The sequence below is a fragment of the Clostridium sp. genome (assembly GCF_021443865.1).
In the GTDB taxonomy this organism is placed as follows: domain Bacteria; phylum Bacillota; class Clostridia; order Clostridiales; family Clostridiaceae; genus Clostridium.
In genome coordinates, this window is record NZ_JABUTB010000003.1 from 67899 (window position 1) to 125569 (window position 57671).

52 protein-coding genes, 1 pseudogene, 3 riboswitches and 2 other annotated features (1 of these 58 only partly in view) are annotated in these 57671 nt (G+C 29.3%); of the genes and pseudogenes, 14 read left to right on the forward strand and 39 right to left on the reverse strand.

Annotation, left to right across the window (positions count from 1 at the left end):
* Positions 1-20: 20 nt before the first annotated feature.
* Positions 21-836, reverse strand: a complete 816-nt coding sequence (gene purR, locus HUJ77_RS01060) for a pur operon repressor (protein ID WP_291706715.1) — start codon at positions 834-836, stop codon at positions 21-23.
* A 277-nt stretch (positions 837-1113) separates the two neighbouring features.
* On the opposite strand from purR, the gene murC reads away from it, so the two are divergent.
* Together murC and HUJ77_RS01070 are read left to right on the forward strand one after the other, a co-directional pair.
* Positions 1114-2493: a UDP-N-acetylmuramate--L-alanine ligase gene (gene murC / locus HUJ77_RS01065; protein WP_291706716.1), complete on the forward strand. Its 1380-nt coding sequence runs from the start codon at positions 1114-1116 to the stop codon at positions 2491-2493.
* Between the two features lie 259 nt (positions 2494-2752).
* The gene (locus HUJ77_RS01070) at positions 2753-3571 is read left to right on the forward strand and encodes a purine-nucleoside phosphorylase (protein ID WP_291706717.1); all 819 of its coding nucleotides are present in this window, start codon (positions 2753-2755) and stop codon (positions 3569-3571) included.
* A gap of 96 nt (positions 3572-3667) precedes the next feature.
* Here the strand turns inward: HUJ77_RS01070 and HUJ77_RS01075 are convergent, their stop codons facing one another.
* Positions 3668-4747 (reverse strand): aminopeptidase P family protein, encoded by a 1080-nt coding sequence (locus HUJ77_RS01075; protein ID WP_291706718.1) that lies wholly within the window; start codon positions 4745-4747, stop codon positions 3668-3670.
* A gap of 124 nt (positions 4748-4871) precedes the next feature.
* On the opposite strand from HUJ77_RS01075, the gene HUJ77_RS01080 reads away from it, so the two are divergent.
* Complete coding sequence (locus HUJ77_RS01080) at positions 4872-5570, forward strand: metallophosphoesterase family protein (protein ID WP_291706719.1); 699 nt, start codon at positions 4872-4874, stop codon at positions 5568-5570.
* Between the two features lie 19 nt (positions 5571-5589).
* On the opposite strand, the gene HUJ77_RS01085 is transcribed toward HUJ77_RS01080, so the two are convergent.
* A complete protein-coding gene (locus tag HUJ77_RS01085) occupies positions 5590-5751 on the reverse strand; it encodes a hypothetical protein (RefSeq protein ID WP_291706720.1) in 162 nt (53 codons plus the stop codon).
* A gap of 95 nt (positions 5752-5846) precedes the next feature.
* Positions 5847-6098 (forward strand) — a binding site (T-box leader).
* Positions 6099-6159: 61 nt separating this feature from the next.
* Here HUJ77_RS01085 and asnS point away from each other — a divergent pair.
* Together asnS and HUJ77_RS01095 are read left to right on the forward strand one after the other, a co-directional pair.
* Positions 6160-7554 (forward strand): asparagine--tRNA ligase, encoded by a 1395-nt coding sequence (asnS, locus tag HUJ77_RS01090; protein WP_291706721.1) that lies wholly within the window; start codon positions 6160-6162, stop codon positions 7552-7554.
* A 117-nt stretch (positions 7555-7671) separates the two neighbouring features.
* A complete protein-coding gene (locus HUJ77_RS01095) occupies positions 7672-8367 on the forward strand; it encodes a CDGSH iron-sulfur domain-containing protein (RefSeq protein ID WP_291706722.1) in 696 nt (231 codons plus the stop codon).
* A 37-nt stretch (positions 8368-8404) separates the two neighbouring features.
* Here HUJ77_RS01095 and HUJ77_RS01100 read toward each other — a convergent pair whose 3' ends face one another.
* The 6 genes from HUJ77_RS01100 to xylA form a co-directional block, all read right to left on the reverse strand.
* Complete coding sequence (locus tag HUJ77_RS01100) at positions 8405-8620, reverse strand: hypothetical protein (protein WP_291706723.1); 216 nt, start codon at positions 8618-8620, stop codon at positions 8405-8407.
* 13 nt (positions 8621-8633) lie between these two features.
* Complete coding sequence (locus HUJ77_RS01105) at positions 8634-9113, reverse strand: hypothetical protein (RefSeq protein ID WP_291706724.1); 480 nt, start codon at positions 9111-9113, stop codon at positions 8634-8636.
* Positions 9107-9316, reverse strand: coding sequence for a helix-turn-helix transcriptional regulator (locus HUJ77_RS01110; protein ID WP_291706725.1), 210 nt, complete (start codon positions 9314-9316; stop codon positions 9107-9109). The genes HUJ77_RS01105 and HUJ77_RS01110 overlap by 7 nt, the downstream gene beginning before the upstream one ends.
* Before the next feature lie 81 nt (positions 9317-9397).
* Entirely contained in the window at positions 9398-10627 is a 1230-nt protein-coding gene (locus HUJ77_RS01115) for a chloride channel protein (RefSeq protein WP_291706726.1), read from the reverse strand.
* Between the two features lie 68 nt (positions 10628-10695).
* Positions 10696-10768: riboswitch (Fluoride riboswitch) on the reverse strand.
* Between the two features lie 97 nt (positions 10769-10865).
* Positions 10866-12320: a xylulokinase gene (gene xylB / locus HUJ77_RS01120; RefSeq protein ID WP_291706727.1), complete on the reverse strand. Its 1455-nt coding sequence runs from the start codon at positions 12318-12320 to the stop codon at positions 10866-10868.
* A 55-nt stretch (positions 12321-12375) separates the two neighbouring features.
* A complete protein-coding gene (gene xylA, locus HUJ77_RS01125) occupies positions 12376-13683 on the reverse strand; it encodes a xylose isomerase (RefSeq protein ID WP_291706728.1) in 1308 nt (435 codons plus the stop codon).
* Between the two features lie 177 nt (positions 13684-13860).
* On the opposite strand from xylA, the gene HUJ77_RS01130 reads away from it, so the two are divergent.
* Positions 13861-15009 (forward strand): ROK family protein, encoded by a 1149-nt coding sequence (locus HUJ77_RS01130; protein ID WP_291706729.1) that lies wholly within the window; start codon positions 13861-13863, stop codon positions 15007-15009.
* A 163-nt stretch (positions 15010-15172) separates the two neighbouring features.
* Here HUJ77_RS01130 and HUJ77_RS01135 read toward each other — a convergent pair whose 3' ends face one another.
* Both HUJ77_RS01135 and HUJ77_RS01140 read right to left on the reverse strand, forming a co-directional pair.
* Positions 15173-15577: an arsenate reductase ArsC gene (locus HUJ77_RS01135; RefSeq protein ID WP_291706730.1), complete on the reverse strand. Its 405-nt coding sequence runs from the start codon at positions 15575-15577 to the stop codon at positions 15173-15175.
* 177 nt (positions 15578-15754) lie between these two features.
* Positions 15755-17230, reverse strand: coding sequence for a leucyl aminopeptidase (locus HUJ77_RS01140; RefSeq protein ID WP_291706731.1), 1476 nt, complete (start codon positions 17228-17230; stop codon positions 15755-15757).
* A 296-nt stretch (positions 17231-17526) separates the two neighbouring features.
* Between HUJ77_RS01140 and HUJ77_RS01145 the strand changes: the two genes are divergently transcribed.
* Positions 17527-19551, forward strand: coding sequence for a penicillin-binding transpeptidase domain-containing protein (locus tag HUJ77_RS01145; protein WP_291706732.1), 2025 nt, complete (start codon positions 17527-17529; stop codon positions 19549-19551).
* 117 nt (positions 19552-19668) lie between these two features.
* The gene (locus HUJ77_RS01150) at positions 19669-20349 is read left to right on the forward strand and encodes an MgtC/SapB family protein (RefSeq protein WP_291706733.1); all 681 of its coding nucleotides are present in this window, start codon (positions 19669-19671) and stop codon (positions 20347-20349) included.
* An 86-nt stretch (positions 20350-20435) separates the two neighbouring features.
* On the opposite strand, the gene HUJ77_RS01155 is transcribed toward HUJ77_RS01150, so the two are convergent.
* From HUJ77_RS01155 to HUJ77_RS01180, 6 genes are all read right to left on the reverse strand, one after another.
* On the reverse strand, positions 20436-21008 hold the full coding sequence (locus tag HUJ77_RS01155) for a xanthine phosphoribosyltransferase (protein ID WP_291706734.1): 573 nt from the start codon (positions 21006-21008) through the stop codon (positions 20436-20438).
* Between the two features lie 82 nt (positions 21009-21090).
* Positions 21091-21192: riboswitch (purine riboswitch) on the reverse strand.
* Positions 21193-21225: 33 nt separating this feature from the next.
* Entirely contained in the window at positions 21226-21735 is a 510-nt protein-coding gene (gene nrdG, locus HUJ77_RS01160) for an anaerobic ribonucleoside-triphosphate reductase activating protein (RefSeq protein ID WP_291706735.1), read from the reverse strand.
* A 23-nt stretch (positions 21736-21758) separates the two neighbouring features.
* Positions 21759-23021 carry a CapA family protein gene (locus HUJ77_RS01165; protein WP_291706736.1) on the reverse strand — a complete coding sequence of 421 codons (1263 nt, stop codon included), beginning with the start codon at positions 23019-23021 and terminating at the stop codon, positions 21759-21761.
* Positions 23022-23118: 97 nt separating this feature from the next.
* Positions 23119-25041 carry an aconitate hydratase gene (locus HUJ77_RS01170; protein WP_291706737.1) on the reverse strand — a complete coding sequence of 641 codons (1923 nt, stop codon included), beginning with the start codon at positions 25039-25041 and terminating at the stop codon, positions 23119-23121.
* An 18-nt stretch (positions 25042-25059) separates the two neighbouring features.
* A complete protein-coding gene (nifV, locus tag HUJ77_RS01175) occupies positions 25060-26223 on the reverse strand; it encodes a homocitrate synthase (RefSeq protein WP_291706738.1) in 1164 nt (387 codons plus the stop codon).
* A gap of 298 nt (positions 26224-26521) precedes the next feature.
* Entirely contained in the window at positions 26522-28636 is a 2115-nt protein-coding gene (locus HUJ77_RS01180) for an anaerobic ribonucleoside triphosphate reductase (protein ID WP_291706739.1), read from the reverse strand.
* A 289-nt stretch (positions 28637-28925) separates the two neighbouring features.
* Between HUJ77_RS01180 and HUJ77_RS01185 the strand changes: the two genes are divergently transcribed.
* The 3 genes from HUJ77_RS01185 to HUJ77_RS01195 all read left to right on the forward strand — a co-directional run bounded on the left by HUJ77_RS01185 (position 28926) and on the right by HUJ77_RS01195 (position 30505).
* Positions 28926-29771, forward strand: a complete 846-nt coding sequence (locus HUJ77_RS01185; protein ID WP_291706740.1) for a DegV family protein — start codon at positions 28926-28928, stop codon at positions 29769-29771.
* 1 nt (position 29772) lies between these two features.
* A complete protein-coding gene (locus HUJ77_RS01190) occupies positions 29773-30234 on the forward strand; it encodes a PadR family transcriptional regulator (RefSeq protein ID WP_291706741.1) in 462 nt (153 codons plus the stop codon).
* 70 nt (positions 30235-30304) lie between these two features.
* A complete protein-coding gene (locus HUJ77_RS01195) occupies positions 30305-30505 on the forward strand; it encodes a hypothetical protein (RefSeq protein ID WP_291706742.1) in 201 nt (66 codons plus the stop codon).
* 44 nt (positions 30506-30549) lie between these two features.
* On the opposite strand, the gene HUJ77_RS01200 is transcribed toward HUJ77_RS01195, so the two are convergent.
* From HUJ77_RS01200 to HUJ77_RS01260, 13 genes and pseudogenes are all read right to left on the reverse strand, one after another.
* The gene (locus HUJ77_RS01200; protein ID WP_291706743.1) at positions 30550-30741 is read right to left on the reverse strand and encodes a ferredoxin; all 192 of its coding nucleotides are present in this window, start codon (positions 30739-30741) and stop codon (positions 30550-30552) included.
* Positions 30742-30805: 64 nt separating this feature from the next.
* Positions 30806-31558: pseudogene (locus HUJ77_RS01205) on the reverse strand (Mrp/NBP35 family ATP-binding protein); the annotation flags it as partial.
* 98 nt (positions 31559-31656) lie between these two features.
* Positions 31657-32490: a hypothetical protein gene (locus HUJ77_RS01210; protein ID WP_291706744.1), complete on the reverse strand. Its 834-nt coding sequence runs from the start codon at positions 32488-32490 to the stop codon at positions 31657-31659.
* A gap of 130 nt (positions 32491-32620) precedes the next feature.
* Positions 32621-33127 (reverse strand): hypothetical protein, encoded by a 507-nt coding sequence (locus HUJ77_RS01215; RefSeq protein WP_291706745.1) that lies wholly within the window; start codon positions 33125-33127, stop codon positions 32621-32623.
* A 42-nt stretch (positions 33128-33169) separates the two neighbouring features.
* Positions 33170-34492 carry a hypothetical protein gene (locus tag HUJ77_RS01220; protein ID WP_291706746.1) on the reverse strand — a complete coding sequence of 441 codons (1323 nt, stop codon included), beginning with the start codon at positions 34490-34492 and terminating at the stop codon, positions 33170-33172.
* Positions 34493-34614: 122 nt separating this feature from the next.
* Positions 34615-35466 carry a 16S rRNA (adenine(1518)-N(6)/adenine(1519)-N(6))-dimethyltransferase RsmA gene (gene rsmA / locus HUJ77_RS01225; protein WP_291706747.1) on the reverse strand — a complete coding sequence of 284 codons (852 nt, stop codon included), beginning with the start codon at positions 35464-35466 and terminating at the stop codon, positions 34615-34617.
* Positions 35466-36020, reverse strand: coding sequence for a ribonuclease M5 (gene rnmV / locus HUJ77_RS01230; protein WP_291706748.1), 555 nt, complete (start codon positions 36018-36020; stop codon positions 35466-35468). The genes rsmA and rnmV overlap by 1 nt, the downstream gene beginning before the upstream one ends.
* 112 nt (positions 36021-36132) lie before the next feature.
* Positions 36133-37185 carry a 3D domain-containing protein gene (locus HUJ77_RS01235; RefSeq protein ID WP_291706749.1) on the reverse strand — a complete coding sequence of 351 codons (1053 nt, stop codon included), beginning with the start codon at positions 37183-37185 and terminating at the stop codon, positions 36133-36135.
* Positions 37186-37426: 241 nt separating this feature from the next.
* Positions 37427-38212, reverse strand: coding sequence for a TatD family hydrolase (locus tag HUJ77_RS01240; RefSeq protein WP_291706750.1), 786 nt, complete (start codon positions 38210-38212; stop codon positions 37427-37429).
* A gap of 196 nt (positions 38213-38408) precedes the next feature.
* Positions 38409-40010, reverse strand: coding sequence for a Na/Pi cotransporter family protein (locus HUJ77_RS01245; protein ID WP_291706751.1), 1602 nt, complete (start codon positions 40008-40010; stop codon positions 38409-38411).
* A gap of 293 nt (positions 40011-40303) precedes the next feature.
* Positions 40304-41893 (reverse strand): methionine--tRNA ligase, encoded by a 1590-nt coding sequence (gene metG, locus HUJ77_RS01250; RefSeq protein ID WP_291706752.1) that lies wholly within the window; start codon positions 41891-41893, stop codon positions 40304-40306.
* 156 nt (positions 41894-42049) lie between these two features.
* The gene (metG, locus tag HUJ77_RS01255; protein WP_291706753.1) at positions 42050-43993 is read right to left on the reverse strand and encodes a methionine--tRNA ligase; all 1944 of its coding nucleotides are present in this window, start codon (positions 43991-43993) and stop codon (positions 42050-42052) included.
* A gap of 67 nt (positions 43994-44060) precedes the next feature.
* Positions 44061-44308, reverse strand: a binding site (T-box leader).
* 58 nt (positions 44309-44366) lie between these two features.
* Positions 44367-44708, reverse strand: a complete 342-nt coding sequence (locus HUJ77_RS01260; RefSeq protein WP_291706754.1) for an SdpI family protein — start codon at positions 44706-44708, stop codon at positions 44367-44369.
* 182 nt (positions 44709-44890) lie between these two features.
* Between HUJ77_RS01260 and HUJ77_RS01265 the strand changes: the two genes are divergently transcribed.
* Both HUJ77_RS01265 and HUJ77_RS01270 read left to right on the forward strand, forming a co-directional pair.
* On the forward strand, positions 44891-45382 hold the full coding sequence (locus HUJ77_RS01265) for an FUSC family protein (protein WP_291706755.1): 492 nt from the start codon (positions 44891-44893) through the stop codon (positions 45380-45382).
* A 46-nt stretch (positions 45383-45428) separates the two neighbouring features.
* Positions 45429-45917 carry an aromatic acid exporter family protein gene (locus tag HUJ77_RS01270; RefSeq protein WP_291706756.1) on the forward strand — a complete coding sequence of 163 codons (489 nt, stop codon included), beginning with the start codon at positions 45429-45431 and terminating at the stop codon, positions 45915-45917.
* Between the two features lie 176 nt (positions 45918-46093).
* On the opposite strand, the gene HUJ77_RS01275 is transcribed toward HUJ77_RS01270, so the two are convergent.
* From HUJ77_RS01275 to HUJ77_RS01305, 7 genes are all read right to left on the reverse strand, one after another.
* Positions 46094-47860: an aminopeptidase P family protein gene (locus HUJ77_RS01275; protein ID WP_291706757.1), complete on the reverse strand. Its 1767-nt coding sequence runs from the start codon at positions 47858-47860 to the stop codon at positions 46094-46096.
* 151 nt (positions 47861-48011) lie between these two features.
* Positions 48012-49763 carry a Na+/H+ antiporter NhaC family protein gene (locus HUJ77_RS01280; RefSeq protein WP_291706758.1) on the reverse strand — a complete coding sequence of 584 codons (1752 nt, stop codon included), beginning with the start codon at positions 49761-49763 and terminating at the stop codon, positions 48012-48014.
* 176 nt (positions 49764-49939) lie between these two features.
* Positions 49940-50115, reverse strand: a riboswitch (Lysine riboswitch).
* Between the two features lie 71 nt (positions 50116-50186).
* Complete coding sequence (locus HUJ77_RS01285; protein WP_291706759.1) at positions 50187-51425, reverse strand: aminopeptidase P family protein; 1239 nt, start codon at positions 51423-51425, stop codon at positions 50187-50189.
* Between the two features lie 16 nt (positions 51426-51441).
* Positions 51442-51882, reverse strand: a complete 441-nt coding sequence (locus HUJ77_RS01290) for an ACT domain-containing protein (protein WP_291706760.1) — start codon at positions 51880-51882, stop codon at positions 51442-51444.
* 91 nt (positions 51883-51973) lie between these two features.
* Complete coding sequence (locus HUJ77_RS01295) at positions 51974-52183, reverse strand: hypothetical protein (RefSeq protein ID WP_291706761.1); 210 nt, start codon at positions 52181-52183, stop codon at positions 51974-51976.
* 119 nt (positions 52184-52302) lie between these two features.
* Positions 52303-52827 carry a nucleoside recognition domain-containing protein gene (locus HUJ77_RS01300; RefSeq protein WP_291706762.1) on the reverse strand — a complete coding sequence of 175 codons (525 nt, stop codon included), beginning with the start codon at positions 52825-52827 and terminating at the stop codon, positions 52303-52305.
* Positions 52828-52841: 14 nt separating this feature from the next.
* Positions 52842-53417: a nucleoside recognition domain-containing protein gene (locus HUJ77_RS01305; protein ID WP_291706763.1), complete on the reverse strand. Its 576-nt coding sequence runs from the start codon at positions 53415-53417 to the stop codon at positions 52842-52844.
* A 116-nt stretch (positions 53418-53533) separates the two neighbouring features.
* Between HUJ77_RS01305 and HUJ77_RS01310 the strand changes: the two genes are divergently transcribed.
* Complete coding sequence (locus HUJ77_RS01310) at positions 53534-53719, forward strand: hypothetical protein (RefSeq protein ID WP_291706764.1); 186 nt, start codon at positions 53534-53536, stop codon at positions 53717-53719.
* Between the two features lie 310 nt (positions 53720-54029).
* Here the strand turns inward: HUJ77_RS01310 and HUJ77_RS01315 are convergent, their stop codons facing one another.
* Together HUJ77_RS01315 and ileS are read right to left on the reverse strand one after the other, a co-directional pair.
* On the reverse strand, positions 54030-55028 hold the full coding sequence (locus tag HUJ77_RS01315; protein ID WP_291706765.1) for a LacI family DNA-binding transcriptional regulator: 999 nt from the start codon (positions 55026-55028) through the stop codon (positions 54030-54032).
* A 176-nt stretch (positions 55029-55204) separates the two neighbouring features.
* On the reverse strand, positions 55205-57671 hold the 3' portion of the coding sequence (gene ileS / locus HUJ77_RS01320; protein ID WP_291706766.1) for an isoleucine--tRNA ligase. The gene runs 644 nt beyond the window's last position; the window shows 2467 of its 3111 coding nt (coding positions 645-3111); its start codon lies beyond the right edge, outside the window; it ends in the stop codon at positions 55205-55207.

A 57671-nucleotide genomic window follows, 5' to 3' on the forward strand; every position in this document is an offset into this window, starting at 1 on the left:
CGTGTAATAAATTTGTTGTTTTATAATATTAAATTTGAAGGTTTTACCTCTAAAGATTTATTTTGGTCTAAATTACTAATTTCAACTATTGAAATATAATCTTTCACTCTCTTTTGAGTAACTCCTATATTATCAACTAATACTCCAATTCCTATTAGCTCACTTTCGAATTCATTTAATAAATCCTTTATTCCTTGAGCCGTTCCCCCACCTCTTAAGAAGTCATCAATAAATATACATCTACTTCTTGGCTTCATAGACCTCTTAGATAGTGACATTTGTTGTATTCTACCACTTGTTCCTGATACATAGTTAATTGTAACTGTTGAGCCTTCAGTAACTTTATTATCTCTTCTAATAATTACTAATGGAATTCCTAGATTTCTTGCAACTTCATAAGCTAAAGGAATACCTTTAGTTTCTACAGTTACAACATAATCTACTTCTTTTTCGTAAAATTCTAAAGATAAAATAACTCCAGCTTTACTAATAATTTGAGGATTATACATTAAATCCGTTACATAAATAAAGTTACCTGGAACTATTCTACTTTCGTCCTTTAACATTTCACAAATACTTTCAACAAACTTTTTCTTAGTTTCCTTTTCTATTCCTGGTATGTATTTAATTCCCCCAGCTGCACCAGCAATAGTTTCGACTTTTCCCATTTCAAGCTTTTCTAATATCTCTCTTACTATGACTATATCTTCACTAATAGTTGACTTTGCTGCATTTAATAGTTCCGAAAATCTATTTAGGCCTATTACTTTATTAGGATTTTCAGTTAAAACCTTTGTGATAGCAACAACTCTACTGTTTCTACTCAATTTTTCCAAAATATATCACCTACATTTTTTATTTTTTCCGAATTATTTGTTAGTTTTAAGCATCTAATATTCATATTTTATTCTATATTTTTCTCAATATCAATAGATTTTAGTCACTATTAATTTAATTTACATATAATTATAAAAATTTAAATAAAATTTCACCAATTTATATAATATATAGCTTTTTTGTGTGTTCATTTTTCTAAATTTGTATATAATTATAAAGTGAAAACTATTTAAGAATAATTAGAATATTATTCTTAACATAAAAGGAGTTGGTATTTTGTCATTCAATGTTAATGAAGATATAAATAAAAAAGTTCATTTTATAGGAATTGGCGGAATTAGTATGAGCGGTCTTGCTGCCCTTTTATTAACTAAAGGTTATAAAGTGTCAGGATCTGACTCTAAGGAATCTGAAATAACTAGCAAGTTAAGAGCTGAGGGTGCAGAAATATACATAGGTCATAACAAAGATAACATTAAAAATGTAGACTTAGTAGTTTATACTGCAGCAATCCCATCAGACAATCCAGAAATAATAGAAGCTAAAAATCAAAACATACAGCTTGTTGATAGAGCTGAATTTCTTGGACTAATTATGAAAGGGCATAAGTACAATGTGGCAGTAGCAGGTACCCATGGTAAAACAACTACTACATCAATGCTTTCTCATATAACTTTAAAAGCTGACTTAGATCCTACAATATTAGTTGGTGGAGAGTTAGATGCTATAAATGGTAACTTTAAAATTGGAGATAGTGAATATTTTATTACTGAAGCATGCGAATATAAAGAATCTTTTCTTAAATTCTATCCTTATATAGGTATTATATTAAATATTGATGCTGACCACTTAGACTACTATAGAGATTTAAACCATATAAAAGAAACTTTCGAAAAGTTTTCTAATATAATCCCTGAAGATGGATATCTAATAGGTTATTGTGAAGATGATAATGTAAATGAAATATTAAGGAAGGCTAAATGTAATACTATTAGTTATGGATTAAATAAAGGTGATGTAAGAGCTACTAATATCACTTTCAATAATAATGGATGTGCAACCTTCACTGTTTGGAAGGATAATGAAGAGTTATTTGATGTTACTTTAAGCACTACAGGAAAGCATAATATATTAAATTCATTATCTACTATTTGTGTAGGCTTGTTATTTAATCTACCTTATGATGCAATTAAAGAAGGCTTAAAGGAATGTAAAGGCGCTCATAAGAGATTTGAGTACAAGGGTGAATTTAATGGTGCTACTATAATTGATGATTATGCTCATCATCCAGTAGAAATAAAAGCTACATTAGATACTGCTGAATTAATACCTCATGAAAATATTTATGCTGTATTCCAACCTCATACTTATACTAGAACTAAAACCTTATTTAACGAATTTACAACTTGTTTTGATGGTGTTGATGAATTACTTCTTATGGACATCTATGCAGCAAGAGAAAAAGATACTGGTTTAGTTTCTTCTGAGGATCTTGGAAATGCATTAAGAGATAAAGGAATTAAATGTACTAATGTTCATAGCCATGAAGAAGCAGCTGAATACTTAAAAAATAAAGCTTCAGAAAAAGATATAATTTTAACTATAGGAGCTGGAGATGTAGTTAAAGTTGCTGATATACTATTGAATAAAAATTAAAAAATGAAGAAATGAAAAAATGAAGAAATTGACAATGTGAAATAAAGGAATGGATTATTTTAATAATTCTATTTTTTCAATTAGGGGGCGTTAAACATCCCCCTTTTATTTTTTTGATATTTTTGTTATCTTTTGACCAATCTTCCAATAATATTGATATTATTTAGCTTTATTATTTTCTTTTATATTATTTTATTTTATAATTTAGAAGAAACTAATATAGTTAATTAAATTAAATTTATATATAGAGGTGATAGATATGGACTTGTCAATGAAGATTAAAAATGCTGCAGATTTTATAATTGAAAAATCTAAGTACAAACCTGAAATTGGATTAATATTAGGTTCTGGTCTTGGCTCTTTAGCTGATTCAATAGAAAATCCAGAATTTTATCCTTATGAAGAACTTCCTCATTTCCCAGTATCAACAGTAGAAGGTCATGCTGGAAGATTAGTTATTGGTATGTTAAATGGAAAATGCGTTATAGCAATGCAAGGAAGATTCCATTATTACGAAGGATATGCTATGAGCGAAGTAACTTTCCCAGTTAGAGTTATGAAATTATTAGGAGTAGAAACTCTTATAGTTACTAATGCTTGTGGTGCTGTAAATGAAAGCTTTAAACCTGGTGATTTAATGATTATAAAGGATCAAATAAATTTCTCAGGAGATAATCCATTAATAGGTGCTAATCTAAAAGAATTTGGACCTAGATTCCCTGATATGTCTAGTTCTTACACACCTGAATTAATAGCAAAGGCTGAAGAAGTTGCTAAAAACTTAAACATAGACATTAAAAAAGGTGTTTACATGATGTTTAGTGGTCCAACTTATGAAACTCCAGCTGAAATAAGAATGTCAAGAGTACTTGGTGCTGATGCGGTAGGTATGTCTACAGTTCCAGAAGTAATAATAGCTGCTCACTCTGGCATGAAGGTTCTTGGAATCTCTTGCTTAACAAATATGGCTGCTGGAATCTTAGATCAACCTTTAAATCATGAAGAAGTTGTTGAAACTTCTAATATGGTTAAAGAAAAGTTTACATCTCTTATGAATAAAATAATAGAAGAGATTTAAATGTAGAATTAAGAATGTAAAATGTAAAATTAAAGAAGAAACTCCCCAAGGAGTTTCTAAAATAAATTATTTAGAAGCTGTTGTACAGCTTCTATTTTATTTAATTATTGTTATATCTTTAGTTACTGAATTTAGAACTTCACAACCATCTTTAGTTACTAAAACTAAATCTTCTATTCTAACTCCGATATCATCTTTTAAGTATATTCCAGGTTCTATTGAGAATATCATTCCTTCTTTAACTTCTTCATTATTTGTTGAACTTACATCGCCAAAGTCATGATCTTCTATTCCTATACTATGACCTGTTCTATGAGTAAAGTATTCACCATAACCTGCATTTTCAATATAATCTCTAGATGCCTTATCAATTTCTGAGAATTTAACTCCCTCTTTGACCTTTTTTATTCCACTTAAATTTGCTTCTTTAACTATGTTATATATTTCTGCATGTCTTTCGCTTGGCTCTGCTCCAAAGAATACAGTTCTAGTCATATCAGAGCAATAAGAATTGTACACTCCTCCAATATCTATAACTATACTATGTCCTTTTTTAATAGGAGTATTATCTGAATGATGATGTGGGTCAGCACCATTGGGACTAACTGCAACTATTGGAGAAAATGAGAATTCATTTACACCATGTTTTTCATATAACTCTGCTAAAAGGCTAGCATAATACTTTTCAGTTTTTCCTTCTTCTAAGAAGTCCCATAACTCTAGCATAACTTTATCATTAATTTCAGATGACTTTTTCATTAATGCTATTTCTTCAGAGTCTTTTATCATTCTTAGTCTATCTATAATTGGAGATCCATTAACAAAAGCCTTTGCTCCGTTATTATTCATAAGCTTAATTAAAAAGTGTGCTGGCCAATTTTTATCCACAGCCAAAGTATTTTCTTTGTCCACAACTGTGCATAAAACTTGTATTGGATCTTGAATATCTGTGTACCAAATTAAGTCTACTCCTAAATCCTCATAAACTGGGAATAACTTATTAACGATAAGTTTATGGTTTCCTTTAGTATTTAAATATAAGACAACCATTCTTTCTCCAGGAGAAAACCATTTTCCTGTTAAATAAAATATAGCAGGTGGTGATGATACTATCATTTGACTTAAGCCTTGCTTTTCCATCTCTTTCAATACATTATTTACTCTATTTGTCTTCATAATTTTCTTCACCTCTATTTATTTCTATATTTATAATATACCTTATGAATAAAATAATATCTATTTATATCAATTATTTATAGTGATATAATAAATTAGTTAAATTAATTTAGGAGGATTATTTATGAAAATAGCAGCGATATCTGATATACATGGAAATATTTATTCACTAATGAAGGTTTTAGAAGATATAGATGATCAAAAAGTTGATTTAGTAGTTTGTCTTGGAGATTTAGTTGGATATGGTCCTCATCCAAACGAAGTTATAGCATTAATTAAAAGAAGAGAAATTCCTTGCATAAAGGGAAACTATGATGCATCTGTTGTAGATGGTGCTTTTACTTTTATTAGAGATACTTCAATTAATTCTTTTTCACTACCTTGGAATGTTGAAGAAGTTAGAGCTTCAAATAAATATTATTTATCTGAACTACCTACAAAGCTAAACTATGACATTAACGGAGTAAAAGTTCTGTTTACTCATGGTAGCCCTGATAACATAAGTGAATATCTATTTGAAGATGCTGAAAACACTAAAAAAGTAATGGATGAAATAAATGAAGATGTACTGATATGTGCTCATACTCATATTCCTTCTTATAAAAAGTTCGGTAATAAAGTATTTATAAATGTAGGAAGCGTTGGAAAACCTAAAATCGGACGTCCAAATGCTACTTATGCTTTAATAGAAATAAAAGAAGATAAAACTATTGATGTTAAGTTTAGAGAATTAGAATATGACTTTAAGAAAATTGTTAAAGATACTCAAATGCTACACTTCCCTGCTCAATTAGTAGCTTCTTACGAAAACGGAAAAGAATAAAATTCAGCTTAGCTGAATTTTATTCTTTTTTATTCTCTCTAAGATATGCTTCGATTTGATTACAAATTCTCTCCATTACTTCCACTAGGTTATTTTTATATTCCTTTGGATATGTTACTAAAAGACTTTTCAGCTTATTTATCTCAATAAATTTTTCTTCTAAAAAATTTTTATTACTCATTTAATTCCTCCCGATTTATTTCCTAAAATTATATTATGATTAAACGTTGCAAATGTTAGTAAATTGATGTAAAATCTTTATAAACTGTATATTGTATTATTACTATGACGAGAAGAGTAGCTATATGGAAGTAGTTTTAGCGAGTAAGGAATGGTGTAAGCCTTATACGAAGCCTTTAGTGAAGAACATCTCTGAGTTTCTAACCGAACAAGTAAATATTTATTTACTTAAGTAGACTTAGACGGTTTCAAACCGTTACAATTTGAATGACATTATTAGTGTCAGATGAGTGGCTATTTATAATAGTAACTTGGGTGGTACCGCGAAATTATCCTTTCGTCCCTTGTATTAGGGATGGAAGGTTTTTTATTTTTTTAGGAATTTATAATTTAACTAGGAGGAAAAGAAATGAGTAAAGTTGTTTATGTAAAGTCTCTTTATAGAAACCAAGAAGAATACTTATCTAAAGAAATTAAAATTTCTGGTTGGATAAGAACATTAAGAGCATCTAATGCTTTTGGATTTATCGAAGTAAATGATGGTACTTTCTTTAAGAACGTTCAAGTTGTTTTTGATAACAAAATTGAAAACTTTAAAGAAGTTTCAAAATTACCTATTAGTTCATCAATAACTGTTATAGGTACTTTAGTTGCTACTCCAGAAGCTAAGCAACCATTTGAAATTCAAGCAAAGGAAGTTATAGTTGAGGGAATGTCTAATAATGATTACCCACTTCAAAAGAAAAGACACACTTTTGAATATCTTAGAACTATAGCTCACTTAAGACCAAGAAGTAATGCATTTTCAGCTGTATTTAGAGTACGTTCAGTAGCTGCATATGCTATTCATAAGTTCTTCCAAGAAAGAGGATTTGTCTACACTCATACTCCATTAATAACTGGAAGTGACTGTGAAGGTGCTGGTGAAATGTTTAGAGTTACAACTCTAGATCTTAACAATGTACCAAAAACCGAAGAAGGATCAATAGACTTCAAGCAAGATTTCTTTGGTAAAGAAAGTAACTTAACAGTATCAGGACAATTAAATGCTGAATGTTATGCTTTAGCATTTAGAAATGTTTATACTTTTGGACCTACTTTCAGAGCTGAAAATTCAAACACTGCAAGGCACGCTGCAGAGTTCTGGATGATAGAACCTGAAATAGCATTTGCTGATTTACAAGATGATATGGAATTAGCTGAAGATATGCTTAAGTATGTACTTGAATATGTTTTAGCTGAATGTCCAGAAGAAATGGCATTCTTCAATCAATTTGTTGATAAGGGAATCTTAGATAGACTAAACCATGTTGTTTCATCTGACTTTGGAAAGGTAACTTATACTGAAGCAGTTGAAATATTAAAGAAAGCTGATAAGAAGTTTGAATACCCAGTAGAATGGGGAATAGATTTACAAACAGAACATGAAAGATACCTTACAGAAGAACACTTTAAGAGACCAGTTTTCGTAACTGATTATCCAAAGGATATAAAGGCATTCTATATGAGATTAAACGATGATGGAAAAACAGTTGCTGCAACTGACCTTTTAGTTCCAGGAATCGGAGAACTTATAGGCGGAAGTCAAAGAGAAGAAAGAATAGATGTCTTAACTAAGAGAATGGCTGAAATGGGTCTTAATGAAGAAGACTACTGGTGGTATCTAGAGCTTAGAAAATATGGAGAAACTAAGCATGCTGGATTTGGATTAGGCTTTGAAAGACTTATTATGTACATCACAGGTATGGCAAATATCAGAGACGTAATCCCATTCCCAAGAACTACAGGACAATCTGAATTTTAATAAAATAAAACCTAGTAAAACTTTTGTTAACTAGGTTTTTTTATTTACAAAATTATATATAACTATATAAAAATTAAAAATTCATATCCGAAAATATTAAAATAGGGAGGGATACCAATGAACTATTATGAAAAAACTGAAGAAAATTTAAGCCTTATTTGCCTAGAATGTAAGTTTTATAAAACAAAGGATTGTGTTAAATCAAAGTGTAATATAGGCTTCGCGTTAAATGCTGTAAAAGCTTCAAATCCCAATGGAATTCAAATAATAGATGATGGACAAAAATTAATACCTAAAAATGATATAAAATTATATAATAAGACTCTTATTGCTAAAGCTATTGCAAGTGTGTGTAAAATATGCAAGGAATGTAATAGTGGACATGATGAGAACTGTACTATCTCCTTAGCTAGAAAAGCATTAGAACATATTTATTTAAGTCATGATATTACTTATCCAGGAAGTGTATTTATGTATTTAATTAATGTAGACAAACAGGATGAAGACCTTGCTAATAAAATAAAATCTGAATATGATGCCATGAATAATGAATCTAAAGAAGAAGTTATTATGGACAAATCTTCTATATCAAAAAAACATCCTATTTTAGTTGATTTAAAAGAAAATGAAACTTACTTTTGGTGTACTTGTGGGAAAAGTGCCACTTCTCCTTTTTGCAATGGTGCCCATTTAGGAACAAATTTTATGCCTTTAGCTTTTGTTGCTAAAAAAACTGAAAAAGCTCATTTATGTGCATGTAATCATACTAAAACTCCACCATTTTGTGATGGCTCTCATTTAAAATTAGTATAAAAATAAAAAAGGAAGTGCCTAGCACTTCCTTTATACATTAAATATTCTTTATTTTTAATAGAATTCTTTTTTTGTAATTCTTTATTTTTGTAATATCATGATTTTCAGCATAGCCACCCCAAATCATTAATGTAATTGCTAAGCCTAAGAAAAATCCATTTAAAAACTCAGGTAATTGAAAAAATTGATTGAAAAGTAAACAAAGTACATAAATTAATAATCCATTACGAATATAGTTATTTAATTTTTTCATAATATCATCACCCTTAAATTTTCTTTGAAATAATTTTATAAGAAATCATATATACAACTAAAAATAAACATATAATTAAAAACAAAACTTGAGTTATTACTGGGTACCATAGCCCACCAATTAAACCTACTAAATACATAGTTACTAACATGAATCCTAAAGCAATTTTTGAAGCACTTGAGCTTATTTCCTTAATTCTCTCATCAGTATTGCTAATACGAACCTTCCTTAGTTTATCTTCATTATTTAAAATTGAAACATTTTTAATTAAAAGTAATATTCCTACTACTGTTAGACCTGTTCCAAAGCCTGAGTAAGTTGATGTCATACTTTCATTAATCTTTAAATTTAAATATCTATCACCAAAAAATGTTATAATTAATGTTACTACTCCAAGAACTATTAGCCCTATAAATAGTAATATCCTTCCTTTTATAACTCTTTTATATTCTTCATTAGTTTTAAAGTTACTACTACAAAACATACCTAACATAAATTTTCATCTCCCTCAAAAATAAATACATCTTCTATTTTTAATCCAAAATATTGAGCTATCTTATGAGCAAGTACCAAGGATGCCTTATATTTTCCGCTTTCTAGAGATATTATTGTTTGCCTAGTTACATCTAAAACATCTGCTAATTCACTTTGTGTTATCTTACGTTCTTTTCTTAAATCTTGTATCCTAGTTTTCAAATTTGCACCTCCTAGTAGGTAAAGTTAACTTTACAATTTAAGTATAGTTTGCTTTACTTTAAATGTCAAGTATATTTTACATTACTTCCCTATATTTTCTAATGATATTCCCTTATATCTTTCATGCCTTCTTAACTTAGGGGTATTAATGATTTGTGCTTCATAAATACTATTATTTCCTACTACATAATAACTAATAAATGCTCCAATTACATAGTAAGGAATAGCTTGTACTCCAAATAAATTAATTCCTAACATAATAGTGGTAACTGGTGTATTTGTAGCACTTCCAAAAACGCAAATCATCCCAATAGCTGCTAGTAATGATGGCTCTATATGAGTTATATTTCCTATAGCACCACCTAGAGAAGCCCCTATAGTAAATAATGGTGTTACTTCTCCACCTTGAAGTCCAGCTCCTAAGGTTAGTACTGTTAATACTAATTTCTTTATTGGATCTAAAAGACTTACATCTCCTGAAAATCCATTATCCACAAGCCAAATACTTAAACCTTCAAAGTCATATAATCTAAATATTACAATTACTAATAAAACTACCAATGCTGATATTAAAGCTCTATATATATTATTTTTTATGCATTTTCCATAGAAATCCTTAACTAAATTAATTCCTTTAGCAAATATTCTTCCAAAAAGCCCAAATAAAATTGAAGATAGAACTACTATTAAAAATGTATAAATAGAAATACCCGGTATTGATTGTATTACATGACCTTGGTGCATTATACCTAGGGCTTCTGTAACAAAGTTAGCTGTATAGGACCCAATAAAGCAATACATCATTGCTTCATAACTAAGTTTTCCCATAAAACACACTTCCATTCCAAAGAATGTTCCTGCAAGAGGAGTTCCAAATATTGATCCAAAAGCAGCACTTATTCCCACCATAACTAAAATTCTTTTTTCTCTATGCTCCATTTTAAAAATATTAGCTACATTATTTGTTAATGCTCCTCCTATCTGAACTGCTGTCCCCTCTCTCCCTGCTGACCCTCCAGATAAATGAGTTAATATAGTAAAAATAAAGGTTAAAAACGCCATTCTAAAAGGAACCTTTGTCTCCTTATGAACACTTTCAATAATTAAGTTATTACCTCTATTAGATTCTTTTCCATATTTAGAATATACATATGTTGTTAGTGCACCTATTAATGGAATTATTAGAATTAAATAAGGAAAGTTTCCCCTTACTGCTCCAACTAACTCTAATGACTTTAAAAATATCGCAGATATAATACCCATTATAATTGAAACTATAATAGTTGAAATTGTTAATTTAAAAATTCTCATCTTTTGACTACCTTTCCCTTGAATAATAATAAATCTATAGAAAATAAAAAAGACTAATATTCTACGATTAAATCATAGAAGTCATTAGCCTAAATAGACGATTTAGATTTCTCTTGGGAGAACTTCATTCCCAATAATTATTCGTATTTTATATTAATATTATATTCCTAAGAATTTCAAAAATCAATCTACCCCTATTTTATCACAAAAAAAGCTGAGTTTCCTCAGCTTTCTACTATTATATATTTTTTATATTTTCATATACTCTTCTATAACGAGAATAAACTTCTTTATATACTTCTACTGCTTCTGGATTTGGATAATAGCATTCTTTTTCCTTTACTATTACCTTTACTGCATCTTCGAAGGAATCAAACCAATTTAAAGAAACTGATGCTATAATTGCAGCTCCAAGAGATGGACCTTCTTCTATTTTTAAAGATATTACCTTCTTATTAAATACATTAGCTTGAATTTGAAGCCAATCCTTAGACTTAGCTCCTCCACCTACTGAAATTATTTCTCTATCGCTATCATCTTCATAAATACTAAAGCAATCCTTTAATGAGAATGTTATTCCTTCAATTACTGCTCTAGCAAAATGATTAAAATCATGGCTTTTATCTATTCCAATAAAAGTTCCTCTAATATTACTATCTGCATAAGGAGTTCTTTCTCCAACTATATAAGGAGCAAATAATAATCCATCAGATCCTTCTTTAACATTTGATACCCCACTTAAAATCTCATCAAAATCCTTATCCTTTGCAAAGGTATTTCTAAACCAGCTTAAAGAATCTCCAGCAGAAAGAGTTACACCCATTGAGTAACAACTATTTGGTATTACATTATTAAACATGTGAAGTTTTCCACCATAATTTTTGTATTCTTCCTCATATTTTAAATATACACCTGAAGTTCCTATACTTAATAAGTCTCTATTCTTATTTATTATTCCAGAACCTAATGCTGAACATGGATTATCTGATCCTGCTGGGAATATTTTAATACTTCCTTTAGCATTTAATTTTGCTTTTAATTCTTCATTTAATTCTCCAACACATTCAGTAGAATTATATATTTTAGGGTATTTTTCTAAATCTATATATAATAACTCTGCTATTTCTTCAGACCATTTTCCTTCTTTAATATTTAACATTTGTGTTCCAGCTGCATCAGAAATATCTGTGCATATGTTACCTGTATATTTAAGTACTAAATAGTCTTTAGGTAAACAGAATTTTTTAGTCTTTTCCCAATTTTCAGGTTCATTTTCTTTTATCCATAATACCTTTGGTAATGTAAATCCTTCAAGGCTCTTATTGCCTGTAATTTCAATTACTTTCTCCCCAAAGTTATTCATTATATATTGGCATTGCTTAGTCGTTCTTGTATCATTCCATAGAATACTTCTTCTTATAGGTTTATTTTCATTATCTAATAACACTAAGCTATGCATTTGACCTGATATACTTATAGCTCTTAAGCCCTCTCCACCTAATTCATTAGTTATTTTTTCTAAAACCTTAACAGAAGCATTGTACCAATCTTCTGGCTCTTGTTCAGAATGTCCATCTCTATTGTTGTATAAAGGATAACTTTCTGAATGTTTTAATACTACTTCTCCTGCTTTATCTAAAGCTATCCCCTTGATAGAACCCGTTCCTAAATCTAAACCTATAACATATTCCATAAAAATATCCTCCCAATATTTGAAATATAGGAGCTGCTTTAGCAGCTCCTTAATTTTAGTATATTAAATCATTTAATTTTGATTTTACAAATTCAATATGTGATGATTTATTTTTAACTTCTTTAACTAATAATGCATGATTAGTTAAAGCTTCTAAATCTAATTCATTATTTAATAATTGTTTACCTAATTCACTATCATAAGATGAATATCTTTCTTTTTTAACGTTGTCTAGGAATCCAGTTTCAATTATTCTAGCTGCTGCCTTTAATCCTCTAGCATAAGTGTCCATTCCTGCAATATGAGCTATTAATAAATCTTCTTGTTCAAAGGAAGTTCTTCTAACCTTAGAATCGAAGTTTATTCCACCATCATGTAATCCACCATTCTTTAATACTTCTACCATTGCTAATGTAGTATCATAAACATTAGTTGGGAATTCATCTGTATCCCATCCTAATAATGGATCTCCTTGGTTGGCATCAATTGAACCTAAAGCATTGTAATTTCTAGCTACATTTAATTCATGTTCAAAAGTATGTCCAGCAAGAGTTGCATGGTTTGCTTCAATATTTAACTTAAAGTGTTCCATTAAGTCATATTTTTGAAGGAAAGCTAAAGCTGTAGCTGAATCAAAATCATATTGATGAGTCATTGGCTCTTTTGGTTTTGGTTCAATTAAGAAAGTTAATTTATGATTAATCTTTTCACAGTAAGCTATTGCCATTTTATATAGTCTTGCGATATTTTCTTCTTCGAATTGAATATCTGTGTTTAGTAAAGTTTCGTAACCTTCTCTTCCACCCCAGAATACAAAGTTTTTACCGCCTAATTTTTTGCTTATATCTATACCCTTTTTAACTTGAGCTGCTGACATTGCATATACATCTATATTAGGACTTGATGCTGCACCATTAACATATATAGGATTAGCATGTCTATCTGCTGTATTCCATAAAAGTTTAATGCCTGTCTTATCCATCTTTTCCTTCATGTAATCTGTTATAACGTCTAAGTTATGGAAAAATTCTTCTAAGTTATTTCCAAATGGAGCAACGTCCATATCATGGAAGCAGAAATATTCAACTCCTAATTTTTGTAAAAACTCAAAATTTGCATCAACTTTATTTTTTGCTGTTTGCATTGGATCTTCTGTTAACCAATTTCTTTGATTAACTCCTTTTCCAAATGGATCTGCTCCATCATTGCAGAAAGTGTGCCAGTAAGCAACTGCAAATTTTAAATGTTCTTTCATTGGTTTTCCTAAAACTATTTCCTCAGGATTGTAATGACGAAATGCAAACATATTGTCTGTATCTGGTCCTTCATATTTTATAGCTTGTACGTTAGTAAAGAATTCCATATTTTCACCTCATTTTAATTAGTTAGTTTTCCTATCTAACTTAATGATACACCTAGATTTTTGCTATGTCAATGTTTACATTGACTATTTTTTCTCTTTTTTATCCAAATATAGCTTTTGAACTTTTTAAAATGCTATGCTATATTATTTATAAACAATCAATAAGGATGGTACTCTATGGATAATAAATTTAACATTAGAAAGGCTAATATAGTTGAAATATTAAAGCTGCTTTTTAATACTCCAAATATATCTAGAATAGATATCTCAAAACTTATAAATCTTAATAAAGCTAGTGTTTCTGAAATTATTAGTTTATTAGTTGAAGAGGAAATTGTTTCTGAAATAGGAATTGGAAATGGTAGTTCTAGTGGTGGACGAAAGCCTATTCTTCTTAAATTAAATGAAAAAGCAGGTCTTAGTCTTAGTATTGACTTAGGTACTAATTATATTGGTTTTTTGCTTACGGACTTAAATAAAAATATCATAGCTTATGAACACTATGAAACAGTTGTAAATAAAGATAATGTAGTTGATATTATAGTTAATACAATTAACTCTTTGCAAAACTATATAGACCAATATAAATATGGACTAATTGGAGTCAGTCTTGCTATTCATGGTAGAGTCTATAAAGATTCTATTAAATTTACTCCATATTACAATTTAGATAAGATAAATTTAAAAGAAGAATTACATAAAATTCTACCTAATATAAGATTCCATCTTGAAAATGAATCTAATTTAGCTGCTATTGGGGAATTTGAAAACTCTGAAGAAAAATTAAAGAATTCTATCGTAATAAATGTTCATTCAGGAATAGGATCTGGAATTATTATTAACAAAAAACTTTATACTGGTTTTGAAGGACGTTCAGGTGAAATAGGACATATGGTTCTTGTGCCTAATGGTAAAAAATGCCCTTGTGGTAATAAGGGATGCTTTGAACAATACTGTTCTATCCCAGCCTTATTAGAAGAATTTAATAGTAAATCTAATTTTAAGGTTAACACAGTAAAAGAACTTTGTAGCTTATACACTTCTAATAATAAAGAAGCTGTTGATGTAATTTCAAATAATATAGAATTAATGGCTATAGGCATAACTAATATATTTAATTTATTTGCTCCTGATAATATATTTATACATAGTGAATTAATAGATTATATACCAGAATACTTAAATTTAGTTAATGATAAAATTAACTCAATTTTTTCTAAGGATGTTACTCTTCTTCCAAATAAATTAGACGGAAAATCAAACTTATTTGGAGGTATAACCCGTTGTATTTATGACTTCTTAAATGAATTTCCAGATATAATTTAAGGATTAATAATAGCTATATCAAAATCATTTGATATAGCTATTATTTTTTATACATTTAATTGTTTTATTCTTCAAAGCTCCATCCCATTATTTAAACTTAATAAGTAATAATATTATAGATTATTATGTTATTTGTTACAAAATTATTTATATACATAAAAAATTAAATCTTGTTCTCTTTAATTCTTTCTATTAGCATCTTGATATTTTCTTCTATTTTTTTTGCAATAGCAATAAATTCTTCATCAGATTTACCAGTAGGGTCTTCAAGTCCCCAATCCTCTATATGATTGGCTAATACAACTGGACATACAACATTACATCCCATTTTTATAACTATATCTACCTTTGGTATGTCACTAATTAACTTAGATTTTTGACTTTCATTCATATCTATTCCATATAATTGCTTAATTATTCTTACTGCATCTTGATTAATTTCTGGTTTAGTTTCAGTTCCTGCTGAATAGCTTTCAAAAACATCTGATCCATGCAACTTTCCTAGTGCCTCTGCCATTTGAGATCTACATGAATTATGAACACAAATAAATGCTACCTTTTTCTTCATTTTTATTCTCCTTAAAACAACTTTATTCTTTTATTTATTATTAATATAGATTGTTATTAATACCTTGTCAATAAACTGAATTCCTAAAAATATCCAAACTTTTTGAACAAAAAAGCTCGGTAAAATACCGAGCTTTCATATAACTATTAATTATTCTCTATTATTTTTTACTTATATTTACTTACTTCTTCTCTTAGCTAGTTCATATAATGTATGCACTGGTGCACCTGTTCCACCCTTTACTCCTAAGTTACTATTACTTGAAGTCCATGCTGTTCCAGCTATATCTAAGTGTAGCCAAGGCTTGTCTTGAACGAATGCTTCTATGAATAATCCTGCTGTTATTGTTCCTGCAAATCTTCCGCCACTGTTCTTTAAATCTGCTATATGAGATTCAATTAATTTCTTATAATCATCAAAAGCAGGTAATTGCCACATCTTATCTCCAGTATATTCTGAAGCTGCTTTTAATTCATTATAGAATTCATCATTGTTAGTTACTACTGCTGTAGTAGTTTCCCCTAAAGCAACTAAAGCTGCACCTGTTAATGTTGCTAAATCAATAACTTCATTAACATTTTCTTTTGTAATTATATAGTGAATAGCATCTACTAAAGTTAATCTTCCTTCAGCATCTGTATTATCTACTTCTATAGTCTTACCAGCCATTGAACCTATTACTTCACCTGGCTTATATGCATCACCAGAAACTAAGTTTTCACAAGATGCTATAACTGCTATTACATTAAGCTTTAATCCTCTTTTAGCAATTATGGACATTGCTCCTATAACTGAAGCCGCACCACCCATATCTGATTTCATATCTTTCATACTATTGCTTGGCTTAAGTGAATATCCACCTGAATCATAAGTTAATCCCTTACCTACAAGTCCAAGAACATTTTCCTTATTATCATTATCTCCAAAGTATCTCATTACTATAAGTTTAGGTTCCTTAGAAGAACCCTTAGCTACATTATAGAATGCTTCCATCTTTAAAGCTTTTATTTCCTCAACTCCATGAACTTCTACTTCAAATCCACTTTCTTTACCAACATTAACTGCTGCTTCTGCTAAAGTTTCTGGATAAATTACATTTGATGGTTCATTAACTAAGTTTCTTGCAATTACTATTCCCTTAGCTATTTCAACACCTTCATTTATAGCATCTTCTATTTCCTTTGTAGCTTCTTTTATTCCACATCTAGAAATTGAAACATTTAATTCTTTTTCTTCTTTAGCATCTGTTTTATACTTATTGAATGTATAATTAGCTAATTCAGCAGAACTTGCCATAGACTTTATTAACTCTTCAAGTTTTATAGTTTCAGTATGAGGCACTCTTAAGAATATATTTGTAAGCCCTAATGCCTTTATCTTTTTTATTCCTTTTCCTGTAGCTTCCCTAACTTTATCTAAGTTTAATTCTTCTTCCTTTCCTAATCCAACTAATAATACATTTTGAATGGTATCATTAATTGATCTTGTGAAAGTATATACTTCTCCATTTTTTCCATTGAATAATTCTTTTGCTTCTGCAAATTTTATATTTTTATTTAACTCTTCATTTGATACTTGTAATTTACCTTCTAATAGATATATGACTAAAGCATCTGCTGTTGAACAAGTTAAACTCTTATAGTTTATACTCATTTAATCACCTCATTTTAACTTTCTTTTACTCATAATACCACTATTAGTAAATCTATTCAATGGATAATAATTATTATTTACTTTATTTTTTGAAAATTTATTATATTTTATGTATAAAAATTTTTACATTGTTAATAATACTAATGTAGATACAAAAACCTGTTTATACAGGTCCCATCCCCCATTTATTTATAAAGCGCTTCGGCGCTTTTTTATTTCTTTCTATCTTATGTAAACTTATTAATTTAATGATATAATTTAAAATATAAATTTTAAAAAAAGAAAGGATCAAATCTATGAAAATAATAAGAAATATGAAAGCACTTGTATTTTTCTCATTGCTTCTAGCCTTTATGACTATTGCTAATGGGTGCTCTGGAGTTAATAAAGCAGAGAAAACCTTTAATACTTTCACTGAAAAATGGGCAGAATCTGACTATTCATCTATGTATCAAATGTTAACTAATGAATCTAAAGAATACATCTCTGAAGAAGAATTTGTTTCAAGATATACTAATATCTTTGAAGCAATAAATGCGAATAATTTATTATTTGAAACTAATGGCGATCCTCTAAAAGAAGATGGGATTATAACAATTCCTTTTAAATTAAATATGAACTCTATAACTGGTGACTTATCTCTTGAGGATTACAAATTATCTGTTATTAAAGAAGACAAAGAATATAAAGTAAAATGGAATGAAAGCTTAATTTTTCCTAATATGATAAAGGATGATAAGATTAGAGTTTCAACAACTCAAGCTAAAAGAGGTAATATCCTTGATAGAAACGGAAAGGTATTGGCAGAAGATGGAACTATCTATACAGTTGGTATTTATCCTTCTAATTTTAATAAATCAAACATAGAATCTAAGATTACTGAAATTGCTAATGTGTTAGATATAAGCGAAGATAATATTACTACTAAACTAGAGGCTAATACTAACCCTGAACACTTTATTCCTCTTGTAGATATATTAACTACAGATCCAAAGATATCTACCTTAAAAAATAGAGATGGTGATGGAATACTCCTTCAAGAAAAAGTAGGTAGAATTTATTATGGCGGAGAATCCTTTGGAAGACTTATTGGTTATATAGGAAGTATTACTGCTGAAGAATTAGAAGCAAATTCTGATAAAGGTTATAATGATACAAGCCTTATTGGTAAAGCTGGTTTAGAGCAAGTATATGAAGATACCTTAAGAGGTACAGATGCTGGTGAAATTTATATAGAACGTGGAATGGAAAAAATAAATATAGCTAGTACTGAAGTTGTAAACGGAAAAGATATTAAATTAGCAATTGATTATGATCTTCAAAATAAAATATATAGTGAAATGTCTGGAGAAAAGGGAGCTGCTACTGCTGTTAATCCTAAAACTGGAGAAGTTATAGCTATGGTAAGTGCACCTTCATATGATTCAAATACCTTTACTACTTATATAAGTAAAACTCAAAAAGCTAAATGGGAAGAAAATAATCATGCAGATGAAACAAATAGATTTAATAAAGTTTATTCTCCTGGTTCTACTATGAAGCTATTAACTTCAATAATAGGTTTAGAAAATGCTGCTATAAATGCAAATGAAGCTAAAGATATTCAAGGATTAAAGTGGCAAAAGGATAGTTCTTGGGGTGATTATAAAGTTACTAGAGTAATAGACCCTGGAAAGGCTATAACCTTAAAGGATGCTGCTAACTATTCAGATAATATTTACTATGCCCAAGTAGCATTAGACCTTGGAAGCGAAAAGTTTATTAATGGTCTTAAGGGCTTTGGTATAGGAGAAGAATTAACCTTTGAATATCCAATGGAAGCTTCACAAATTTCTAATGATGGAGAAATAAATAGAGACATACTTCTAGCAGATACAGGATATGGACAAGGTGAAGTTATGGTAACACCACTTCATATTTCATTATTCTATAGTACTCTATCAAATTCAGGTAATATGATGCAACCTAGATTGGTTATAAGTGAAAATCCAGAAGCAAAAGTATGGAAAGAAGGTTTAATATCACAAAATAACCTGCCAACTTTAATTAATGCATTTACAGCTTCTATTAATGATGCTGGTGCTACTATGCCTGATGGAGCTGTTTCTGGACATAGAGTTGCTGGTAAATCAGGTACTGCTGAAATTAAATCATCTCAAGATGATGAAAATGGAACTGAAAATGGATGGTTTGTTTCTACAGATCCAGACTCCTCTAAAATTTCAATTTCTATGATAATTGAGAATGTAAAAGATAGAGGTGGTAGCCATGTTACTATACCTAAGGTAAGAAATGTAATGGAATATTACCTTAATAGGTAAGAAGCAATAGATGATAGTGAATAGATAATAGTTAATATTATGTTGTAATTCTTTGTATTTTATGGTTAATATATGATAAATAATGTATAATAACTGTTGTATGAAGGAGGGATATTTATGTCAGAATTTTATGCGTTTCAGTTAAACTATTTATTACGTATTCTAATTGCTGCACTATGTGGACTAGCCATTGGTCTTGAACGTGAATTTAAAATGAAAGATGCAGGAATAAGAACACATTTCATAGTTGCAATAGGTTCCGCACTTATAATGATTGTTTCTAAATATGGTTTTACTGATCAAATTGGGTGGAGTAATTTATCAGTTGATCCAGGGCGTACAGCTGCTCAAGTTGTATCTGGAGTTGGTTTTATAGGTGCAGGATTAATATTCTTAAAGGAAAGAAGTATAATCGGATTAACTACAGCTGCTGGTGTGTGGACAACTGCTGGAATAGGCTTAGCTATTGGCTCAGGTCTATATATCATCGGCTTAGGTTCTACTGTTTTTATAATTCTCGGACAATTAGTATTACACAGAAAAACAAAGTGGTTAGCTCCTATTAAAACTCAAATATTAAATTTACAAATAGAAGGTAACTCAAACTCTATTAAAGATATAAAAGATATATTTGAAAAAGAAAATTTACCTATTCTTAAATTTAAAGGGAAATATACTAATAATTCAAATGCCTTAACTGATTTAAAACTTGAAATAAAAGTAGATGATGATTTTGATAATTTAAAATTACTTTCTATTTTACAAGATATCCAATACGTTAAATCAATAGAATTTTAAATTAATTGTATAAAAAATGTGAGGCTGTCCCAACAGTCTCACATTTCTATTCTAAAACTTCCTAAACTCTTCTCTATTACTTATCTTTACTTTATAAAGACTTCTCCATCTTCAAACTTTTCAATAATTGCTAAGGATTCAACTCTTACACCCATTTCTTCTAATACGCTTCTTCCTTCTTGGAATCCCTTTTCTATTACTATTCCAACTCCAATTAAGTTTGCCTTTGATTGATTAATAATATCTATAAGTCCTTTAGTTGCACAACCTTTAGCTAGAAAATCATCTATTATTAATATATTTTCACCTTCATTTAGGAATTGCTTTCCTACTCTAACCTTATATGTTTTATTTTTAGTAAAGGAATGTACTTCTGATTCATATACCTCTTTATCTAAGTTTAAACTTTCTGTTTTCTTTGCAAATAGCACTGGTACATAATCAAAATATTGTGAAGCAATAGCTGCTATTCCTATACCTGAAGCTTCTATTGTTAGTATCTTGTCTATTTTTTCACCTTTAAATCTATTTCTGAATTCTTTACCAACTTCATTTAAGAACTTTACATCCATTTGATGATTTAAAAAGGAATCAACCTTTAATATATTTCCTTCTCTAACTTTTCCTTTGTTCATTATCATTTCTTTTAATAATTCCATGTATATTTCTCCTCTACTACTTAATAATATAGTATTCTAGAAGCCTGTCCTCTTATATCTTCAGTAATAAAGTCAAAAAAACCCGTGACAATATTTTCTTCGTAGTTAGGATATTTACGGTTTCCTAGTAGAAACACTTGAACCATATTTTCAAGCATATACGAATACTATAATATTCTTTTTTATAATTATAATCTTTTGAATAAAAAAAGCAAGTTTAATAATTTAAGATAATTATGTTACCAGTTCTTAAGCTTTCTTGAACATCAATTATTCTTTGATTAGTTGAGCCTCTAAATTTTAAACCTTCAATAGCATTTTCTTCTTCAAATCTGCCATCAACTAATACATCCAAGTTATATATTAAATCCTTCCAGCCACTTCTTTTTTCTAAATTATCAAGTATATGTTCAAAGGTATATCCTGTATAACTCCAAATATTTAACTTCTTTTTCTTAAAAGCTTTAGCCATATAAGCAAATTCTTCAGCTCTTTCAAAGGGATCCCCACCACTAAAAGTTATCCCCTTAATCATAGGATTATTATAAACATCTTCTATAAGTTCATTTATATTTTTCTCTTCTCCCCCTGAAAAATCATGAGTTTCTGGATTAAAGCACCCCTTACAGTTATGATTACAGCCTTGTGAAAAGAATACTCTCCTAATTCCAGGTCCATTAACTAAACTTTCATATGCTATTCCTGCTAATCTAATGGTATCCTTCAATTATTACATCCCCTCTTCTAAATTTAATCTCTTATTTTTATTTTATCACTATATGACTCAATAATACTCCTACTTCTATTTAAAGATTCTGTTACTCTTATTTTTCCCTCTTCTGTTAAATATGAAGCATCATTAATAGTTGCTGGTACTACTTCATAAAATAGTTTTCCATCCTTTCCATACCAATTAACCCATGTTGGTAAATACGTTGGATATTCTACTTTTATTTCCCCTGTGTCTTCATTTTTATTAATTTTAACAAAAACAATTACCCCATCTTCTGTATAAGGATTCTCTATTCTTTCAGTTCTTTGACTAGATAAAAAATTCCCCATAGAATAGATAACTGAAGTTTCGTGAAGACCATCTTCTGATTTAATAACATCTATTGGCTGTAATGAATGAGGGTGAGTTGCAAAAATTATATCAACTCCATTATTAGCTAAGAATTTAGCTATTTCTATTTGAGTTTCATTAGGCTCTAGCTCATATTCATCTCCCCAGTGCATATAAAATATTATAACTTCAGCTCCATTTGCTTTCATCTTATCTATTTCTTCTTTCATATTTTGAAAATCTTCTTCTAAAGAATCTTCTCTAAAAGTATTCATTAATTGATAGATTTCACTTGAAATTGGAGTTCCATTTAATCCCCTAGCTCCCCCTTCACTAGTCATAGTATAGCTATAGGATATAACCCCTAACTTTATCCCTTTTACATCCTTTATTATATATTTATTATTATCAGCACTTGACCTTGTCCCTATTATGTCAAACCCCTTATTTTCTAAAGTTTCTCTAGTTCTATAAAAGCCTCTAATATCTCTATCTAAAGAATGATTATTCATGTTATTAACTACATCTATTCCTGACCACTTCATTGCATCTGCTAATTCATCAGGTGCATTAAAGCTAGGATATCCTGAAAAGCCATAGTTTTCTATACCTGATAAAGTACCTTCTAAATTAGATATGGTTAAATCAACATTGCTTAAATACTCTTTTACATATTGAAGTGTATTTTTAAAATCATAGCTATCACTTTCTACATCATATTGAGTTTCTAATATTTCCTTATGGATTAAAATATCTCCAGTAGCTGCTATTTCTATAGTCTTTATCTTTTCTTTTTCTTCTACTATAGGTTCCACTTCTTTTTCTGGTGCTTCAATCTTATTATTATTTAATTGTCTATTTAATGTTTCTAATTTAGGTATGTAAAATAATCCTACAATTAGTACCATACAAATAATTACAAATAAACTAAGTATTATTTTTCTCTTCATTTTTCCTCCTAATATATCCTTTGTTTCAATTATATCCCAAACCGCAAAATAATAATAGCACACAAAATAATGATTTTGTGTGCTACTTATATAAACTTTATCCTTTTATCTTAACATAGTTTAATCTTCCACCTGCTTTTATTACTTCTATTTCTTTTTCAGTTAAATTAATATAAACACTAAAGAAACTTTCATTAGCCATATTTTTTACTATAGCTTTTCCAGTAACTAAAGCAGATTGAATATCTGTTATTACAAGGTCATCTAAAGGTCCTACTTTATTATAATCTACCTCTGATTCAAACTCCATTGGTATTATTCCATTATTAATAAGATTTGCTTTATGAATCCTTGCAAAAGATTTAGCTATTACTGCTCTAACACCTAAATATAATGGTACAAGAGCTGCATGTTCTCTACTAGACCCTTGTCCATAATTATTTCCTGCTACTATTATTCCACCATTATTTTCTTTTGCACGCTTAGGAAACTCTTTATCAACTGTATTAAAACAGTATTCAGATAAATAAGGTATATTAGATCTAAATGGCAATAACTTAGAATTTGAAGGCATAATATGATCTGTAGTAATATTATCTTCTACCTTAATTAAAACTTTCCCAACTAAAATATCTCCTAGTGCACTATTTACTGGGAATGGTTTTATATTAGGTCCTCTTACTACCTCTACATCTTCTCCATTCTCTGCTGGTTTAATTATCATTGAATCATCTATCAGGAATTCCTCAGGCATTTCTACTGAAATATCTATATCGATTTCCCTAGGATCTGTTAATACTCCATTTATAGCAGAAACTGCTGCTGTTTCTGGACTTACTAAGTATACCTTAGCATTTAAAGTACCACTTCTTCCATAGAAATTTCTATTAAAGGTTCTTAATGATACTCCTTTTGTTCCCGGTGCTTGTCCCATACCTATACATGGACCACATGAATTTTCTAATATTCTTGCTCCTGCACTTATTATATCAGCTAAAGCACCATTTCTTGCTAACATCTCCATAACTTGTCTTGAACCAGGTGCTATAACTAAACTTACATCCTCATGAACTTTCTTTCCCTTTAATATTTTTGCAACCTTCATTAAGTCTTCATAAGAAGAATTTGTACAACTTCCTATGGCTACTTGATCGATTTTTATTTTGCCAATGCTCTCTATTTCTTCAACATTATCTGGACTATGTGGTTTAGCTGCCAAAGGTTTAAGTTCATTTAAATCTATAGTTATCTCTTCATCATAAATAGCATCTTCATCAGGCTTAAATTCAATCCAATCCTCTTCTCTTCCTTGGGCTTTAAAATATTCTAATGTTTTTTCATCACTTGGGAATATTGAAGTAGTAGCCCCAAGCTCTGCTCCCATGTTAGTTATAGTTGCCCTTTGAGGTACAGATAGAGTTTTAACACCTTCTCCTGCATATTCAAAAACTCTAGAAACTCCACCCTTAACTGTTCGTCTTCTTAAAACCTCTAAAATTATATCTTTAGCTGCTACCATAGGTTGTAGCTTTCCAATTAAATTGATTTTACATACCATTGGTGTACTTATATAATAAGCTCCACCTGCCATAGCTAATGCAACATCTAGTCCACCTGCTCCCATTGCAAGCATACCTACTCCACCTGCTGTTGGTGTATGGCTATCTGAACCTATAAGGGTATCTCCTGGAACTGAAAATCTTTCTAAGAAAACTTGATGGCAAATTCCATTACCAGGCTTAGAAAAATAAACTCCATATTTTGATGCTATAGTTTGTATAAATTTATGGTCATCAGCATTTTCAAAACCTTGTTGTAGCATATTATGGTCTATAAATGCTACAGATTTTTTAGTTTTAACTTTATCTATTCCAATAGCCTCTAATTGTAAATAAGCCATAGTGCCTGTAGAATCTTGAGTTAATGTTCTATCTATTTTTATACCTATTTCTTTTCCAGTTTCAACTGTACCTTCAACTAGATGACTTTTTAATATTTTATATACTAAGTTGTCCCCCATTATTTATTGCCCCCTTCCTTAATTTGCACTTTCTTCTTTTAATTTTAAGTATTCCTTATATATCTGTACTAATTCCTTATCAAATAAACTTCTCTTTAATCTTACAGAAGTTGCCCTTACTATTTCAAGGATTCCTTGAGCTGAATTATCATCTAGCTCTATACCATATTCTTTAAACTTATTAACAATCCCAGCTTTACCAGAATGTTTTCCTATTACTATTTGTCTTTCAAGTCCAACTACTCCTGGGTCAAAGGCTTCATAATTCTTTGGATTTTTAATTGCTCCATCTGCATGAATTCCTGATTCATGTGCAAACATATTATCACCAACTATTGCCTTCCATGATGGAAGCATTCTTCCTGAAGCTCTTGATACATATTCTGATACTTCTCTAAACATAGTCGTATCTATATTTCCTTTGTAGCCATATAGGAACATAAGGGACATTAAAACCTCTTCCAAAGCAGCATTACCGGCTCTTTCTCCAAGTCCATTAACAGTAACTCCTACATGAGATGCTCCTCCACGAATACCTGATACTGCATTTGCTGTTGCCATTCCAAAATCATCATGAGTATGCATTTCTATATCAAATCTAGTCTTTTCATATAGATATTTTATATCCTCACATATTTTAAATGGCTCCATTATTCCAACTGTATCACAATATCTAAATCTATCTGCTCCTGCCTTTTTGGCTTCTTCTATAAATTCAACTAAGAATTCTCTATCTGCTCTTGAAGCATCTTCACCGTTTACAGAAACATATAATCCATTTTTCTTAGCAAACTCTACAGACTTCACCATATTTTCTAATACCCATTCTCTAGAAGTCTTAAGTTTATGCTTAATATGAATATCCGAAACAGAAATAGATATAGCTACTGCATCTACTCCACAATCTATAGACTCTTCTATATCTTTAATTACAGCTCTATTCCATGCCATAATACTTGATTTTAAATTCTTCTTTGCAATTTTCTTAATGGCTTCCTTTTCATCTCCACCCATAGTAGGTATACCAACTTCAAGTTGATCTACGCCCATCTCACTTAACATAGTAGCTATTGCAATTTTTTCATCATTTGCAAAAACTACTCCTGCTGTTTGCTCTCCATCCCTTAATGTCGTGTCTACTATAAAGACTTCTTTGCCATTTTTTATATTTTTCACTGACATAAAATTTCCCCCCTTTGATTTAATTTTTTAGCCATTGCCCCAACTGAAAATTCAGTTTTTTCTAAAAATTATTAATAATTATTTTATCATATATACTGATTTCAAACAAGGGAAATACCCTTGATTTATATAAAAATTGCAAGTTTTAATATAATTATTTCACTTTTACCTATTAAAACAATTTATTTTTAACTTTTTTCTTACTTTTTTGCAATAAAAACAAAAAATCTTGCAGCTTTAAAAATATAAGAAGTGAGAATTCCTTCTTGCAAGTATTCTCACTTCTTATATTTATGCATTAAAATACATTATAATTATTTCTTTTACTAGAATGAGATATTCTATCTGCTCTTTCTTCATACTTACCTGGTCCAAATCTTTCATCTAAACTTAAATAACCAGTAACTCTTGATATACCTTGAATATCTTCACTTCCACACTTACAACACTTTCTTTCATTGCTATTTAAATATTCTCCACAATTCTTACAATATCTTATGTGAAAATTAATTCCTAAATAGCTTATATTTGTGTTCTTATATGCATAATTTAATATATCCATTATATTTTCCCCAGAAGGTGTATCATCTACTTCTATATAACTTATATGTCCAGCATTGCAAAGCTTATGATAAGGTGCTTCTATATCTATTTTATCCTTTATAGATATTGGATATTTTACAGGTATATGAAAACTATTTGTATAGTAATCTTTATCTGTAACACCCTTTATTACTCCAAATATTTTTTTATCTTGTTTTATAAATTTTCCTGAAAGTCCTTCTGCTGGAGTAGCATAACAGCTCCAATTTAACTTTGTTTCTTCAGTTGTTCTATCTATAAAGCTTCTAATATAACTAACTATTTTTGTTCCTAATTCTCTGGCTTCTATAGTTTCACCATGATGATTCCCTGTTAGAGCAACTAAAGTTTCTGCAAGTCCTATAAATCCTATTCCCCATGTACCTTGCTTTAGTATAGGTTCGATAGAATCCTCTTGAGATAGCCCTTCAGATCCCTTTAGTAATCCTTGCCCAGCCACAAAAGGTAAATCTTTAACTCTAAGGTTCTTTAAAACACTATATCTATGTAATAGTGATTCCTTAGCTAACTCTAATCTTTTATCTAATATTTGAAAGAATTCTTCTACATTACCCTTTGCCTGCATTCCTATTCTAGGTAAATTTATTGTTACAGGTGCAATATTACCTCTACCTTTACAACCTGGTTCACCATTAACATTTTTCATTAAATAAGTTCTACATCCCATAGTTGCTGGCATATAACCTGCATCATAGTATTCCTTATTAAAATCTGCATCTATATTCATAAATGTAGGATTCATCCTTTTAGCAGCCACTTCACAAGCTAACTGATATAGATAATGATATTTATCTTCTGGTTCTCTATTTACTCCTTCTTTAACTCTGAAAATTATATTTGGGAAAATAGGTTGTTCTCCTTTTCCTAAGCCTTTCTCATATTCCTTTAAAAATACTTCGCAAATCAATGCAGCATCATCTGAATTAGGAATTCCTAAATTAATAGAACTAAAAGGAACTTGAGAGCCAGCTCTTGAATGCATTGTATTTAAATTATAAACTATCCCTTGCATAGCTTGATGTACTCTTTCCCTAAGTCTCTTTTCTGTTATAGCTTCAATTCTTTCATTATTAATTCCTAACTCAATAAGTTCATCCTTTATTTCCTTTCTAGTTGGTTCAATAAATATGGACAAATCATTATCAAAATCAGGATGTGATTGACCTCCAAACATATCATTTTGAGAAGATTGTAGCAATATGCAAGAAAGCTCTGCAGCAGTTTCAATTCTTCTTGGTTTTTTAATTGTTCCATATCCAGTATTAAATCCTTTTTCAAGAACTTCTTTTGTTGGTATATGAAGACAATTTATAGTTAAATTATAGCTATCTAAATCATGAAAATATAAATCCCCATTTTCATGGGCTTTTGCTAATTCCTTTGGCATCATAGATAAATTGTGCCATTTATTTGATTCAGATGCTATTCTTAATAATTTTGAACTAAAGTTATTTCCCACATTAGCATTATCCCTATCTGTCTCTACACCTATTTTCTTAATGGCATTCATTAAATCAGATTTTATTTCTCTAATGTGAGTTCTTTCTCTTCTATAGCTAGAGTAAACTGCTTTAATATTTTCATACCCCATATCTACTAAAGCTCTTTCAACTATATTTTGAATTTCTTCAACAGTAATATTTACATTTTTTTCTTTTTCAATATAACTTATTGCTTTTTGTACTATACTTAAAATTTCACTTTCCTTTAGTTTCTCTCCAGTTTCATCCCCAGCCTTTTTAAGGGCATTTGCTATTTTAACAGAATCAAAAGGAACTTCCCTGCCATCCCTCTTTACTACATATAGCATCTCTCATACCTCCCTAACACAATATATTGTATGTTCTTAGTTTTAATTATATTACGTATAAATATTCTTTTCAATTGATAAAAACTTAGTATTCAGTAGCTATATAGAAGCCTTATGGTATATATTTCTAAATTAACCTTTTTTACAAGTATTTAGCTTTTGACAAAATTATAATTCTTTCTACTAAACTATATCAGTATTGATAACATACCAACTATATCAGTATTGATATAGTTATTGATTGTGATATAATTAAAGTATAAATTTTATGTTTTTATAGGAGGATTTTATGCAAAAAATAGCATTAATAGTTGATAGTGCATGCGACTTATCTCTGGAAACAATTAAAGAGAAAAATATTAATTTACTTCCACTTAGAGTTTCATACTCTCATGGAGAATATAAGGATAAAGTAGAAATATCTGCAGATGAAATATATAAGAATTTAGAAACGGAAATTCCTAAGACTTCTCTTCCTAGTGCAGAGGATTTAGAAGAAATTCTTATTTCGTTAGAAAATGATGGATATACTCACGTTATTGCTATAACTATATCTAGTGGGTTATCTGGAACCTTTAATTCAATAAGATTAGCCTTAGAGGATCATCCTAAATTAACATCTTATGTTTTTGATACAAAAATTTTAGCTATGCCTGAAGGTATAGTTGCAATGGAAGTAGCTAATTTAATTAACTCTGGAAAAACCTTCGAAGAAATAGTGGCTGCTATTCCAACAATAAGAAATAATATTACTGGATATTTCACCGTTAGTACATTAGAATACTTAAAAAAGGGCGGACGTATTGGAAGAGTAGCTGGAACTATAGGTGATATGTTAAACTTAAAACCTATTGTAACTGTTGATGAAAATGGAATTTACTATACCGTTTGTAAGGCTAGAGGTAGAAAACAATCTATGACTAAACTTACTGGTTTATTAAAGGATTCACTTGCTCAAGGTCCTTGTAATGTTTGGGTTCTCCATGCTGGAGTTTTAGAAGAAGCTAAAATGTTCTTAAATACATTAAAAGATTTAGATAATATAGTAAGTATTGATATTTCACAAATCAGTCCTGCTTTAGGAGTTCATGGAGGACCTGGTTTGCTTGGTCTAGCAATTCAAAAGGTAGATTAATATGAAGGATTTTAATCTTCATTTAAGTAGCATAGAAGATATAAAAGAAGAAGAAAAAAGGCTTCAGCAAGAATATCAACAAAAACTTGCTGAGCTGAAAAAAATCCAAAAAGAAAAAGAGTCTGTTGGGCAAGTATTTACGAAAGGTTTATTACCTATATATGTTTTTCATATACTTAGCGTTGGTCCATCCAACGGAAATGATATAGCTACTAAAATAGGCGAAAGAACAAATGGTCTTTGGGTGCCAAGTACTGGTGGAATATATCCATTATTAAAGAAGCTTGAAAAGGAAGAATATATTATTGGACACTGGGACGATCCTAAGAAAAAATTCCAAAAAATTTATTCCTTAACCCCTAAGGGAATCAAAGAATATGAAATAAGAAAGAAACTTTTAAAACAAAAAATCGAAGAATCCTTAAAGGTCTTTAAAATAATTTATAAGGATTTATATAAGTAAGTATTGCTTGTATAAAATGCTTATATTATGAGAAGAATAACACTATTAAACTTATAGGTGGTGTTATTTTTTGAAAGGTAGAGTAATTGATTATAATTTCTTCGAGGCTTTTGTTGAATTAGAAGATGATACTATAGTTAAAGTTCCTTTAAATCAAGTATCAAACTATTTAAATATAGGAGATACCATTAATATTAATTCAAATGTTAATAGTAGTTCTCCAAGTAACAGACCTAAAATAATTCAAGACAAGTTAGTAGATTTCTTTTAAAATTTATTAATAAAAAAATAAAAAGATGCTTGTTAAGCATCTTTTTATTCTGATACGCTAATTGCACTTACTGGGCAACTTGCCTCTGCATCCTTAGCTTCATCTTGATTCTCACTAGGAACATCAGGGTGTGCAGCAACAGCCTTTCCGTCATCATCCATTTCAAATACAGCTTCACATATTGTTGGACATAATCCACATCCAATACATGTATCTTTATCTACATGAGCCTTCATGATTTTCCCTTCTTTCATAAATACTTCAGTATTATTGTTCCCATGAGTTTTAATTTTATGTGTATTAATATAAACCTTCAAAAATTAAAGAATATAAATCATTGTTAATTACATATTCTTCTGCATTTCCTTCTTCTAAGGCTTCTGTTAAGTCAACATTAATAGGTAATTCTCCAAGTAGTGGCACTCCTAAATATTCAGCATGTTCATCTGCTGACTTTTTACTAAATACCTTTATCTTAGTGTCGCAACCTGGGCAATTTATATAAGACATATTTTCTACAACACCTCTTATATCTAACTTCATTTGCTTAGCCATTTCTATAACCTTTTTAACTATCATAGATACCATATCTTGTGGTGTTGATACTATTACAAGTTCTTTAATAGGGAAACTTTGCATAACAGTTAAAGTTATATCCGAAGTTCCAGGTGGCATATCAATTAATAAGTAATCTAATTCTTCCCAAACAGTATCTGTATATAATTGAGTTAATACGCTACTTACCATAGGTCCTCTCCATACTACAGGATCCTCTTCATTAGGTATTAATAAGTTCATAGATAGAACTTTTACTCCACCCTTTGATTCTACTGGATAATATTTAAAGTTATTTTCATCTATGGGTTCTATACGTGCTCTTTTACCATTTATTCCGAAAAATCTAGGCATAGATGGACCTGTAATATCTGCATCTAATACCCCTACTTTATAACCTTTTTTTCTTAATGTACTTGCAAGTATTCCTGTAACTGTAGATTTACCTACTCCACCTTTACCACTTATTACTCCTACAACATTTTTTATCATGCCATATTTAGGTCTTAATTTTGGTGGTTTTTGTTCAAAGTTTAAAACCTTCTTTGGTTTTTCTTCACTAGCTCCATTTGAAAAATCTGACATAATAACACCTCCTACCAGTTTTTTTCTACATCTCTAGGAAGTTCATCTTCCTCATAGATATTAATATTCCATTCTTTATATTGATTTGTGCCAACTACATAATAGTAATATTCAATATTCCCCTTTTTATCTTCTACTGTTATATTACTTTTATATTCTGTTGTGCTATGTCCTCTATTTTTTATCCTTACTATAACGTCAAAATCACTTGAAGTATTCTCTATAAGTCCAATATTAGGTGCTGTTTTTTCAGCCTTTTTTAAAAAGTTTTCTAAATCAGTAGAAAATATATATTTTAAACAATCTACATCATCCCTAATATCTATTCCAACTTTTCTATCCCTATAGTCTAAAGTTCCACTTAATTTATTAATAACATCTAAAATTGGTTGATAATATATGTATTCGAAATCTCTTGGCTTTCTTATTATTGATAAATTTTGAAGAATTCCTTCATCAAGTCTTTTTGAAACAGTAAAACTAGTTTCATCATTATAAAAGTTTCCTTCATAGGCTCCAACTACGTAATTATACTTCTTTATTTCATCACCTAATTTAATTTCAAATATGTAATCTGGTTGTAAGTCTGATTTTGCTTCACTAATCTTAGCATTAGATAAAAGATTATACATACTTTCTATAGCCTTTTCATCTGTTACAAGAAATTTAAAGGATTTGTCTCTAACGCTTTGAATACTTATTTGATCTACTTGTGCAACATTGTCAAAATAATTATTCTTATTTTTAAAACCATTTTTTATATTATCTACAACTCCACATGCTGATAAATTAATTGATAATATAACCATTATTGCAGTTATTAAATATTTTGTTGTTTTCTTCAATAACATCCTTCCCCTCTATATAAAGGTTATCCCTACAATTCATTATAATTAATTAGGAGAAGTATTTACTTCTCCTAACTATAACTAAATTATAATACTTTAACTCTTTAATAGCAAATCTTATTGGTCTTTATATAAAACTCTTAGCTATATATTCAAAAACCACTTTTATACTTTCTTTTTCTTTACCTTCCCTATAAGAAAATTTAATTATAAGAACTTTTCCTTCTGAGTAATCTCTAATATAGTAATTACTAATATCTTTTCCGTTATTTTCAGCTATAAACCTCCAATTATAAAGGTCTTTAACATTTTTATTGATAACTATATTTCCTTTTATATTCTTATAAACAGTATCTATATCACTATTTACAATGGATATACTTCCATATATATCTTCCTTATTATTGAAGGTAGCAATGATATCATCTTTTTTATTGTTTAAATCATCTATATCCCATCCACTTGGCAATGAAAAACTATATTTTCCCTCTCTCAATATATTCTTGTTAAAACTCTGAATATTATTATTTGATATTGCAATTTCTTCTATATTCCTTACGAATAAGTTTTTCATTAAAGCTATAACTACCATAAGAACTACCATTAGGATGATGGTGTAGACCTTTTTATTCATTTAATATACTCATTAGGATGTATAAGTACATTTTATTTGTACCTACTTCATAGGCACAACAACTGTTGAATTTTTAAAATCATAGAACATTAACCAACATCCCATTCCATTTCTAGATTCATCAGAAACCCAAGTTACAAATCCAGTCTTTCCTTCATATGGTTGTTCATCCTTATTCTTTTCTCCAGGAATTCCATATACAATATATCTTAAATTGCCTTCTTCATCACATTTATATCCAAGCATAAAATATTTATGCTTTCTTATATAAGGATAATAATTTAGCATTGGATAATATGCTACTGCATATCTATTGTAGTTAGACATATTGCACATTTCATGCAAATCATTAACAGGTACTTTATACCACTTACAGAATTTAATTTCATCATATTTATTTCTACAGTTTTCAAATCCACTAGCTATACTTTCAAAATATTCACCAACACTACCTCTAATTTTAAATTCGCTGTTTTCTTCTTCTAACTTTTCCTCATATTCATCGAATTTATTCTTTAAATATCCTCTATTTAAATCTTCAATTCCATATAAGCTTCCATCTAAATTTCTATCAAAAGGATTTTGGCTATAATTTGGTTTTTCAAATGGATTATTTTTATCCTCTACTTCTTCATTTAATTTTTCATTACTTCTAGTATCTGTCTCATTAATTTCTATTTTTTCTCTAACAACTTCTTCAGATACTACTTCTGTTTCTTCAATTATTTCTTCTATATCTTCTTCATTTCTAACATCTTCTGTTTTTACTTCTACTTCTATTTCTATTTCTTTTTCTACTCTTTCAACTTCTATTTTTTCTTCTTCTAAAGCACCTATAGAGTCATTTTCTTCTTCTCCTCTATGTTTGTTTTTCTTCTTTTTGTCTTCCTTCTTGATATACTCCATTTTATTCTTGCTCTTATTATGGCTACAATCTATCATCTTATAATTTTTCCAATTATCATTAGGTTGTTCTCCATTAATAAAACCACACATAACTATTATTGGTATACCATTTTTTTCTTTTCCTATAGCAGCTCCTGAAATCTTATCATAAGATATTCCAAGCCCTGCTATATTGTCTAATGGATATTCCTTACTTATTTCTGCCTTACCACCATCTGATACTGATATTTTACCTAAATTCAATATTTTCTTCATATCCTTCTTATTGCATATAGCTAAAATACAATATTCTTCTTCATCCCTTCTTAGATTTTGAGCATAAAAAGAAATCTTGCAAGAATCTCCCTTTGCCTCTATCTTTGAATATCCTGATAAGGTTTTGTCGTTTGAATTAGAGTAGCCTCTTTCATCCTCTTGTAAAATAATAAAATTTCTATACAACTTATTTAATTGTGACAAACCTTTAGAACCTCCATTTTACATTAATTCAATACATTATATGCTACTCATATCTAAATATGTTAAAAATAAAACTCGTGAGATTTTTGTATTTTACTCCAAATTTCTCACGAGCTAATTAACTATTTTAATTTAAGGTATTTATTAATTTTATCAGATAATATAGCAAATTCATCTATAGTTAAGGTTTCTCCCCTTCTCTTTGGATCAACATACGCTTCTTTAAAAGCTAATTCTAAATTTTCTTTAGATAACCCAATATTTTTAACTCCATTCCATAGAGTTTTTCTTCTCATATTAAATGAACTTCTTATTATTTCAAAAAATAATTTTTCATTTTCCACTTTTACCTTTGGTTCTTCCAATCTATCTAACCTAATTACAATAGAATCAACCTTAGGTCTAGGTATAAAGCATTGTGGTGGTACTCTTCTTACTATACTAGTATTACAATAATATTGAACCAATAAAGATAATGAACCATAATCTTTATTTCCTGGTTCTGCATTCATTCTTTCAGCAACTTCCTTTTGAATCATTATAGTTAATGATTTGAAATTATAATTTTCTTTTAATAACTTAACTATAATTGGTGTTGTTACATAGTAAGGTAAATTAGCTACTAGCTTTACACTTTTTTCTTCGCCTATAATCTCATTAAAATCAACCTTTAAAGCATCTTTATGTATTAATGTAAATTTAGGATTATCTCCTATTTCTTGAGTTAATATAGGAATTAAATCATTATCTAATTCTATAGCAACCACTTTCTTTGCTTTATTTAATAATTGAACTGTTAATGTACCAACACCAGGTCCTATTTCTATAACTAAATCATTTTCATCCACCTCAGCACCTGAAACTATATCTCTTGGTACTGAATCATCTACTAAGAAATTCTGTCCTAAACTCTTTGAAAATTTAAAGTTATACTTCTTAACTAATTCAGCAGTCTTTACATCTTTAATATCCACTACTTAACCACTCCTAGATTTTTTTCTATTTTTTCTATTGCCGTAATAAATTCTTCTTTACTTATAGCATATTTATTTAATCTAATTAACATTTGATTAGCATTTCCATATCCAATTCCAAGTTCTTTTCCTAGCATTAGTCTTCTCTTTTTAGAATTAATATCTCCTGTTAATTTAAAATAAAACATATCTTCTGAAGTAAATATTTCTTCAATTACCTCTTCTGATGCTTTTGCTCTATTTAAAGCCTCAATTATTACTTCTGGAGATGCATTTTCAACTCCAATATCATCGCCTTTAATTCCGTCCTCTTGTGCAATATAGGCATGTTTTATTCCCTTAACTCTTTTTGATATTATGTTTCTTATTTTTTCTCCTGCAAAATCCGGATCAGTTAATACTATTACACCTTTTCTTTTCTGAGCTTCTCTTATTCTATCTATAACTTTAGCATTAATTCCAAAGCCTCCTACAGCTATAACTTCCGCATCTACTGCTTGTTTAACCGCTGTAATATCATCTCTGCCCTCAACTACAATAACTTCCTTTATCAAAATATTAACTTCCTTTCTCCAATATACCTATCTAATAATTTATCCCTATATATCTATTATGTCAAATTATATTGAAAAATAAAAGGATGCCCTTTAAGAGCATCCATTTATTCTACCATTCTCCTGGATAAGCTAAAATATAAACAGGAACATTATATTTTCTTCCCCAGTTGTTAATTGCTTCTTCATTAGAATTAACATATACATCAATAATATTGCCTTTTATAGCTCCACCAGTGTCTGACGCTATTGCTTTACCATATCCCTCTACATATACTAGTGATCCTAGTGGGATAACTCTTGGATCTACTGCTATAGTACTAATTCCATTTGGATCTCTTACAGGTACAGTTCCTGTTGCTGTAACCCCGCCACCACTATAAGCTGTAGATTCTACATATAAAACACTCTTATAATCTAATAGTTGCCCATTTCTACTTGCAAATGTTCTTCTAGTTCCTTGTGCAACAATTTTATTCACTGGTTCTGCTACTACTTTTGAGCTTTTAACAGTTTTTGAAAATTCTTTTCCATTTTTATATACAACTTCATAAAGAACTTCCTTTTCTCCTGCTGCTCCTTCTTGTTTAACTTCTTCAAAGCCAGAATCGAGATTAGAGTCTTCTTCTACAACAACATCAAAATTAATAGCTTCTGAAGCTAGATGTTTTTTAATTTCAATTTTAACTAAATTGATTTGTAAATTAGATGTAATCTCAGTATCCAATGCAGGGCTTATTTCATCTACCCCCTGATTAAATTCAATGCCTTGTTCTTTAAGTTCTTCTTTTTCTACTTCCAGCATCTCTTCAATAGTATCTTCTGCTGTGTCTATTTTGGCTTTCTTATCACCAACAGTTAATTCTACTGAAACAGCTCTTTTAATAGATATTGTATCTCCTTCAGATACATTACCATTTAAAGCTGGTTGAACTTTATCCTTAGGATTAACTATAACCCCTTGTGAATCCAACACATCTTTAACAGTCCCTTTATATGTGACAAATGTTTCTTCTTTGCCGTCTATTTTCATCGTTATTGTCTTTCTCATACTTACGAACGTCACTGATATAATTACTAATGTAAGTAAAAAACCTATCAGTATTTTTGCCTTTGGACCGTTAGAAAAGTTATTTTTCAGGTATTTTTTAATATTTTCTACCATATCTACTTCCTCCCTTTGGCAAGAGCGTCTTTTGAATTATAATAGAATGTGGCGCTTTTGTCAAATTTGACCTCCTGCATAACAAAACTGTACTAATAAAATGCAGCACTGTGCATAGTTAAATATAAATTATAAAATAATAGCAATTTTACAGTTGTTTATCAAAAGTAGATATTAATAACAGCTTTTCTTTAGTTAAAGGTTATCTTGTAAAAATATAGTAATATCTATTAATTTTACTTTATAACTCTTTTCCTATCAACCTCTTAAAATTCTCATTTGTAATTAAATTAACCTCTTTTGAGTCTAATCCTCTAATTTGAGCAATTTGTTCTATTATATAAGCGATATAATCTGATTTATTCCTTTTTCCTCTATTTGGCACAGGTGCCATATAAGGTGCATCTGTTTCTACTAGTATTTTTTCCATAGGAATTTTACTTACTACCTCAACAACTTTTTTAGCATTCTTGAAGGTAACAACACCACCAATTCCTATGTAATAACCAAGTTTTATACATTCCATTGCAAATTCAACACTTCCTGAAAAACAATGAAGTATTCCCTTTACATTCGGGAACTCCTTAAGTATATCTAGGGTATCCCCATGTGCATCTCTATCATGTATTACAACTGGTAGATTTAACTTCTCTGCTAATTTCATTTGTCTTCTAAAAACTTCCTTTTGAACTTCCTTAGAAGGATTCTCTTCCCAATAGTAGTCTAAACCTATTTCTCCTATAGCAAGTATTTTATTATTTTTACTTATTAAATCTATTATTTCATTTTCTACATCATCATTAAATTCATCAGCATTTTCTGGATGAATTCCTAATGCTCCATAAATAAAATCATTGTCTATAGTTAACTTATATGTTTTATCTATACTTTCATAACTTGATGCACAATTTAATATTAGTGCAACTCCATTTGACTTAATTTCTTTTAAAAGCTCTTCTCTATCTTCATCAAAGGAGTTATCATCATAATGGGCATGCGTATCATATATTATATACTTATTTTCCACTTTTTATACCTCCATTTTTTTTATTATATTTATCATTATAGTACAAAAGTCAAAATAATAAACATAAATCCTTTAAATTACTATATAAAGTTAAATTCATAGTAATAAATATATCTTTTTTATGCTAAAGAAAAAAACTCCTTACGGAGTTTTTAACTTTAATTCTTAAGTTGCTATAGGTCTTCTAATAATATTATTACTTTCTTCCTGAATTTCCGATATTATTAGCGTGGTCACCTATTCTTTCTAAATTACTTATTAAATCTAAGAATACAACACTAGATGCTGCTGAACAGCTCTTATCATGTAATCTCTTTATATTATTTTCTCTAAGTTTCTTTTCTAATTTATCTATTTCTTCTTCTACAGTTTCTAATTCTTTTGGTGCACTTATATTTCTATTATTATAACTCTTTATTGAAATCTCTATAGCTTCAATAGTCTTATCAAATATTAACTTAAGCTCTTCTTTTGCTGGATCTCCAAGATGAATGCCCTTACTCATTTTTTCAATAGCTAAATCTGCAATGTTTTCTGCATGATCTCCTATTCTTTCAATATCATTTATAACATGATATGTTGAACTAAACATCTTAATGTCCTCTTCTGGTAATTCCAATTGAGATAATTCCACTAAATAATCTGTTATATCTTTTTCTAGTGCATTTATAATTTTTTCGTTTTTATATACCTTCTCAGCAGCTTCTTCACTATTTTCAGTAAATGCTGTCATTGCTAAAACTACATTTTTCTTAGCTTTTTCAGCCATTCTTAGAGTTTCCTTGAATACTTGTCCATTTGCTACAACTGGAGTTTCTAGAAGCTTTTTATCTAAATATATAGCTCCTTCTTTTTCTATTTCTCCATCACCAGGAAGTATTAAGTTTACTAACTTAACTAAGTATCCAGAAAGAGGTAATAAAACAACTGTTACTGTTATATTAAATATTGTATGAGCATTAGCTACTTGTCTTGCAACATTTACATCTGTTCCTTGTATAAAGTTTATAAAAGGATTTATAAATGGGAAGAAAAGTACAGCTCCTATTGTATTAAAGAATAAGTGAACTAGTGCCGCCTTTTTAGCAGTTCTGTTTGCTCCTAAAGAAGCAAGTATTGCAGTAACACAAGTTCCAATATTACATCCTAATATTACAGGGAATGCTAAATGCATGTCTATAGCACCTGTAGTGGCTAAAGCTACTAATATACCTGTAGTAGCTGATGAGCTTTGAACTACAGCTGTCATACCAAGTCCTGCAAGCAATCCTAATATACTATTATCCGCAACTACAATTACGAAATCTCTAAACCAACTTGCTTCAGAAATAGGTTGCATTGCAGTAGACATTGCTCCCATTCCTAAGAAAAGTATACCAAAACCTAAAGCTATCCCAGCTAAATCTCTAACTCTTTTCTTTTTTGCTACAAGTAGTATTATAGCACCTACACCAACAAATATTGGAGCAATTGCATCTAAATCAAAAGATACCATTTGAGCTGTTATTGTAGTTCCAATATTTGCTCCCATTATTACTCCAGTAGCTTGGGCTAATGTCATTAAGCCAGCACTTACAAAACTAACTACCATAACTGTAGTTGCGCTAGAGCTTTGAATTATAGCTGTAACTGCTGCACCTACTAAAACTCCTATGTATTTATTGCTTGTTAATCTTTCTAGTATAGATTTCAGTTTCTCCCCTGCTGCATTCTCTAATCCATCGCCCATTAGCTTCATTCCGTATAAGAACATACCTAATCCACCAATAAGACCTGTAAAAATAGAAAAACTATCCATTAATATTCTCCTTACTAAATTAATACTTTTTGTTAATTTTACATTAACATTTCGTTAACAAACTTAATATACAACGATTGTTTTAAAATGTAAATATTAATTGTATGTTAAATTTTCTTAACATAAACTTATATTAATATTTTATTTATTTTTTTGTCACAGTACTGTCATAATAATGATATATCATAATACTTGTAAAGTAGTTAAAGCATTATTATTTACCCCTAAAACCATCTAATGGTCCCTAGATTAAATTTTTCCCCAAAATTATTTAATCTAGGGTTTCATTTTTTTTAATACCTTTTTTCTTTTAACCTGCTTAGTTCTTCCGCAGCTTTCTTTTTTTCTATCTTACTAAATAAATTCTCTATTTTTTTAATTTTTCCTTCTTTTTTCTCTGTATAACTCCATATAGCTTCATCTAAATCCAAAGCAATTCTAATCTTTTCACAGGTTCTAGGCATAAATGGATCTAATAAATTTGATAGATTTACTATCAATTGTAGTGCTTCATAAATTTTTATTTCTCCAACTTCGTATGCTTTATTTACTTTCTTAACCATTGATATAATTTCTAAAAGAGAAGCTTTAAACATACCTTCTTCGATATAATCACCTAAATCAAAATATAAATTTAGAATTTCATCTTTAAACTTTTTAGATACATCACCCTTTGGAATAACAGCTTTATACTTATTTTCAATATCATTTAGAACCTTACTAACAAAACCTCCAATATTATTCACTAATTCCCTATTTACAACATTTATAAAATCTCTCCATGTAAAATCAGTATCCTTCACTTCTGGAGAATTAAATGCTAAATAGTATCTAAATTCATCTGCATCATAATTTTCTACAATATAATCTACCCATATTGCCCAATTCCTAACTGATGAAAAGTTCTTTCCTTCTAGTTTTAAATACTCACTAGATATAACTCGTAAATTAGGATTTTTTATACCAAGGCCAGCTAAAATCGCCGGAAATATTACTGTGTGGAAAGGAATATTATCTTTTCCATGAATGAAATAGACTCTAGAATCTTCGCCTTCCCAGTATTCTCTCCACTCTTCATCTTTACCTTCTAAAGCCTTCATACTAGCTGTCAAATATCCCATAACCGCTTCTATCCAAACGAATATCTTTTTATCTTCATATCCTGCTATGGGAACATCTACTCCCCAATTGAAGTCCCTTGTTACAGCCTTATCTCTTAAACCTTCATCTAAATATCTATTTACTATTTTTTGTGCATTTTCTCTCCATCCCTTTTGTCTAATCAAAAGCCTTCTAACATCATTTTCAAAATTTGATAAATAGAAAAATAAATGCTTTGTTCTTTTTTCAATAGTTTCACTACCACAAAGCTTACACCTTTTATCTAATAAATCTTCACTTTCTACTATTTCAGAGCAATTTTCACATTGATCTTCAGATACTATCTCCCCACAATGAGGGCATTTCCCCTCTACATATCTATCAGATAAAAACTCATTACAACTTTCACAATAAGTTTGTTCAATTTCTTTTTCATATATATAACCTTTATTATATAAATCAAGAATAAATTCTTTAACCTTTTCCTGATGATATTCTGAATGTGTTTTCTCAAATACATCAAAAGAAAAACCAAGGCTTTTAAAGCACCTTTTAAATTCTTCATGATATTTAACTGTAGCTTCTAAAGGCGTAATCCCCTCTTCTTTCGCCTTCATAGTTACAGGAGTACCATGACAGTCTGTCCCTGATATAAATATTACTTCATCCCCCATAAGCCTATGGTATCTTGCAATAATATCCCCAGGTAGTAATACTGCTATTCTTCCTAAATGCAAAGGCCCATTAGCATACGGCCATGCATTCCCAACTATTATATTCATAAAAACCCCCTTCTTGTAATTAATAATGCATAATTTATAATGGATAATTAATGAGAAAACTCAGCTTGCGCTGAGTTTTTTATATATAGAATTAGGAATTTCTCCACTAGGAGAAATTCCATCCTAAATTATGCATTATGCATTACCCATTATGCATTATCTAACAACGCTTCCAGTTGGTAATTCTCCTGGATTTACTACTTTTAGTAAGCTATCGTCATCTGTTGATGCTGCTAGTATCATTCCTTGTGATAGTTCACCTCTTAGTGTTACTGGTTTTAGGTTTGCTACTAATACTACGTATTTACCAACTAATTCTTCTGGTTTGTAGTATTGTGCTATTCCTGATACCACTTGTCTTTGCTCTCCATTTAAATCTACAGTTAATTTTAGTAATTTTTTAGCTTTCTTTATTGGTTCACAAGCTAATACTTTCACTACCCTTAAATCTATTTTTTCGAAATCTTCTATAGTTATTTCTTCTTTTATTGGAGTTATTTCTTTCTTTTCTTCTGGTTTGTTAGCTGCTAATTGTGCTTCTCTTAAAGCATCTAATTCTGCTAACTTTTTATCTACATCTATTCTTGGGAATAGTGCTTCTCCTTTTTGAACCTTAGTTCCAACTACTGTTCCGTCAAAGCTGTTTAAAGATTCAAAAGTTAGATTGCTTGCATTTATTTGCTCATTTATCTTCTTACTTGTTTCTGGTAAGAAAGCAGATAATAATACTGAAGAGAATCTTAAGCTTTCTACTAAGTTATATAAAACTGTTCCAAGTCTTTCTTTCTTTTCTTCGTCTTTTGCTAATATCCATGGTGTAGTTTCATCAATATACTTATTAGCTCTTCCTATTAAATCAAATATATATTCTAAAGCTTCTGGTATTCTTAAATGATCTATTGCATTATTTACTTTCTTAGGAGTTTCTAAAGCTAAGTTAATTAATTCATCATCAATAGCTTCTTTAACATTGTTATTTGGAATAACTCCATCAAAGTATTTTTCTATCATAGCTACAGTTCTAGATAATAAGTTTCCTAAATCATTACAAAGATCAGAATTTATCTTCTTTATAAAGATTTCATTGTTAAATAATCCATCTGCTCCAAATGGAATTTCTCTTAATAGATAGTATCTAACTGCATCTACTCCAAAATTCTCAACTAGAGTTACTGGATCAACTACATTCCCCTTAGATTTAGACATCTTACCACCATCAACAAGTAACCATCCATGTCCGAATACTTGCTTTGGTAATGGTAAATCTAAAGCCATCAACATAATTGGCCAATAAATAGTATGGAATCTTAATATATCCTTACCGATTAAGTGAACATCTGCTGGCCAGTATTTGTCATAAAGTTCCTTATTATCACTACCATATCCTAATGCTGTTATATAGTTTGAAAGTGCATCTATCCAAACATAAACCACATGACCTTCATCAAAAGTAACTGGAACTCCCCAGTTAAAGCTTGTTCTTGAAACACAAAGATCTTGTAACCCTGGTTTTAAGAAGTTATTAACCATTTCATTTTTTCTTGATTCTGGTTGAATAAATTCTGGATGTGTTTCTATATATTCCATTAATCTATCTGCATAATTGCTCATCTTAAAGAAGTAAGCTTCTTCCTTTGATTTTTCTACTGGTCTACCACAGTCTGGACAGTTTCCATTAACTAATTGAGTTTCAGTCCAGAAAGATTCACATGGAGTACAATATAATCCTTCATAAGAAGATTTATATATATCACCCTTATCATAAAGCTTTTTAAATATATCTTGAACAGCTTTGATATGATAATCATCAGTAGTTCTTATGAACTTATCATAGCTAATATTCATCATCTTCCATAAATCTTTAATTCCTGCTACTATTTCATCTACATGCTCTTTAGGTGTTATTCCCTTTTCTTCGGCAATTCTTTGTATCTTTTGACCATGCTCGTCTGTTCCTGTTAAGAACATTACGTCATATCCTGTTAATCTCTTATATCTAGCTAAAGCATCTGCAGCTACAGTTGTATAAGTATTACCAATATGAAGTTTAGTTGATGGATAATAAATTGGTGTTGTAATATAATATGTTTTCTTACACATACTATTTCCTCCCTATAATCGTTCTTTCTTTAATAAAAAAGCCCCTATATAGGTATATTAAAACCTATATAGAGACGTATTATACGTGTTACCACTCTAATTCATATTTATTTTACAATAAATATCTCAACAGGTGATTTCATTATCACCTTGCAATATAACGGTTGCCACCGTATTCCCCTATCTAATTAGTTTAATTAGTTCAGAGAATATGCTCCAAGACCATCTTCATAAAGCTTTATGTCGCTAGCTTTCACCTACCCTAGCTCTCTTTAGACACTCCTTCTTTACTACTCTTCTTTTCATAGCATTTCAATCATTGCTATTACTATGATATTCTATATTAATTTCAGTGTCAATTACTTTTAAAGTATCATTTATCATTAAACTTCTTTTTTATAAGTCTATCTAACATCATTCTAGATAAGATAATCACAAACATGCTAAATAACAATATAAATGTAAAAGAATTCTCTCCAAATATAAATAATAATATAGCATTAACTATAAATAAAAATGTTCCTATTGAACCAAAAATTTTTGCTGCAAGCTTATTGGAATACTCCCATGAAATCTTGTCCTTGATTGTATATTGATTTTTATATCCAAATTTCATTTCCTCATATTTTGTTGAATTGGATTCATATAGTCCCCCTATAATAAATAAACCTATTGGTATTAATTCTCCTATTAATAAGTAAATCCAAAATTCCATAATACACCTCTTTCTATATTATAATTATATATAATTTATCATATTATTATAATGTTATCCTAGATATTTTTATTATGGCAATACAATTCAAATTATCTTTCATATTATTAATAAAATATTGTAAAATATCACTATATATTTTATATGGTATAATAAATAAAAAAAAGATTGGAGTTGATAATGTGAAAAGGTTGGACTTGCCTCATATAGGTTCTAGAAACATTAAAACTGCTCTTTCAGTTTTAATATGCCTAATATTCTGGCCAAACTCTCTTTTTGCAGCAATCGCAGCTGTAATCTGTGTTCAAAGTACAGTGGAAAACTCACTAAAAACAGGGCTTAATAGACTTATAGGAACCTTACTTGGTGGTTCTTTATCACTGATACTTTTATATATTATTAATGAAAATCACCTTCATAGCTTTTTACCTATAATAGTTGCTGCAGGAGTTTCATTAGATATTTATATTTGCAACTTAATAAAAAAACCTTCAGCTAGTTCTATTTCATCAATTACATTAATGGCAATATTAATTATTCAAAGCTCTAATGATCCTTTGATGTATGCTGTTCATAGAACTGTTGAGACTGCATTTGGAGTAATAGTTGCAATCTTAATTAATAAGTATATACATCCTCCAAAAGAGAAGAATAATGTTAATGAGAATAACTAAAGATATAATAATTAAATTAGAATAACTAAAGATAAGGAGATATAATATGAATTTCAATTTCCCAAGCATTGGACTTAGAACAATTAAAACTGCTATTGCAGTGTTTCTATGCTTATTATTTTTCCCAAGCGAACCATTTTTCGCTTGTTTAACAGCTGTTTTTTGTGTTCAAGATACAGTTTCTAATTCTATTAACATGGCTATAAACAGAGCCTTGGGAACAGTTTTAGGAGCTGTAGTTGGACTCATATTTCTACTAATATGTAGATTCTTTACTTACAATATATCTGTATATTTCATTAGTAAAGTCCTAGTTTATTTTACAATTGCAATAGGGATTATTATAGTAATTTACTTATGTAATATAATTAAGAAAAATGGTGCTATAAACATAGCTTGTATAGTTTTTCTAGCAGTTACTACAGTCCATGCATTTGGTAATCCAATTTATTATACTCTTAATAGACTTATAGAAACTCTATTTGGTATATTTATAGCTTTGATAGTTAATAAATTTATATCACCACCCAAATAAAAGCGGTGCTTTTATAATGAAGAATGTAAAATGTAGAATGTAGAATTAAGGTATAAATTATTACTATGTCATAATTTATAATGATGATAGAATTAAAAAATTAAAGAAATAAGGAGAAGAATTTACCTTATCTAATTCTTCCCCTTATCTCTTAGTTATTATCTATTTTCTCTTACCTAAATTCCTCTTGTTTCATGTTTTAAGAATTCTTTTTCTTCTTCATTTAAGTATGGGCTTAGTTTTTCAAATACCATCTTATGATAATCATTTAGCCAAGTTTTTTCTTGTAATGATAGCATTTCTGCATTAACCCCTTCTAAATCTATTGGGCAGTAGGACATAGTTCTAAATTTATAGAATTCACCAAATTCCTCTGATACTAAATCTTTTTCTACTATAATAGTATTTTCAGTTCTTATACCGTACTTTCCTTCTTTATATACACCTGGTTCGTTTGTTATAACCATTCCTGGTTCTAATTCTGTTGAATTTCCCATAGGTCTTATAGCTTGAGGTCCTTCATGAACATTTAAGAAGAATCCTAGACCATGACCAGTTCCACATTTATAATCTATTCCATAATTCCAAAGTGGTTTTCTTGCTAATACATCTAAATTAAGACCTGTAGATCCTCTTAGGAATCTAGCTGTTGCTAATGCTATGTGTCCTTGTAATACTAATGTATAGTCTCTTTTTTCTTCTTCTGTAATTGGTCCTAATATGAAGGTTCTTGTAATATCAGTAGTTCCATCTAAATATTGAGCACCCGAATCTAAAAGGAACATACCTTCTGGCTTTAGCTCATAATCACTAGCTTCTGTTGCTGAATAGTGCATCATAGCTGCATGCTCTTTATAACCTGCTATAGTTCCAAAGCTATCTCCCTTATAATTTTCTCCTTCTGCTCTAAAATCTCTTAATTTATCACTTGCTGATATTTCTGTAATCTTTTCTTTTCCTATGTTTTCTTTTAGCCATTTTATGAATTTAACCATGGCTACTCCGTCTCTTACTTGAGAAATTTCCCAATTAGCTATTTCTACTTCATTCTTTATAGCTTTTAAATTAGTCGTTATATTAGTTTCTCTTATTACCTTTACTTTGTCATTTAATGATGTAAATATCTTAGCATTTAACCTCATTTCATCAAGTATAACTGCTCCACTTAAAAGTTTTACATCTTCTTCAATTTCATTATATTCTTTAAGTATAAATCCTTCATTATGAAGTTTATCCTTAGTTACATTATCTAACTTATTATTATTAATATAAAGATTAGCATAATCTTTTCCAACTACTGCATAAGCTAAGGCTACAGGATTAAACTTAATATCATTTCCTCTTATATTACATAACCATGCTATATCATCTAAAGAAGATACTATATAAAAATCTCCTTTTTTACTTTCCATATTTCTTCTAACTTCTTTTAGCTTTTCACTAGATGACTTCCCTGCATATTTTTCATTATGAATGAATATTTTATCTTGAGGTAACTCTTGTCTATTAGTCCATATATTCTCTAATAAATCTTTATCCATCTTAATACTAAAACCAATTTCCTTGGCAATATTTAAGTATCCTTCATATTCCTTAACGGAAAATACTTTACCATCAAAACCTAAAGTCTCATTAGCTTTTATGTTATTTCTTATCCATTCTTCAATAGTTGGATAACCTGGTGTTCTTATTTTCATAACTGAAATTCCACTACCACTAAGTTCTTTATCAGCTTGGATAAAATATCTACCATCTGTCCAAAGATATGCTTCCTTTTTTCCAACTAAAAGAGTACCTGCTGAACCAGTAAAACCAGAAATAAATTCCCTTCCCTTAAAATATTCAGCAACATATTCACTTTGATGAGCATCACTACTTGGAATAATATAATAATCTATATTTTCTCCTTTCATAACTTCTCTAAGCTGTTCTAAGTTATTCATGCTTTTGCCCCCTAATTCTATTTTCAAAATATTTTTACTATATAATTTACTATAGTCTATAATATATAACTTTTCAATTTATTATACGCATCCATATTTCTAAATGAAATTTTATCTAACAAAAAAGGAGCTGCCTAAGCAACTCCAATTTTTATTCTACTTTTTTCCCAAGGATTTGTACTCCTAAATAAACTGCTAAAAGTGATATCGGAAGTACAATATACCATTGCATTCCAAATCCTGCAGGTATATAACCAAAAACTACGGTAATTATTGCTACAAATAATGCATACCATATTTGTGTATTAACGTGAGCTATATGATTACATCCAGCTCCCATAGATGAAAGAATTGTAGTATCTGATATAGGTGAGCAGTGATCTCCAAATATTGCTCCAGTTAAAACTGCACTTGTACTAACTATAACATAGCTCATTTCCGGATTCATTGAATAAGCTAATGGAATGGCCAAAGGCATTAATATTCCCATAGTTCCATAAGCTGTACCTGTTGCAAAGGATATTACTGCAGATAATATAAATATTAAACTTGGAAGTAAAAAGTTTGGTAATGAACCAGAAAGTAATGTAACTAAATACTTAGCAGTTCCTAAATCTTTAATTACTGAACTTAATGACCAAGCTAATAATAATATTACTCCTGTTATTAATAATGGCTTCATTCCATCTATCCATGTTTCTATTGCTTCTTCAATAGTAAATATCTTCTTAGCTACTCCCATAACTATGGCAACTATACTTGCCAATATAGCAGATTGAAATAAAGCTACTGATGCATCTGATGCACTAAAAGCTTCTTGTATTGCCCTAAAGGACATTGGAGAATTTGTCATTATTTCTTGTAATGCAATATTTTCTTCAGCCATTATAGAAGAATACCCACTATAATAGAAGCAAATTAATGCAGTAACTACTAGTGTTCCTATTGGTATAATAGCACTCCAAATACTTAAGTTAATTCCTGGCTTTGGCTCAAGTTCTGAATGCTCCATGCTTGAACTTGATGCATTATTTTCACCTTCCTTTATCTCTTTTCTTCTAGCTTCTATTTCAGCCTTATACATAGGCCCAAAATCTTTTAATAAGAAAGATGTAATAAATACAAAGAATAAAATTAATATATTATAAAATCTATAAGGAATAGTTTGTAGGAAAACTCCAAAGGCATCTACTTGTTGTCCTACACCATTTATAAAAGCATAATTTATTAATCCAACTTCTAAGCCTATCCAAGTTGAAACAATTGCAAGTCCTGCTATAGGTGCTGCTGTTGCATCTATAATAAAAGCAAGTCTTTCTCTAGATATTTTCATCTTATCTGCTACCGGCTTCATAATAGGTCCAACTATTAATGAATTTGCATAATCATCAAAGAAAACTGTTAATCCTAGTAAAAGTGTAACTAATTGCGTACTCTTAGCTGTTTTTGCTTTTTTTGCTAGAGCTTCTGCTATAGCCTTAGCTCCACCCATTTTAGCAACTAAGTGTATAACACCACCTATTACTAATACTTGAAGTATTATACCTGCATTCCACGGATCAGCTAATGAATTTAAAACCCTAGATACAAAATCTAAGAAAGAATTAACTAAAGCCATCATAAAGGAACTATCTACTAAGTTAACTAAAAAAGCTCCCACAAGTGTTCCTATAAATAAGGATATTATTACATTCTTAGTTAAAAATGCTAGAACTATTGCTACTATTGGTGGTATTAATGTTAAAACTCCATAATGATTAGCATTAGCTGCAGCAGTATCAATCTCTGATGCAAAAACCACTGATGTAGCAGTATCAATCTCTGATGCAAAAACCACTGATGTAGCAGTTAAAATCATCAACAAAGTCATTATAATAACTTTTATTTGTCTTTTATTTTTCATACTAAGTCCCCCTTAAAGTCTTGTAAATAATTAAAGGGCAGAATTTTATTTATTATTTTTATAATCTTAAAATAGTTTTCCACAAATTCTTAAAAATATAATATTTAAATAATAAAAAAGCCTTGAGTATCAACTCAAGGCTATAAACATACTTACTAAAAATAATATTAAATCCCCTAATTGATAGCTCACCACAAATTTACTTTGTGACAGTGATACATATATTCTATGTAACCCCAGTCATATGATATTAAAGCATTAATCATACACTTCGGCGATAATTCCTTTCCTATTAAATCATAGTGCTTATCTCATTAATAGTACTCTTAAGTATCGCACCTCTACCCTGTGCTTATTTACATTTAATTTACCTTAGTATTGTACAATTTTTATTCATTTTTTGCAAGAACTCTATATAATTCTCTAAAAATTATTTTTAGCCATAAATTCTTCAATTTCATCTACAGATTTAATCATTCCTTTAGTTAATACTTCATGCCCTTCTTCTGTAACTAAAACGTCATCTTCTATTCTTATACCTATTCCCTCTTCTTCAATATAAATACCTGGTTCTACAGTATAAATCATACCTGGCTCAAATATTACATCTCTATTTTCAAGCTCTATATCATGAGTGTCCATACCTAAACTATGGCCAATACTGTGATAATAGTATTTTCTCACATCTTCTTTATTTGAAATAAGCCCTAGAGAAATGCATTCTTCAGCAATCCATTCAGTTGCTTTTTTATTTAATTCTAAAAAGCTTACTCCTGGCTTCATTTCTGCTATTACTCTTTCATTTACTCTAAGAACTGCATTATAAACTTCCTTTTGTCTTTCTGTAAATTTACCACTTACAGGGAATGTTCTTGAAATATCTCCATTATAATACTTATATTGAGCTCCTAAATCAAATAAAATCAAATCTCCATTTTTTAATTCAGAATCATTAGTTACATAATGCAAAACTGTAGCATTTTTCCCTGCTGCTGCAATAGTTTTAAAAGCTAAATCTTTGACTCCATTTTTCTTACATATAAAATCAAAATATGCCTCTAGCTCATATTCCTTAATTCCTTCTTTAGAATTCTTCATAAGCTCTTTTACGCCTTCTATAGTTATAGAGATAGCTTTTCTTATTCTATTAACTTCTTCTTCTGTTTTTATAAGTCTTAATTCTCCTATTAACCTATAAGCATTTAATATATTTATATTAAAATACTTTTCTTTAATTTCTTTTATAAAATTATATGATTTATTTTCCTTCTCTAAGTCTAGATATATATTTACTTCTTCTTTATTAAGAATATTCTTTTCTATAAAACTATTAAAGCTTCCTAAGTAATTAACATCTTCAATTTCACAAATATTGAAAACCTCTTCTTTTCTTATAGTTTTACCTTCCCATTTTTCTCTAATAGGATCTACTTCTTTTATGAATAAGCATTCTTTAGTTTCTCCATTTATTTTAGATAAAACTAAAATATGTTCTTCTTCTTCAATCCCTGTTAGGTAATAAAAATTTCTATTTGGTGTAAATTGATAATTTTCATCAGCTGTTTTTTTAGGTGCTGTACCTGCAAAAAGTATAAGTAAAGAATTATCCTTAATTTTATTTAATACATTATGTCTATTATTCTTAAAAAAATCCTTTTTCATTTTAACACTTCCTTTATTATTCCATGGCTAATACTTTAACACTTACTACATTCCTTAATGCCCTTAAGGTATTTACTAAATGCTTTAAGTCTTTTTTCATATTTGATATATCCAATGTAATTGTTACATTAGCTGCCATATTTATAGGTATATCCTGATTTATAGTTAGTATATTCCCTTTATTAAATGCAATACAATCTAAAACCTTAGATAAGGTTCCAGCCTCATGTGAAAGTAAAACAACTAAGGTTATCTTTTTACTGTTTAACCCCTCTGTCATTGGAAATACATGATCCTTATACTTATAATAGGTGCTTCTACTTATTCCCGTTTGTTTTACAGCCTCACTTATATCTTTTGCTTTTCCCGTCAAAAGATTCTCTTTAACTGCTAGTACCTTTATAAAAATTTCTGGCATAATTTTACTACTTATAATGTAAAATTTTTCTGAAGCCATTCCCTCACCACCCTCAGTAAAAATAAAAAAGCTATATAAATTTTATTATATAGCTTATCCACATTAAAATATATATTATTACTAAAGTTATTTATATCAATTCCTTAGATTTTTTACCTCTATTTATATATACCTTAAAAACTGATATTATAATAGAAATAACTCCACCTAAAGCAAAAAATAATTCTATATTACTAAAAAATAATCCTAATACTATTCCAGCCCCTATACCATAGACTAAATAAATTGATAAAACCTTTATTTCATCATCTGTTAAAAATAAATTTTCAATCCATTTCATCTATCTCCCACTTCCCTCCTCATTCTTATAAATATATTATAATTCACTTTCATCATTAACTAGTTACAAAAATGTTACATATTCGTTAAATTTTATTTATTTTTATTATTTTAATAAGATTACATCAATAATTTTGAAACTAAGAAAATTGAAATTATTATGGCAGTTAAATCAGCTAGTACTGCAGCCCATAATGTGTGTCTTATTTTCTTTATTTGTACTGCTCCAAAATATACAGTTATAGTATAAAAAATAGTCTCAGTAGTCCCCATAATTACTGATGCTATTAGTCCTATGTAGCTATCTGGACCATAAGTCTTTACTATGTCAGTCAATATTCCTATAGCACCACTTCCTGATAAAGGTTTAATTAAAACCAAAGGTATTATTTCCTTAGGTAAACCTATTAAACTACCTACTGGTGCTATCATATTATTCAATAAGTCTAATAGCTTTGCCTCTCTAAAAATATTAACTGCAATTATCATAGCTAAAAGATATGGAAATATATTAAGACAAACCTTCAAGCCTTCCTTAGCTCCTTCAATAAACCATTCATATACCTTTTTACCTTTAAACATACCATAAGTTATAATAATTACTACTATTATAGGAATTATGCTTTTTGTTATATACTGAAACATAAATAAATCCCTCCTTAAAAGTATCTTTGTAATATCTTACAAAGAACTACTCCCGTAACAGCTGCAAATGTACTTGCTAAAACTGCTGGTAAAATAATGGCTCCAGGATTATTAGAACCTACTGCGGCTCTTATAGAAATAACTGTTGAAGGCACTAGCTGTATACATGCTGCATTTAAAACTAAAAATAAACACATATCATTGGAAGCTGTACCTTTTTCTTTATTAAGCCTGTCCATTTCCTGCATTGCTTTTATTCCAAAGGGTGTTGCTGCATTACCTAATCCCATCATATTGGCTGTTATGTTCATAACTATAGCACCTAAAGCCTTCTCATCCTTAGCTGCCTCTTTAAAAATAATCTTTAAAAGTGGTCTTAATACTTTTGCTAGTTTGTTTGTAAAGCCACTTTTTTCTGCTACCTTCATAACACCACACCAAAAGCACATAAGTCCAACTAAACCAATAATCATAGATACTGTTGAATCCGCAGAATTAATAATGGATTTTGATATAACCTCTCCATTACCTGTAAATAATCCAATCAATATTCCTAAAAATATCATAATAAACCATATATAATTTATCAAAATTCCACCCCTTACTAATTACTTCTATTAATATATGTCTTGAATATGATATTTATTAGTGATAGGATGAATATATGTAATATAAATTATGTTTAAATGCATAAAGGAGATTATTTATGAAGGAATCAAATTTAAAACTAGCTCAACAAGATATAGATGATGCTCTAAAAACAGTAGAAGATATGGTTAATTTTATTGATGAAACTGATCTTCCAAAAGAAAAACTAAGAGAAAAATTTCTTACTTTAACTGAAAAGGTTCAAGAATTAGAAAACATATTAAAAATTGAAGGCATTATATAGTGGTACATAAAATCCAAGCAATAAAAAAACAACTTCCATAAGAAGTTGTTTTTTTTGACCTTAACCCAAATTTCTCAATGATTAGTTACCCATCCTAATCAAATATACTTACATTATACACAGTTGAAATTTGAAAACGTTTAATGACTTGCAATATTAATTATACCATGGTTTTTATTTCCTAACAATACATAACTTCTAAAAAAATTGTAAACATTTATCAAATTATTATAAATATATCCAAAAATATTATAATATTGAAAAAAAAAAATAGAAGCATAAATTAATATTTACACTTCTATTAAAATTCTTATTTGCAACTATCTCTTTCTATTAGTGTATAATCAAGAATAAATTGAGATTCTTCTAATTCTCTCTTGCTAAGCATTTTAATAAGCATTCTCATAGCAACTGATCCCATATCATAACTTGGTTGTTTTATTGTTGTTATCTTTGGATAGAATTCAGATGACATATTATTATCATTAAATCCAATAACACTTACATCTTCTGGTACTTTTTTTCCTATTTCTCTTAAGGCATTTATAACACCCATAGCAATTTCATCTGATGCACAAACTACTGCATCATATTCTTTTTTGCTATCTTCGAAATGTTTTACAGCTTCATATCCACTTTTAACTCTTAAACCACCAAAATATACTAGACCCTCATCTACATTAATGTTCTTATCATTTAATGCTTCTTCATATCCTATGTATCTGTCTCCCCAAGCGTTCATATTTTCCTTTTTTGCACCTGCAAAAGCTATTTTAGATAAACCTTTTTCTAAAAGGTAGTTTGTTGCTTCCTTTGAAGCCTTAGTATTATCTATAGTTACACTTGGTAAACTTTCTTCTTTATCCTTAGTCTCTACTAGCACAGTAGTTAAATTTAATTCATTAATAATATTTAAAGTTTCTTCTTGTAGAGATGAGCTCATATAAATAACACCATCAACCATCTTCTCTCTTAATACCCTTAAATATTCTTTTTCCTTTTCGATATCAAAATCTGAATTACATAAGATGACGTTATAATCATAAATATTAGCCACATCTTCTGCTCCCCTAACTATCTCTGGATAAAATCCACTTGATATGTCAGGAACTAAGATTCCTACTGTTTTCGTTCTTTGAGTTTTTAAACTTCTTGCTACAATGTTAGGTCTATAGCCTAGCTTATTAATGGCATCTAAAACCTTTTTCTTAGTGTCCTCGTTTACAACATCTATGTCATTTAAAACTCTAGAAACAGTAGCAATTGATACTCCAGCTTCTCTAGCAACATCTTTTATAGAAGTAGCCATAACACATCACTCCAATTTTTATTTTTTAATCTTTTTTATCTCATTTTAACAATAATTATACTATTTGCAAATACTTTATACAATATTCCAAGCCATTCTTTATAATAACTCACTATAAAATAAGTAAAAAGTTAGAAATTCTATAGAAACTTCTAACTTTTTAACATAAAATTATTCTACTTAATTACTTTAACTGTCATATTTAGCTTTTCACCATTAATAACAGTTTCAGTATAATCAGCATCTTCATTTACAACAATTTCTTGAGTTAATGTTTCTCTTTTTATTACATCTGAATATTTGTCAATGATATTAATTAACATATCATTTCCTGCCACAAATAATTTTATCTTATCTGCAACTTCAAAGCCTTTTTCTTTTCTCATATTTTGTATCTTTGAAGTTATCTCTCTTAATTGTCCTTCTTCTTTTAATTCTTCTGTAATTGTAGTATCAAGAACAACTCCGATTTCACCTTCACCAGCAAAAGCATATCCTTCTAAACCTTGCATAGTTACAAGAACACTTTCACTATTTAATACTATATCAGTTCCATCTACAGTAATAGTTTCAGTTCCACCTGATTGTAATTTTTGTGCTAATTCCATTTGGTCTCTTGAAGCTATTTCTTTTCTTATTCCAGGAATTAATTTACCATATTGTCTTCCAAGAACAGGTAGGTTAGGCTTAATTTCAAAGTTAACATGTTCTGATAAATCAGCACCAAATTCTACAGATTTGATATTAAGCTCATCTTTTATAATATCCCCATAATAAGCTGGAATAGCTGCTGTTGAAAGTAACATCTTAGAAAGCGGCTGTCTATTCTTAATATTAGCACCATTTCTAGCACTTCTACCAAGTTTAACTATTGTATACGCTAAATCCATTTCCTTTTCTAAGTTTTCATCTATTGCACTTTCATCAACTGATGGCCATAAGCATAAATGTACACTTTCTGTTGCTGATTTATCTAATCCTACAACTAGGTTTTGATAAATTTCTTCTGTTACGAAAGGTACAAATGGAGCTGCCACTTTAACTAAAGTAGTTAATACTCTATATAATGTAACATAAGCACCAATCTTATCATCTGATAAGTCTTCTGACCAATATCTTGCTCTATTTCTTCTTACATACCAGTTTGATAACTCATCTGTAAAGTCTTCAATCATTAATGCAGCTTGAGTTATTTGATATGAAGCTAAGTTTTCATCTACTTCCTTAATTAATGTGTTAAGTTTAGACATTATCCATTTATCCATAACATTTTCTGATTTGAAATCTTTATAGTCTAATGGATTAAACTTATCTAAATCAGCATATAAAACATAGAATGAATATACATTCCATAAAGTACTTAAGAACTTTCTTTGAGCTTCTTGAACATCATCAATAGAGAATCTTGTTGGAAGCCATGGTGCACTTGCAGTATAGAAATGCCATCTTGTAGCATCTGCACCTTGTGAATCTAATACCTCAAATGGATCTACTACATTTCCCTTTGACTTAGACATCTTTAAGCCCTTCTTATCTAAAACGTGACCTAAAACTATGCAGTTTTCAAATGGGTTAGTATCAAATATAGCTGTTGAAATAGCTAATAAAGTATAGAACCATCCTCTTGTTTGGTCAACAGCCTCTGAAATAAATTGAGCTGGGAAGTTTTCTTCAAATAGCTCTTTATTTTCAAATGGATAGTGTAATTGAGCAAAAGGCATAGATCCTGAATCAAACCAACAGTCGATAACTTCTGCTGTTCTAGTCATTTCTTTTCCACATTCAGAACATTTAAGCTTAACACCATCTATATATGGCTTATGAAGCTCTATATCCTCTGGAACATTAATTCCCTTTTCCTTTAATTCAGCTATACTTCCTACACATTCTCTATGGCCACATTCACATTCCCAAATAGGAAGTGGAGTACCCCAATATCTATCTCTTGATATACCCCAGTCAATAACATTTTCTAAGAACTTACCAAATCTACCAGTTCTTATGTTATCTGGATACCAATTAATTTTATTATTATTTTCTAAAAGCTTATCTCTAAGCTTAGTCATTGCAACAAACCAGCTTTCTCTTGGGTAGTAAAGAAGTGGTGTGTCACATCTCCAACAGTGTGGATATGAGTGAGTATGCTTTTCAGCTTTAAATAATTTATTTTCTTCTTCTAAATATTTAACTATGCTTTCATCGCACTTCTTAACAAACTTTCCTGCCCAAGGTGTTACTTCTTCTACAAAGTTACCACTAGCATCTACTAAGTTTATAAATCCTATTCCATTTTTCTTAGCAACAAAATTATCATCTTCACCATATGCAGGAGCTATATGAACAATACCAGTACCATCTGATAAAGTTACATAATCGCCATGGATAACTTCAAAAGCCTTTCCATCAACTGTTCCAAATGGAAGTAATCTTTCATATTTTGTTCCTAATAATTCAGTTCCCTTAAATTCTTTGATTACTTCGTAATCTTCTCCTAATACTTTTGTAGCTAAATCTTTAGCAACTATTAATATTTCATCACCAACTTTAGCTTCAATATAATCATATGCCTTATTTACACATAAAGCTAAATTTGAAGGTAATGTCCATGGAGTTGTTGTCCATGCTAATATATATTTATTATCT

Excerpts from the sequence above, each read along its gene's own strand:
- HUJ77_RS01215 (WP_291706745.1), bottom strand. The coding sequence starts at position 33,127 with ATGAATAAAAAGGTCTACACCATCATCCTAATGGTAGTTCTTATGGTA.
- HUJ77_RS01300 (WP_291706762.1), bottom strand. The coding sequence starts at position 52,827 with ATGTTTCAGTATATAACAAAAAGCATAATTCCTATAATAGTAGTAATT.
- HUJ77_RS01290 (WP_291706760.1), bottom strand. The coding sequence starts at position 51,882 with ATGGCTTCAGAAAAATTTTACATTATAAGTAGTAAAATTATGCCAGAA.
- HUJ77_RS01140 (WP_291706731.1), bottom strand. The coding sequence starts at position 17,230 with ATGAGTATAAACTATAAGAGTTTAACTTGTTCAACAGCAGATGCTTTA.
- HUJ77_RS01280 (WP_291706758.1), bottom strand. The coding sequence starts at position 49,763 with ATGAAAAATAAAAGACAAATAAAAGTTATTATAATGACTTTGTTGATG.
- HUJ77_RS01095 (WP_291706722.1), top strand. The coding sequence starts at position 7,672 with ATGAACTATTATGAAAAAACTGAAGAAAATTTAAGCCTTATTTGCCTA.
- HUJ77_RS01100 (WP_291706723.1), bottom strand. The coding sequence starts at position 8,620 with ATGAAAAAATTAAATAACTATATTCGTAATGGATTATTAATTTATGTA.
- HUJ77_RS01135 (WP_291706730.1), bottom strand. The coding sequence starts at position 15,577 with ATGAAGAAAAAGGTAGCATTTATTTGTGTTCATAATTCATGTAGATCT.
- metG (WP_291706753.1), bottom strand. The coding sequence starts at position 43,993 with ATGTGTAAGAAAACATATTATATTACAACACCAATTTATTATCCATCA.
- HUJ77_RS01270 (WP_291706756.1), top strand. The coding sequence starts at position 45,429 with ATGAATTTCAATTTCCCAAGCATTGGACTTAGAACAATTAAAACTGCT.
- xylA (WP_291706728.1), bottom strand. The coding sequence starts at position 13,683 with ATGGAATTCTTTACTAACGTACAAGCTATAAAATATGAAGGACCAGAT.
- HUJ77_RS01150 (WP_291706733.1), top strand. The coding sequence starts at position 19,669 with ATGTCAGAATTTTATGCGTTTCAGTTAAACTATTTATTACGTATTCTA.
- HUJ77_RS01070 (WP_291706717.1), top strand. The coding sequence starts at position 2,753 with ATGGACTTGTCAATGAAGATTAAAAATGCTGCAGATTTTATAATTGAA.
- asnS (WP_291706721.1), top strand. The coding sequence starts at position 6,160 with ATGAGTAAAGTTGTTTATGTAAAGTCTCTTTATAGAAACCAAGAAGAA.
- HUJ77_RS01315 (WP_291706765.1), bottom strand. The coding sequence starts at position 55,028 with ATGGCTACTTCTATAAAAGATGTTGCTAGAGAAGCTGGAGTATCAATT.
- nifV (WP_291706738.1), bottom strand. The coding sequence starts at position 26,223 with ATGTCAGTGAAAAATATAAAAAATGGCAAAGAAGTCTTTATAGTAGAC.
- HUJ77_RS01310 (WP_291706764.1), top strand. The coding sequence starts at position 53,534 with ATGAAGGAATCAAATTTAAAACTAGCTCAACAAGATATAGATGATGCT.
- HUJ77_RS01285 (WP_291706759.1), bottom strand. The coding sequence starts at position 51,425 with ATGAAAAAGGATTTTTTTAAGAATAATAGACATAATGTATTAAATAAA.
- HUJ77_RS01115 (WP_291706726.1), bottom strand. The coding sequence starts at position 10,627 with ATGAGAATTTTTAAATTAACAATTTCAACTATTATAGTTTCAATTATA.
- HUJ77_RS01085 (WP_291706720.1), bottom strand. The coding sequence starts at position 5,751 with ATGAGTAATAAAAATTTTTTAGAAGAAAAATTTATTGAGATAAATAAG.
- HUJ77_RS01145 (WP_291706732.1), top strand. The coding sequence starts at position 17,527 with ATGAAAATAATAAGAAATATGAAAGCACTTGTATTTTTCTCATTGCTT.
- HUJ77_RS01185 (WP_291706740.1), top strand. The coding sequence starts at position 28,926 with ATGCAAAAAATAGCATTAATAGTTGATAGTGCATGCGACTTATCTCTG.
- xylB (WP_291706727.1), bottom strand. The coding sequence starts at position 12,320 with ATGGAATATGTTATAGGTTTAGATTTAGGAACGGGTTCTATCAAGGGG.
- HUJ77_RS01155 (WP_291706734.1), bottom strand. The coding sequence starts at position 21,008 with ATGGAATTATTAAAAGAAATGATAATGAACAAAGGAAAAGTTAGAGAA.
- HUJ77_RS01180 (WP_291706739.1), bottom strand. The coding sequence starts at position 28,636 with ATGCTATATGTAGTAAAGAGGGATGGCAGGGAAGTTCCTTTTGATTCT.
- HUJ77_RS01245 (WP_291706751.1), bottom strand. The coding sequence starts at position 40,010 with ATGGATAGTTTTTCTATTTTTACAGGTCTTATTGGTGGATTAGGTATG.
- HUJ77_RS01190 (WP_291706741.1), top strand. The coding sequence starts at position 29,773 with ATGAAGGATTTTAATCTTCATTTAAGTAGCATAGAAGATATAAAAGAA.
- HUJ77_RS01130 (WP_291706729.1), top strand. The coding sequence starts at position 13,861 with ATGGATAATAAATTTAACATTAGAAAGGCTAATATAGTTGAAATATTA.
- HUJ77_RS01170 (WP_291706737.1), bottom strand. The coding sequence starts at position 25,041 with ATGGGGGACAACTTAGTATATAAAATATTAAAAAGTCATCTAGTTGAA.
- metG (WP_291706752.1), bottom strand. The coding sequence starts at position 41,893 with ATGAATATAATAGTTGGGAATGCATGGCCGTATGCTAATGGGCCTTTG.
- HUJ77_RS01080 (WP_291706719.1), top strand. The coding sequence starts at position 4,872 with ATGAAAATAGCAGCGATATCTGATATACATGGAAATATTTATTCACTA.
- HUJ77_RS01260 (WP_291706754.1), bottom strand. The coding sequence starts at position 44,708 with ATGGAATTTTGGATTTACTTATTAATAGGAGAATTAATACCAATAGGT.
- HUJ77_RS01295 (WP_291706761.1), bottom strand. The coding sequence starts at position 52,183 with ATGAAATGGATTGAAAATTTATTTTTAACAGATGATGAAATAAAGGTT.
- HUJ77_RS01075 (WP_291706718.1), bottom strand. The coding sequence starts at position 4,747 with ATGAAGACAAATAGAGTAAATAATGTATTGAAAGAGATGGAAAAGCAA.
- HUJ77_RS01235 (WP_291706749.1), bottom strand. The coding sequence starts at position 37,185 with ATGGTAGAAAATATTAAAAAATACCTGAAAAATAACTTTTCTAACGGT.
- HUJ77_RS01165 (WP_291706736.1), bottom strand. The coding sequence starts at position 23,021 with ATGAAGAGAAAAATAATACTTAGTTTATTTGTAATTATTTGTATGGTA.
- HUJ77_RS01200 (WP_291706743.1), bottom strand. The coding sequence starts at position 30,741 with ATGAAGGCTCATGTAGATAAAGATACATGTATTGGATGTGGATTATGT.
- HUJ77_RS01275 (WP_291706757.1), bottom strand. The coding sequence starts at position 47,860 with ATGAATAACTTAGAACAGCTTAGAGAAGTTATGAAAGGAGAAAATATA.
- HUJ77_RS01105 (WP_291706724.1), bottom strand. The coding sequence starts at position 9,113 with ATGTTAGGTATGTTTTGTAGTAGTAACTTTAAAACTAATGAAGAATAT.